The following is a 57671-nucleotide window of genomic DNA, read 5'->3' as shown; positions in this document are numbered from 1 at the left end:
ACAGCGATGGGTTTATTTGCAGCTGGAACGCTGGTGTGTGCAGCAGCCCCCAATTTCTCTATATTAATGCTGGGGCGAATTATCCAGGCTTCTGGGGCTGGAATTATTATCCCGCTCATGCAAACCATTTTGTTCCTCATATTCCCTGTTGAAAAACGCGGGTCAGCAATGGGAATGTTCGGACTAGTGATCTCATTCGCTCCAGCCATCGGACCTACTCTATCCGGCTGGCTGGTCGAACAGTTCCCATGGAGAAGTTTATTTTTTGTGATATTGCCAATTGTAATCATTGATTTTATTCTAGCTTACTTCATATTAAAAAATGTAACCAAGCAGTCATATCCGAAACTGGATGTATCCTCCATTATTCTTTCCTCTTTAGGGTTTGGAGGACTATTATACGGATTCAGTGTGGCCGGCACAAACGGATGGGGGAGTCAGCAGGTACTTATATCCATGGTAGTTGGTGCCGTTACATTGACGATGTTTATCCTTCGTCAGTTTAAGTTGAAACAGCCGATTCTTGAATTCAGGGTATTTAAGTTCAATATATTTACGCTTACGACAGCACTCGGGATGGTTGTATTTATCGCCATGATTGGAGCTGCCACCGTGCTGCCGATTCTGATGCAGGATATGCTGGGCTATAGTGCACTCGAATCGGGACTGGTGCTCCTGCCAGGAGCCTTAATTATGGGATTTATGAATCCAATTACAGGTAGACTTTTCGATAAGTTTGGTGCAAGATGGCTTGCTATCATTGGACTGTTTATTCTCACCGTTACAACATTTATGTTTGCAGATTTAACACCGCAAACGTCTCTAACCTATTTAACAGTGATTAACGCGGTACGCATGCTAGGTGTAGCAATGGTGATGATGCCGGTAACAACGGCTGGTTTAAACCAGCTTCCATCACGCTTAATTGCTCATGGTACAGCAATGAATAATACAATGCGTCAGGTTTCAGGTGCAGTAGGAACAGCACTTTTAGTCACAGTAATGACGACAGCGGCGCGTCCCGGAGAAGGAGTAGAGGGACTTGTTCATGGGGTTAATGTTTCATTCATTGTAGCAGGGATCTCGGCCATCATAGGTCTTGTTCTTTCCTTCTTTATAAAAAATCCTAAGCGGGACAAGGAAGACCACAATGAAACCACAACGAATGAAAGTGAACAGGATGTTGCACAAAGCTCATAGTTATTTAAAAAAGCGCAGATTCGGTTCTGCGCTTTTTTAAATCAAGCGAATTAGTGAATCCTACCTTGCTTTTATGGTAAGTAGATACGTAAACGCTCATAACTTAAAAAACAAAAATCAACTATATTGAATTTTCAGAAAAGTGTATTTATACTTGAGTTAGTGTTATTGTGCATTTTTTAAATCTTACATACCTACTGGTCAGTATTTACAAAAAGGAGGAAGCTATGGAAAGAAATACAGAAATACTTAGAGAGAAAAAGAGGAAAGCCCAGGAACATCGAGGGAAAAAACAGACGCCTTATAGTGCGAGAGAAAGAATTGATCTGCTTGCCGATCAAGGATCTTTTCTTGAATTAGGAGCTTTGGCTCATTCTCCGGTTTCTGGAATGGAGGAACGCACCCCTGCTGATGGTCTGATTGGAGGAATTATCCGCGTCGATGGGAGAGAGGCGGTTGTACAGGCGATGGATATATCGGTATTGTCTGGCACGGAAGGGGAAGTTCACCTTAGAAAAAATGAATTCTTTCACTCTTATGCAAAAAAAAGAAGACTTCCACTTTTTAATTTATGTGAAGGCGGAGGCTTAAGAATGCCTGATGGAATGGGCTCTGACGGAATCAGCGATAAGCTGTTTCCTTCCAGTCTGTTAGACCATGGCCGTGAAAGTCCAATTATGACAGCGATTCTGGGAGAAAGTTACGGCGGTCCGACGTGGATGGCTGTGACGTCAGATTTTGTTACACAAGTAAGAGGGGCAAGCATGGCTGTTGCTGGTCCACGTATGCTGGAGATTGCAAGTGGAGAAGAGATGTCCGCTGAGGAGCTCGGGGGTCCGGATATGCATGCCGTTTATACGGGGCAGATTGATCATATTGCTGAAGATGAAAAAGAAGCCATTGCAGCACTAAGAAGATTTTTCAGTTATATGCCTTCAAACGCTGATGAAACACCTCCCCGGAATCCACCCATCGATTCTGCTATGGAGCACTGCAATTTGGAAGAAACTGTACCTTCAAATTTAAGGCGGGCTTACGATATGCAATTACTCATTATAGGTTTATTTGATAAAGATTCATTCATGAATTTTCGATCCTTTTATGGTAAAGCTTTGATGACTGGACTGGCTCGATTAAACGGTCGTGTAACAGGAGTGATTGCAAGTCAGCCTCTGCATATGGCAGGGGCATCAGGACCTGAGGAATGTGATAAAGCCGTGGACTTTATCTGCCTCTGTGATTCTTATCATATTCCACTCATTTTTCTTCACGATACACCTGGATTTAGAATCAGCAGTCGCGCTGAAAAACAGAAAATGCCTGCAAAAATTATGAATTGGAATACAGCTTTAGCCAAATCAACGATACCTAAATTTTCAATCATTATCCGAAAGAGCATAGGAGCTGCGTATGGAAATATGTGTGGACCAGGAATGGGTGCAGATGTTGTAGCAGCTTGGCCATCAGCTGAAATAAATTTCACGGGTCCGGAAGTAGGGATTAATGTCGTATATGGAAAGCACATAAGAAAGGCTGAGCGACCTGAAAAAGAAAGATCTAAATACCTTGAGCAATGGAACTTTGATAGTTCCCCCTATAAGGCTGCAGGGAAATTCTTATTAGAAGATATTATTGAGCCAAACCAGACACGCTCTTTTTTAATACGGTTTCTAGAATCGTCAGGAGCTTCAGGCGATTTAAAAAGTAAAAGGCGACTGGCTGACTGGCCTATGTCTCATTGAGGAGGGATGGAAGTTATGAAAGAACACTTAAAATCATCCGCAGGCGCAAAGCTGTACAGTAGAGGGAAAAAACCTTTATTTCATTATCTACAGCAGCATGCAGAAGAACGGCCTGAAGATCCTGCGTACTTCTACTATGGAAGCAGTATAACGTGGCGGGATTTATTCAATCAGGTTCAAAAAGTGGCAGGATTCTTACGGCAAGCGGGCTTTGAAAAAGGAGATAGAATAGGATTATTTATGCAAAATAGTCCCCAGTACATTATTGGTCATTACGCCATCCAGTATATTGGAGCTGTGGTCTGTCCGCTTAACCCTATGTATAAAGCTAATGAGCTTGAATATCTAATTAAAGAAGTTGATATGTCAGGTATGTTTGCGGGAGAGGAGCTCCTGCCGGAAGTACGTAAGGTAAATGAACATTTAAAGCGTATTATTGTAATTCGTTATAAAGACTTGATTCCTGATACTTCCAGTTGGACGATTCCAAAAGATCTTAATAGTCCGGCTCTTGAACTTAATCCTAACGAAACAATGTGGGAAGAGATTATGCAGGAATCTCAATCATTGACCTATCCGGAAGATGTAAAGCTTGAAGACACAGCTCTGCTTGCCTTTACATCTGGCACAACCGGCCGTCCAAAGGCAGCCATGTTAACTTATGAAAATGCGTTGTACAAAACAGCAGCGGCTGTACAGGTTAATCAAGTAGATGAAAAAGAAACATGGCTTGCTGTCATGCCGCTATGCCATATCGCAGGGATGGTTATGGGGGTTAACATTCCTGTATACACTGGCGCGCCATGTGTATTGTTTGCTCGTTTCGATCCCATCTCGGTATTAAAAGCCCTTCGTGAGTACTGCGTTACCGTATGGTATAGTATTGTGCCGATGAATGATGCTATTTTGTCAATTGCCGAAGAGAATCAATTGGAGGACTTGAAGCTGAATCTATGTACTAGTTTTGGCATGCCGGTTACAGAGAACTTAGCTGAGAGATGGAAGGTAGTCGCACCTAACTGCAAGTTATTTGAAGCTTCATATGGGTTAAGTGAAACCCACACGGTAGATACCTATATGCCACAGGACAACATCAAATTCGGTTCTGTTGGTGTCCCGATCAGGGGGACCTCGATCGAGATTTGTGATCCAGCAACTGGTCAGGTACAGAGTGCTGGAAAATCCGGCGAGATTGTTATTCAAAGTCCGGGAGTATTTAAAGGTTACTGGGGAAGGCCGGAAGCTACAGCTGAAAGTCTTTCCGATGGGTGGCTGCGTACAGGAGATATTGGCTATTTGGATGGTGAGGGATATTTGTATTTTCAAGGGCGCATAAAAGAAATGATTAAATCGTCAGGTTTTAGCATATTTCCTGAGGATGTCGAAGCTTTACTGAAAGAACATCCGGCTATAGGACAGGTTGCTGTGATCGGCGTTCCTGACGAACATAAAGGGGAAGTTGTGAAAGCTTTTGTTATACCTAAGCCAGAGATATTAATTAACGAAAGTGATTTAAAATTCTGGGCTAAAGACAACATGGCTGCTTACAAGATACCTATGTACGTGGAATTTCGTAACTCGCTTCCTCAAACCGGTTCCGGTAAAATTCTAAGAAGAGTTCTGAAGGATCAACAGAATTAAAGCATGTACAAAGATGAAATATGCAGTCTTAACGGCATGTTATGCTGCTTTCACTCCAGTTTTCAAATTTCTAAGATGTTTCGATTTGATAAATAAAGGATATATTACGCTATACGAAAGATATAAATTTATTTTATTAATCATAAATTGAAAGATGAAAAAAGGAGATATGAAATATGCGGAATCAATTAAAGCATTTTATCAACGGTGAATGGGTAGAATCAACAGGATCTGAAACCTATGATGTAATAAATCCAGCTACGGAAGAAGTAATTGGAACAATTAGTATGGGTACAGAAGAAGATTTAGATAAAGCTGTAGATGCAGCAAAACAAGCACTTCCTTCATTTTCTCAAACTTCTAAAGAAGAACGTGTAGAAATGCTGGAGCGAATTGCTGCAGAATATGAGAAACGTAAAGATGATATTATTGAAACCATAACGGATGAGTTAGGATCGCCTCAGAAGATTTCAGAAAAAGTTCATTACACAATGGGCTACAATCATTTCTCACAAGCGGCAGAATCATTGAAGGATTTTTCTTTCATGGAAGATCGCGGTGGTCATACAGTAGTTAAAGAAACTATAGGTGTAAGTGGTTTAATTACGCCTTGGAATTTCCCTACCAATCAAACTTCGACCAAGATTGCCAGTGCATTTGCGGCAGGCAGCCCGGTTATCTTAAAACCAGCAGAAATGACTCCATTTGCTGCCATTATTTTAACAGAAATCTTTGAAGCAGCAGGAGTTCCAAAAGGTGTATTTAACTTAGTTAATGGCACAGGGGAAGTTATAGGAAACGGGATCAGCTCACACCCTGATATTGACTTTGTTTCCTTTACTGGATCAGGAGCTGTAGGGAAGAAAATCATGGAGAATGCTTCTGAGACTATTAAGAATTTTGCGCTCGAACTGGGAGGTAAATCTCCACTGGTTGTGTTGGAAGATGCTGATGTCGAAGTCGCAGCAAGAGCAGCCGTTAATCATATTGCAACGAACACAGGTCAAGTATGCTCAGCTGCTACGAGGGTGCTTGTTCCTAGTAAAATGAAGAAGTCTTTTGAAGAAGCTGTGCTGAAAGTTCTACCTGAATTCCCTGTAGGGGATCCAAGAGAGGATAACCTGATAGGTCCGTTGATTTCCAAGAAACAGTGGGATACCGTGCAGTCCTATATTGAAAAAGGTCTAGATGAAGGTGCATCTCTATTAACGGGAGGAACCGGTAAGCCGGATGGGCTTGACCAAGGCTATTATGCCAAACCTACCGTATTTACAGATGTTCAAAATAATATGGTAATTGCACAAGAGGAAATCTTTGGGCCGGTAACCACTATCATCACATATGATACGCTTGATGAAGCTATTGAAATTGCTAATGAAACAATTTATGGTTTAGCTGGTTACGTAATAGGCAACGACCCTGAAAATCTAAGAAAAGCAGCAACTGGAATTCGTGCAGGTCGTATCAAAGTGAACGACACTGAAGCTGATTTTTCTGCTCCATTCGGAGGGTATAAGCAATCCGGAATAGGAAGAGAATGGGGCGACTATGGTATTGAAGAATACTTGGAAACCAAAACTATACTTGGATTTCCTTCTTAAATTGAAATTATGAGGTGTTAAGGCACACCTCATAAGTAAAGAGGCACCCGGATTACTGGGTGCCTCTTTATTATTACTCCTGATCGAACCATAACGTGTCCTGGATATCTACTGAACCATTGTAATTAATGTGAATTTCTTCATCAGCTTTAATATCCCGGTAAGCATAGAAGTCAAACGTATCGTTATCAAAGTTAATGACATAGTTAGCGTTCGGCTCATAGGAATGGTTAAACATCATGCCGTACCCCAATACAAATGCTGTATGGTTTTCGCCGTACTCAAAAGCATAATCAGCCAGTCGGGTTTTTTCTATATGAACATGTTCCTCATTAGGATAAGGGATAACAGGGGCCTGATGAATGAGTGTGTTTTTCGGGATATCCTGATTCGCGAAGACACCTCTGTTTAAGTCTTCATCCGTAAGTGTAGAAGTTCTAATTTCAATCATGGGATCACCTTGCTTTCTTTTCAAGATCTTACTTTAACTATCTAAGCCTGACAGAAGTGTGAATGTAAATCAAATGACCAAAAATTCTGTAAAATTAATAGTTAAAGGAAAATTGAGGAAAAAATGTGTTAAACTTGTGAAAATAAAATCTTACAAAGGAATTGATAGTATGAAGATTTCAACTTGTCTATTGTTAATTATCTTCGTTATGCAGTTGTCCACTCTCATCAATAGTACGGTGTTTGATGGAGGGGGGAGCGGTGTCTTGCTTGCCGTACATACCACTTCATTTGTAGCAGCAATTGGGTTTTATGCGCAGATAAGGAGCGAAAATGGCTAATCTCAAAGGTAGCCTCTATAAATAGGGATCCGCTTTTAATTAATCTATTGATTTACAAAAAGTAATGGTTTATGAACGAAGCATTTTGCTGAGGGGAGAGGTTACCCTTTACTTAGGGTGAAAAACGATAGCGTCGTTATTTCAAAATACTTTCATAAGAAAACACACCTCATACAAAGGTGTGTTTTCTTATGAAAGTATTGGCTTAAACGTTATCTGGATACAAACCTGTTTTCTGTGATCCAAAATCTCCACGGATAGTTACGGGCTTCTCCAGAGTTGTCAATACCGATTCGTTTCCCTTTGGAAATATGTTCAGGGGAAAAGCCTTTTTTGATATACAGTGGTGATTGGTTCAGAGGATGTCCATAGTCCGATTTGATAATCCCTAAGGCTTTCGTTAATTTTCCGGGTCCATTTGTAAAGTCCTTTTCTTTTTTATCTCCTCTTCTTTCCTGTATCAGGTCCAAGCCTTCTTTGGGTTCGACCGCTCTAATTAAAACGGCCTCCGGGTGGTTTAATTCACCGCTTACTACATTCACCAGACAGTGTGTATGCATAACGTATGTGTAAACATAACCAGGCAGGCCAAACATTACTTCCGTTCGCTGCGTCCGCTTATTGTTAAAACTATGAGCTGCCCTGTCAACCGGACCAATATATGCTTCTGTTTCTACAATATATCCAGAAGCCGTGCCTTTCTCCGTTTCTTTAACTAATTCACAGCCCAAAAGAGATTTTGCTAGCTCTAAAGTAGGCTGTTCATAAAATTCTGCAGACAAAATGCTCATCATTGACCCTTCCTCTCCCAATTACGATTAGACATGAAGTTCATCAAATATATCATAAACCAGCCCTTTATTTCATTCAAAACTTTATAAATTGAAAAAGTGAAAAGATAAATATTTCCTGTAAAGTTCATCTTTTAGGTTTGAACATATAAAATAAAGGTTAATTCTGATGTATAAATTATATCTAAATAATTTACAGAGCGAAACATTTGATAAAGGGTGAGGGAGATGGATTCATCAAATATTTGGTTTACAATGTTATCCTGCATATTTTTCATGGGGCTTGTAGCTTTTATTTCTTACAAACAAACGAAAGGGAACACTAATAGTTCTGATGGTTATTTTCTTGCAGGAAGAGGACTGAGTGGAGGTTTTATAGCAGGATCTTTATTGCTAACTAATCTATCTGCTGAGCAATTAGTTGGATTAAATGGTCAAGCCTATCGCACAAATCTTTCGAACATGGCCTGGGAGGTAACGGCTGGTTTGTCAATTGTGTTAATGGGGTTGTATTTGCTTCCTAAATACATGAATTTATCCATTACTACACTACCTGAATTTTTAAGTAAGCGATTTGACGAGAGGGTAAGACGTTATACTGTTATACTTTTTATGGTTGGTTACGTGCTCGTAACAATTCCTTCCATGCTATACTCAGGTGCACTTGCTGTCTTGAAATTATTTAATGTGCCAGAGCTTCTTGATATTTCATATACTCAATCCGTATGGGTGGTTATTTGGGCTATAGGCATTATAGGAGCAGTATACGCTATCTTTGGAGGACTTAAAGCCGTCGCTGTATCCGATACGGTTAATGGAATTGGTCTACTGATTATAGGAGCACTCGTACCAATATTAGGGTTGATTACTTTAGGAGACGGAGAACTTTTAAATGGTGTGAAAACAATGACCACTAATCATCCAGAGAAGCTGAATGCGATAGGAGGGCCGGAGGATTCGGTTCCTTTTGGAACTATATTTACAGGTCTTATCTTTGCAAATATGTTTTACTGGGCATCTAATCAGTATGTCATCCAGCGTACTCTTGGCGCGAACAGCCTGAAAGAAGGTCAAAAAGGGGTGATTTTTTCAGGTTTTTATAAATTACTAGTTCCTCTTTTTATGATGATTCCCGGAGTAATTGCTTTTCATCAATACGGAGGAGATTTGAAATCAGTGGATCTGGCTTATCCGACTCTTGTGACAAATGTTCTTCCACCATACCTTTCTGGTTTCTTCTTAGCTGTTCTCCTTGGAGCAGTGCTTAGTTCATATAATTCTCTACTAAATAGTGCAGCTACCATGTTTGCGCTCGATGTTTACAAGCCTGCGTTCAATGAGGATGCTTCAGAACAGAAATTAATAAAGGTGAGTAAACAATTTGGGAGCATTATCGCGCTCGTAACATTCTTTATCTCTCCGCTGCTCATGAATGCGCCAAATGGTTTGTGGGACTTAATAAGAAAGTTTACCGGCTTCTTTAATATTCCTATTATTGCTGTAGTGCTGGTAGGAGTCCTTTCCAGAAAAGTTCCTGCGGTGGCAGCTAAAGCGGCAATAATATTTCATGTTTTTGCTTATTACTTAATGGTGTGGGGATTCACTCATCTATTTGGAATTGCCGTTAATATTCATTTCATTCACATTTACGGCATTCTTTTTGCAATAGAAGTTATAATTATGCTTACTTTCGCTTACTTTAAGCCGAGAACTAAGGCGTTTAAGTTTTATAATAGCCCGCAGATTAACATGACACCATGGAAGTACAGTGTAGCTACTTCCGTTATATTAATTGCAAGTATAGGTGCCACTTATATAGTTTTTTCTCCTATTGGTGTAGCCTATTCGGGAGGGATTGTCTCTCCTTATTTCTGGCCGGTACTTATCGGTCTTGTACTTGCAACTATTGGGTTAGTCATACTTTCCATTAAAAAGTGGCAGAAAAAGTATGCAGATGTATTAAGCTATAGAGAGAAGAAGGATGAAAGACCAATAGAAAATGTTCAGTAATCAGATGCTCCCTATTAAGGGAGCTTTTTAAATGGAAAAAAATATGGCTTAGAAAGGTAATGTTTAACACAAGTTTATTTCGGTAACATACATTTTGAAATCGAAATAAAATTGGAAGAGTTAGAATATATTTAGGAGGCTAGTCATTGACGAATTTACAAGATCAAGTAGTTATTATCACAGGAGCATCCAGTGGAATCGGTGAGGAAACGGCGAAAGAACTTTCCTCTAAAGGAGCTAAACTTGTATTAGCAGCAAGACGTGAAGATCGGCTGGAAGAATTAGCGACAAAAGTAAACGATGATGGCGGTCACGCGATATACAAAGCAACTGACGTAACCAATTATGATGAAATGGAAGAGCTTGCTGAATACGCTCAAAAAGAACTGGGCCAAATAGATGCCATTGTAAATAATGCGGGTTTGATGCCACTTTCTTTACTAAATAAACAAAAGGTTAAAGAATGGGATCAAATGATCGATGTAAATATTAAAGGTGTGCTATATGGAATATCTGCCGTGCTGCCTCATATGCGCGAACGCAAAAAGGGACACATCATTAATATTTCTTCCGTGGCTGGACACGTAGTCTTTCCGGGAAGCGCTGTATACAGTGGTACAAAATTCGCTGTGCGTGCGATTACGGACGGGCTGAGAATGGAAGAGTCTGCAGAGAGTAAGATCAGAGCAACGATCATTTCGCCTGGAGCGGTTTCTACTGAACTGACATCTACCATTACAGATGAAGATGTAAAAGGTGGAGTAGACGAACTTTACGAACAGGCGATCTCGCCGGACAGCATTGCCAGGACAATACGTTATGCTCTGGAAGAACCAGCAGAAGTTACTATTAATGAAATTGTAGTACGACCAACAGACCAAACCACATAAACAAAAAAGCAGCCTGCCACAGGCTGCTTTTTTTTGTTCCAAAACCTGGTACCTCAGGTCATACAGATTATGGATGATTATAAGGGCTCCTTAGTCATGTATAGCTAGCACATCCAATAGTTTAATATTGGTATAAAAAGGAATGGCATTATTGAACACATTAAGGAGTGATATCATGGAAAGAAAAGCCCATACTATACTAGAGGAATACCGTAATGGAATTGAACAACTATCGGAGCATCTGCCCAAAACCATCCAGGAGTACAATCGATTCACTGGCGAAGCATTTAATGATGGAGAAGTTACAAAAGCAAATAAACACTTAATGGCACTGGCAATTAGTTTGAAAGAAGGAGACGAACCCAGCATTACTTACCATATGGATCAATGCGTAGCAATGGACTGCTCGGATCAGGAGATTTATGAATCTATGGGTGTAGCTGCTGCATACGGTGGTGGTGCGGCTATGAGTCAATCCGTCACGAAAGGTTTTGAAATCTTAAAACAGCTCCGAACCCAATCTTAAGCTACCTGGCAGGCTGCCGTATTCCTCCTAGAAGAAGGGTGCGGCAGTTTTATTTCTCTAAAGCTTCGGTTCTGAATGTTATGATTCTTTAACTTGGAAGGAATAGCTTAAATAGAGGATTAGAGTGTTAGAAAAAAAGAAAGACCAGGGGCTATGTGTGGAGCGAGGGATAGAGGTTTATAGAATATAAACTAAAAAGCTTTTAAAGATCCTATTTAGGAAAACAATGGGCGGGAATATAGGCTTGCTAGTTTAGTATAAAATTAAAATGATAAAGGATAATCGGCGAGGCGCTTTATAAGTTGGATAATCTTATAATGCGAAAAGAATTTTTCATTAGAGATTAGATTCCCATTGTGATTTCAGTATTTTTCTTTCCATTAAAAAATCAACGTCTTTTGACTACTTAAGTCATGCAGACGTTGATTCCATGGAACGGCTTGGGTACCGTTATCCTTTATTTGCTTTCTTCTCATAGCTATATGTCACCACTTAATTCTCTTATTTTCTTTTGTTTTTACGAAAAGGCATAAGAAGTTTGCCGCTTTTAGTTCGCTTCACTTTTGTGGAAGCAGACAGTTGGGATCCCTTGGCTTCCGGGCTGTTTTTGTAGTCCTCTTCAAATAGCTCGCGAGCCTTGGAATAAAGCATGGTCATTTTAATGACCTCCTTTTTAATAATGGTTATCATTCAATCAGCTTTACTCTTCTTAACTGTTGAATTAATGAAAATTTTACTCTCTAGTAAGGGGGTAACGCAATAGTTTTTTTAACTTTTTTTTCGACAAATTTTTGGTTATTTTCCAACTATCTTTTTTCCAATTTATAGAACAGGAAAATAATAACAAAACACGCATAATTACTATAGCGATACGACTTTAATAAGCTTCCGTATTTTTAAATATCATTCAAAATTTCTGGCGTTGAAAAATAGGATAAAAGTCACGGATTTTTCGCAAACCTATAGAAAACCTATCGAGAAGCTTTTGAAAGTTTATAGGCATAAACCAATGGGAATTTACAACAAACAAAGGTGCTTTAGTATCATAAAGTGTGAACAAAGGATGATATCATATAATGACTAACAAAGAAGTGATTTTTAAAAACCTATTCCTAGGGACCATTTATGGCCCCGGGAGTCAATACGTATCCTCAGTAGTATATGATTCTCGTGAGGCAGAAGAAGGCGATGCTTTTGTATGCATTGCTGGTGAAAAGCATGATGGACATCTGTTTATTGAACAGGCTATTCAAAACGGTGCAAACACCATCATTGGTTCCGAGAGTGAAAAGTTACACATGTATTCGACTTTTTATAATCATATAAGCTTTATATGCGTGCCCGAAACTAGAACGGCTCTAGCCCAGTTAGCTTCAACCATTTATGATTCCCCATCGAACTCCCTCTACACCATTGGCGTCACAGGAACCAATGGAAAAACAACCGTTTCGTCTTTCCTATATTCGCTATTAAACGACCTTCGTATGCGCACAGGTAGTTTAGGCACGGCTGGAATATGGGATGATGAGAAAAAGACAGAGTTTAAGCAGACGGTACCTACGACTCCTGAAGCTCCTGATATTCACCGAGTTTTGCATTATTTTAGAAAAAGAGAGATGAATACTGCAATCATTGAATCCACTTCGATAGCGATTGAGCAGAAGCGCTTGGCCACAATCCATTTTGATGTAGCCGTTCATACCAATTTGACTCCTGAACACTTAGAATTTCACGGTACTATGGAAGCTTATAAACAAGCGAAAATGAAGCTGTTTGATCAGTCCAAGAGTGCAATTGTTAACGCAGATGATCCCCAAATGGCGGAAGAATTAATTAGAAGTTTCAAAGGAACTTTAATCACATATGGGATTGAGGAACCAGCTGATATCTTCGCTAAAGAAATCCGTACAACGTTGGAGGGGACTTCATTTAAATTACGTTTGTTCGGTAAGGATTACCATATGCATGCACCTATTTTTGGAACATATAATGTCTCCAATTTCCTGGCTGCTGTAGCTGTTTGCTGCCAAATGGGATACTCGGCAGAACAAATATTATCTGTAGTTTCAACAATTCAAAGTCCGGAAGGGCGTTTTCAAATTGTAGAAAACGATGCCCCGTTTCAAATTGTTTTAGACTATGCTCATACTCCTGACGCTCTATTCCATATACTGAGTGCTGTGCGCCACATTCCTTATCGTAATTTAATTGTTATGATCACAGGAGTTGGTCTCAGGGATCCAAAAAAGCGCCCTTTGATGGCCGAAGTGGCTGAGGGTCTGGCTGATGAGATTGTGGTCAGTGTTGATCAGCCGGGGCATGCTGATCGTCAAGAAGTCGTAAACGATGTGTTAAAAGGATTCAAGGATCCTGCAGCGTCTCGAATCCATTCAGTATTGCATCGAGAAGAAGCGATTCACTATGCATTTGATTTAGCTGAATCTGGCGATCTGGTTTTATTAACAGGAATCGGATTCGGGGGATACCAGGTTATCGGGGATGAGAAGGTGCCTTACTCAGAGATGCAAGTGATTGAGGACTATTTTGAGAAGTTTTTTTGTAATAAACAAGCTTTATGTGAAAGTTGATAATTAAGGGAGGAGGACTGTAACTAAACAGAAACGGACAGGTGATTTTTAGTGGCTTATAATTATTCAGCCCCCTGTCCAAATGGAGTAGGACTTGAAGAGACTATTATTCTCTTCAAGTCTTTTTTAATGAAAAGTAGTTGAAAGATGATCGCTGTTTTAACGAACTTCCGAAAGAAGTCTCCCTTTTCAATCGTTTGAAGGGCGTAGCCTAACGGTAAGGGGAGATGAAATTCGGTTGGGCGATAGCCCAAAAGTTTCTGCCTTTTATCTCAATGTGGTATGATCAGTCTTAATAACGAATAAGCGCTGATATAACAATGGATTTAGGTAGCAATAATCATTCAGTGTTCTTGATGTATTACCATTTGGTATTGGTTGTGAAATATAGAAGGAAAGTCATGGATGACATCATTTCAGATTATTCGAAAGAAAAGTTTGTGTCCTTGGGTGAGAAATACAACATCACACTGGTCGAGTGGAACCACGATGTTGATCATGTTCATATTCTGTTCAAAGCCCATCCTAATACCGAACTATCAAAGTTCATCAATGCCTATAAAAGTGCCAGTTCAAGACTTATCAAAAAAGAATTTCCTTTTGTGCGAAAGAAACTATGGAAAGAAATGTTTTGGTCAAGAAGTTTTTGTTTGTTGACCACGGGTGGTTCGCCTATTGAGGTGGTAAAAAAATACGTCGAAAACCAAGGGGTGAAGTGAGGTGATTTAATATGGATAAACAGAATAGAGCCTACAAATTCAGAATATATCCAACAGGTGAACAGTCTCTGATTATCCTTAAAATCTTTGGTTGTGTTCGCTTTGTCTACAACAAAATGTTAGCTGAACGAATAGAAACCTATGAAAACTTAAAAGATGATAAAGAAGCATTGAAATCAGAAAAACACCCCGCCCCTGCCAAGTACAAAAAAGAGTATGAATGGCTGAAGGAAGTAGACTCATTAGCATTAGCCAACGCTCAACTAAATTTAGATAAGGCACCCAAAGTTCTATCGACAAATGCTTGAGAAGTCAGCCAAAGAGCAACGCAATCTTTCTCGAAAGAGGAAAGGTTATTCGAATTGGAACAAACAACGCATCAGGGTTGCGAAAATCCAAGAGAAAGTCGCCAACCAACGTAAGAATTTTCTGCACCACAAGTCTAAAGAATTGGTCGCATCATATGATGCGGTTGTGATTGAAGATTTGGATATGAAAGGGATGTCACAAGCACTCAAATTCGGAAAAAGTGTCGCTGATAATGGATGGGGGATGTTCGCCTCTTTCTTACAATACAAACTAAAAGAACAAGGGAAGCAACTTATTAAATTGACAGGTGGTTTCCTTCTACTAAAACTTGTTCGAAATGTGGTTTGGTAAAAGATATCCAATTATCAGAGCGTACTTATCAGTGCACTTGTGGTCTAAAACTCAATAGAGATTACAATTCAGCACTCAATATCAAAAAAGAACGCATTCGCTTATTAGCAATTACCTAATGAACATATAAACTCTTGGAACAAGAGGGTTAGCTTGGTCAATTTCTTCAGCTAATAAAAGTGGCGATTACCCAAGAAGCCCCCACTTCAAGCAACCCGTAAGGGTGGTAAGTGGTGGGAGTAGTTCACGAGACAATTAATGAGAAATTAAAACGCTTCTACAGCAATTCATAGGTAAATGGAACTCGCTCCTTCGCAGAAAGGGGCGAGTTTTTTTAGTTGATGCTAAGGGTCACTTGCAGATAAATCAGTGTTGTTTGATTTTACCTTCAATGGGTGGGATTCTTGATCTATCCGCTTTCTCGAGTCCCTGCAGTTTTGTCGTATTAAAGGTTTTTTGAAGGTGGGCTGTGCTTTTACATCCTTTCGCCAGATGAGGGATGATTTACATCAACATCACGGCTTTCTCATCACACTAACAGGCTCGATAATCTCTATGTATAATCAGACATTTTTAAACCTTGCGGAAAACGGCTTTCATTATGGACAACTTTCTTTTTGAAATCTGGTCCATATACTGTTGTAGATTGCAATTGAGAAAGAGGAGGGGTGTGGTTGTTCTATCCTTATTACTATCCCCGAACATACTGGCCCGCTTTTTATGCAACCCCTTATTCCCATGACCATACTTTCACTCACAGACCATACCCTGAGGTAAATACCGAACTGTTTATGAAATCTGCTGAACAAATGAAGGGTTTACTAAAAGAAGCAGATGTATTAATGGATCACATAAAAAGTTCTACAGAATTGGCCTCAGAACTTATGAATGCTGCTCAACAATCGAATAAAAGTAAACTAATTCAATTATTAAAATCTTCGGGTATTCAGTCAAAGATGGACGTAAGTTACACGCCAGATGGACTAAACATTATGTTATATACTTCTGTTGGAGATTTAGATTGCGGTCACTTGAAGATATCGGTTCGCTGGAGATAATCCCAATGGGATAAAATATAAAAACCCCTGAAACTAGCTTGCTAGTTTCAGGGGTTTTAATGAGGACGAATACCTGTCAAAAAATCAGGCATTTTTATATTTTTCTTAATGTCCAAGCGAGCGCATGATAAATTCAATGAGAAAGACCATGGCGATGAGTACGACTGGAGTTGAGAGTTCTCGCTGCTTCCCAATGGCGAATTTGACAATCGGATACGCAATAAATCCAAAGGCCATTCCATCAGCGATGGAGTAGGTGAAAGGAATCATAACGATAATCAGGAAAGCAGGCATGGCTTCTGACAATTCATCCAGTGGAATCTCTTTAATATTTTGAACCATTAAAGCCCCAACTATGATCAGAATCGGGCTAATAGCTGTCGAGGGCACCATTGATATCCAAGGAATCAAAAACAGGGTTCCTATAAACAGGAAAGCCATCGTAAAGGAGGCTTTTCCTGTTTTTCCACCGGAGGCGATGACTGCTGCGCTTTCAGCAGATGAGACCGTAGGAGACGTACCTAAAAACCCACTGCTCAACGCAGAAAAAGAAGCGGCTTGAAAGGATCGTTTAAATTTTCCTTTCTGTTCAAGCATTCCGAGCTGCCCATGAATTAATCCCATATTCTCGAAAATAAGAACTATGGCAAGTGGGAATACAGCCATCCAAAATCCGAAATCACTAAGTCCTGAAAAGTCAGGGATAAATACCCAGGATTGTTCATCAAGAGAAATCATGGAGCCTGGGGCCTCAAGAATTCCAGTGAAGTGGGCAATAATCGTTCCTATAATCATGGTTATAAGGAAATTACCTGGAACGTTCCGTGTAAAAAGAAAAATCCCGATAAACAAGGTAATCAGGCTCGTGATCACAACGGCTGAAGATGGGTTTCCTAAACTAATTAAGGAATATTCCCCACGAACAACGAGTCCGCCTTTCTCTAGCCCAATCAGTGTCAGGAACAGACCAAGCCCTACAGTGATCGCATGCTTTAAAGATTCGGGAATTGCTTGCTTAAGCCAGTCTCCAAGTCTGGTAAAAGCTGTTACTAAAAACAGCAAGGAAGCGATACATACGACGGCCAGTCCTTCTTGAAAGCTAAGTCCGCTCCCTTCAACAATCGAGTAGGCAAATAAGGCGTTAACCCCCATACCTGGAATGAGAACCATAGGTGCATTCGCGTATATGGCCATGATCAAACAGCCAATCGCACTGGCAAGAATAGTGGCTACCATCCCGCTTTCGAGCGGAAGTCCGGCACTCTCGAGTATCTGACTGTTAACGGCTACGATATAAACCGTGGTAAAGTACCCGATCAGTCCGGCTGTCCCCTCTTTCTTCCAGCTGACGTTTTGAGTCTGGTGATTGAACATTTCAATCTCCTCTATGAAATTATCCCTCTCCCGCCCGGCTACCGAGTAACCCACAAATTTTTATTCTACTATTCTCCAACCTCTCTATCAAGTTTATCTGTTCTTTTTTGTAAATAGTAAGCTGTTAGATTAGGATTGTGATAAAATATAGAAGGATCAAATTGCGAAAGTAAGCGTTTTCTTATTGAAAACCAAGAGAGAAAATAGGGATGGTGAAAGAAATGAAATATAGATCAGTATTCGATATTATAGGTCCAATTATGATTGGACCGTCCAGTTCACATACGGCTGGAGCAGCTCGGATTGGAAGAGCCGCCCGTCATCTATTTGGCAGAGAGCCAAAGTATGCGAATGTCCACTTGTATGGTTCATTTGCAAAAACCTATAAAGGTCACGGAACGGATGTGGCCATAATTGGTGGGTTATTGGATTATGACACATATGACGAACGAATTCGGGATGCTTTAAAAACAGCTCGGAAAAATGGAATGAAGGTGCGTTTTTATGAAGAAGAAGCACATACGGACCATCCGAATACGGCACGTCTGAAAATAGGTGATGACGACGGTGAACTTGAGCTTGTCGGAATCTCAATTGGCGGGGGTAAAGCGGAAATTACCGAACTGAATGGATTTGAATTGCGGTTATCTGGGAGTCATCCAGCTATCCTTCTAATTCACAATGATCGATATGGTGCCATTGCATCCTCTACAGCCATTTTAGCTAAACATGAAATTAATATCGGACGTATGGAAGTCTCGAGAAAAGCCCAGGGCGAACAGGCACTTATGGTCATAGAAGTGGATCAGAATATTGATGATTCGGTCTTAAGTGAGCTTGAACGTGCCGATCACATTACCCAGGTGGCGAAAATATCCGACTAACATTTATTCAGGGAGGGTTTATCTATGTTTCGAAATGTTGCCGAGCTAGTTGAGCTAGCTGACAGTGAAAATATACAAATCTCAGAAGTTATGATCAGACAGGAGATGGAAGTTAAAGAGTTAACGAGAGAAGAAGTTTATCAGCATATGGAAAAAAACCTGGAGGTTATGGAAAAAGCGATCGAAGATGGTTTGAAAGGCGTAAAATCCCACAGTGGACTGACTGGTGGAGACGCTGTTCTCATCCAGAATTACATGAAAAATCATACACCTCTCTCGGGTAATTTACTTATGGATGCCGTTAGTAAAGCAGTGGCTACCAATGAAGTTAATGCAGCGATGGGGACCATTTGTGCCACCCCCACGGCAGGGAGCGCGGGGTGTGTCCCGGGCACTTTATTTGCTGTGAAAAACCAGCTGAATCCAACACGTGACCAAATGGTGCGTTACCTGTTTACTTCGGGTGCCTTTGGTTTTGTAGTCGCGAACAATGCATCGATATCTGGAGCTGCCGGAGGCTGTCAGGCTGAAGTAGGCTCAGCAGCGGGAATGGCGGCTGCTGCTATTGTGGAAATGGCAGGAGGGACGCCTTCTCAATCAGCAGAAGCGATGGCCATTACCCTGAAGAATATGCTAGGTTTAATATGTGACCCCGTTGCGGGTCTGGTGGAGGTTCCTTGTGTGAAAAGAAATGCTATGGGAGCTTCAAATGCCGTTGTGGCAGCAGACATGGCTCTGGCAGGAGTGACCAGTCGTATTCCTTGCGATGAAGTGATTGATGCGATGTATAAAGTTGGTCAGCGTATGCCTTCAGCTTTTCGTGAAACTGCTCAAGGCGGCCTTGCTGCCACTCCTACGGGAAGAGAACTGGAAGCAAAAGTGTATGGAATTTCTTTGAAGAAAGAGTGAATAGTGTGTTAACCCAATCGATTAGTGAATTAAAAGGAATTGGAGAGAAACTGGAATCTCAGTTGAATGATCTTGGTCTTTTTACGATCGAGGATCTTCTGTTTTATTTCCCGTTTCGATATGATTCTTATGAAGTCAAACCATTAACTGAATTGACCCATAATGAAAAAGCTACGATCGAAGGGGAGGTTGTTTCTGAACCTTCCCTTAGCTTTTTTGGCCGGAAAAAATCTCGATTAACGTTTACGCTCCAAGTGGAACAATTTGCTGTAAAGGCAGTTATGTTCAACCGGGCTTTTGCGAAAAAGCAGCTTCATGCAGGAGATACGGTAACGGTTACAGGGAAGTGGGATCAACAAAGGCTGCAGATCACTGTCAGCCAGTTTAAGAAAGGTGAATCCAAAAGTCAGGCCCCTATCCAGCCCGTCTATACTTTAAAAGAAGGAGTACCCCTTACTACGCTGCGAAAGTTCATTAAGGCTTCAATTGATGCCTATGAACATGAGATACCTGAAATTCTGCCTGAGGACTTACAGCGAGCATACAAGTTGCCCGAACGCCCACAAGCTATCCGGCAGATGCATTACCCTGATAATAGAATCATGCTAAAGCACGCTAAGCGAAGGTTCATATATGAGGAGTTTCTCATTTTTCAGCTCAAAATGCAGTTGTTAAGGAAACATCATCGAGAGTCTACTACAGGGAATGCCCAGGCTTATGATAATGGTAAACTAACCTCTTTTGTTCAGGACCTTCCATTTGAATTGACCCAGGCACAGAAGCGTTCACTTGCGGAAATTTTGAAAGACATGAAAAATCCTCACCGAATGAATCGTCTCCTTCAGGGTGATGTAGGATCTGGTAAAACGGCAGTGGCTGCCATTGCACTTTATGCGTCAATTACCGCAGGGAAACAGGGAGCGCTTATGGTTCCGACTGAAATCCTTGCTGAGCAGCATTTCCAGTCCCTCGTGGAAATGTTTGAAGGTCTTGCTACTGTCGCTCTTCTGACCGGTTCGATTAAAGGCAAAAAGCGTCGCGGAATTTTAGAATCCGTTCGGGCAGGGGAAATTGATATATTAATTGGTACCCACGCACTTATTCAGGATGAAGTGGAGTTTCATGATCTGGGTTTTGTAATCGTCGATGAACAACACCGTTTTGGAGTTCGTCAGCGGAGAACACTCAGAGATAAAGGGCTTCATCCGGATGTTCTTTTTATGACGGCTACGCCAATACCAAGGACACTTGCTATTACAGCATTTGGGGATATGGATGTGTCTGTGATTGATGAAATGCCGGCGGGAAGAAAGCCGGTAGAAACATACTGGGTAAAGGGAGAAATGACAGATCGCGTGTTATCGTTTATTCAGAAAGAAATAGATCAAGGACACCAGGCGTATGTGATCTGCCCGCTTATTGAAGAATCGGATCAGTTGGATATCCAAAATGCCGTGGACCTATATAACCAACTCTCTTCCATATATGAGCCGAATATACCGGTTGGACTGATGCATGGACGGCTTCACAATGAAGAAAAAGAGGAAGTCATGCAGGAATTTGCTGAAAACCGATTAAAAGTACTTGTCTCAACTACAGTAGTGGAAGTAGGAGTTAATGTGCCGAACGCAACAGTGATGGTAATTTATGATGCGGAACGTTTCGGTCTATCACAGCTTCACCAGTTACGTGGAAGAGTAGGACGCGGTTCAGATCAAAGTTATTGCATTTTACTTGCCGATCCTAAAGGTGATGTAGGGAAAGAGCGGATGAGAATCATGACAGAAACGACAGATGGGTTTGAACTTTCTGAACAGGACTTGAAACTTAGAGGTCCCGGTGATTTCTTTGGAAGAAAACAAAGCGGCATGCCAGAATTTAAAGTGGGAGATATGGTTCATGACTACCGTGCCCTTGAAACTGCCCGCCGTGATGCAGCTGAAATCATCACAGAAGAGCGGCTGGAGAAGGATGGTCGTTACCGTCCTTTGAGAGATCTTATTTATCAGGATAAACAAATAATGGGTGAAGTTCTGGATTAGTCAGTTTCTCTCACATATTCTACTTCCGCTCATCATATGAAACATCATAGATGCTTCGAAGTCTTGATGAAAGCTGGTGGTAGAATGGTGAAACCGCAACGACTTAACTACGGGGACCGAGTAGGAGTCATAGCCCCCGCTGGGCCTCCAATAGAAGAGGATCTGAAAAGAGGTTTGGACGTTTTGCGTTCTTTAGGACTCGATCCTGTGCTAGGCGCCCATGTGCTTAATCAGAACCATACTTTTTCATATTTAGCTGCTCGTGATGAAGAAAGGTTAGAGGATTTGCATCGCATGTTTCTGGACCCTTGCATAAAGGCTGTGTTTTGCGCGCGCGGGGGATATGGTACGGCACGGCTTGCTCCTTATCTTGATTATTCAATGATCAGTTGCAACCCTAAGGTGTTTTGGGGGTACAGTGATATTACCTATCTACACACCGCCATCTATAAATACAGTAATTTAGTTACTTTCCATGGACCTATGGTAGCTTCTGATCTAGGACGAACTCCTCTTAATAAAGAAACTATTCTCTCCTTGGGTCAACTTTTTATGCCGAAAAATATAACTTTCCGTTATCCTGAATTTCCTTTTAATTCAATTCAGAACGGTAAAGCAGATGGGATACTTGTCGGAGGAAATCTGACTGTACTTGCTGATTCAATGGGCACCGAGTTTGAACTGAATACAGATGACAGAATTCTACTTATTGAAGAAATTAATGAGCCGGCCTACAGAATTGATGCTATGCTTCTGCAACTGCAGCTCGCAGGAAAGTTCGCTCATGTTAAAGGGGTCATTCTTGGTGATTTCAACCTCAAGGTTTCTGAGCTCGTTGAGACTCAAAAGGTACTGCGACAGTTCTTCATGCCTTACAAATTTCCAGTCCTTCAAGGATTCCCTTCCGGACATTGTACACCCAATTATGGTATTCCTTTAGGAACAAGAGTGCACTTAGATACGACTGCTCTATTGTTGCAAGTTGAAGCAGGGGTAAACTGAGGAGCCATTGGTCGATACATGATCCTTGCGAAATTGATTTTGGTATTATATATTACTATTAGTACCTAGTCATAAAGCGACGGCTTTTGATTAATTGGACGGTGGAATTACGATGAAGAAGTCTAAAAAGATGAGGCAAAAAGAGTTGAAGGAGACGCTTGAGGTTTCGCCATTTACCACGGACGAGGAACTCGCTCGACGCTTTGGAGTCAGCATCCAAACCATTCGATTGGACCGCATGGAAATGTCCATTCCAGAATTGAGAGAAAGAATTAAATCAGTAGCTACCCAGGAATGGAATGAGACTGTAAAAGCCCTGCCGATTGAAGAAGTCATTGGTGAAGTTGTTGACTTGGAGTTGGATAAACGAGCCATTTCTATTTTAGATATTAGACCAGAGCACGTGTTTTCCAGAAATAATATAGCAAGAGGTCATCACCTCTTTGCTCAGGCAAATTCATTGGCAGTGGCCGTAATCAATGATGAACTTGCTTTAACCGCTCGCTCAGATATTCATTTTCGTAGACAAGTGAAACTTGGTGAGCGTGTCGTTTCAAAGGCCAATGTAGAAGGGAAAGATACCAGGGGTCACACCATTGTGAACGTTCAGAGTTACGTTGGAAGTGAAGAAGTGTTTGCGGGCACATTTGAGATGTTCCGTTCGAATCAATAGAAGGAGGATCAATTTATGAAACTAGCTATTGATGCTATGGGCGGGGATCACGCACCAGAAGCCATCGTGAAAGGGGCTGTTCATGCGGCTGAAACGATTGAAGGTGTCGAAATCACTTTAGTCGGAGATCAAGAACAGATTACCCCTTTTCTAAAAGGACAGTCTAATATTAAAGTGATACATACAACAGAAGTGATTACTTCGGAAGATGAGCCTGTCAGGGCTGTCCGAAGGAAAAAAAATGCTTCCATGGTTTTAATGGCTAAGGAAGTGAAAGAAGGAAGGGCAGATGGTTGTGTGTCTGCAGGTAACACGGGAGCATTAATGAGCGCCGGTCTTTTTGTAGTGGGACGAATGGAAGGAGTAGAGCGCCCAGCTCTAAGCCCAACATTACCTACCCAGGACGGTCAGGGATTCTTAATGCTTGATGTGGGTGCCAATGTAGATGCAAAGCCTGAGCACCTGCTGCAATACGCGGTTATTGGTTCCATTTATGCAGAAAACGTACGAAAAATTTCCAAGCCGCGTGTAGGATTGCTCAATGTAGGGACTGAAGATGGAAAAGGGACAGACCTTACTAAAAAAACGTTCCAGCTTTTGAAAGAGGCCCCAATTAATTTCATTGGAAATGTAGAAGCTCGTGACCTTCTGGATGGTGCGGCGGATGTCGTCGTAACGGATGGATTTACCGGGAATATAGCACTTAAGACCATAGAAGGAACGGCAATGACCATGTTTTCTATGATGAAGAAAACGTTTATGAGCAATCTTAAGACAAAAATTGCTGCAGGATTAGCCAAAAATGACCTGAGAAAACTTAAAGGTCAGCTGGATTATTCAGAGTATGGAGGGGCAGGGCTGTTCGGCCTGGCAGCGCCTGTGATTAAAGCGCATGGCTCCTCTAACGAACGAGCCGCTTATAACGCTATCCGCCAGGCTTGTGAAATGATCGAACTTGATGTCACACAAACCATCTCGAATACACTAAAGACCATTCAATCAGAGGAGGAAGAAAAGTGAAAAAAACAGCTTTTATTTTTCCAGGACAGGGATCGCAAGAAGTAGGGATGGGTAAAGCAATGTATGACTTCTATCCTTCTGTGAAAAAAATGTTTGATGATGCCGATGATGTACTCGGTTATTCATTGACTACACTTATGTTCGAAGGGCCCCAGGAAGAACTAACTAAAACGGAGAACGCTCAGCCAGCTTTATTGCTGAATAGTGTAGCTATTAACCACGTCTTAAAAGAAGAAGGTATCAAACCTTCTATGACAGCGGGACATAGTCTGGGCGAATATAGTGCTCTTGTAGCTTCCGGTTCCCTTGACCCCATGGAGGCTGTGCAGCTGGTGCATACGCGTGGAAAATTGATGGAAGAAGCTTATCCAACCGGAAAAGGTTCAATGGCGGCTGTATTGGGGATGTCTCAGGAAGAAATAGAGAAAGTCCTGGAAGGGTTCAATGACGATGAGCCTGTTGACCTGGCGAATATTAATTGCCCGGGGCAAATTGTAATTTCTGGAACAAAAGAGGGAGTATCTCAGGCATCAGAACAGCTGACCGAAGCTGGAGCTAAGCGTGTACTACCTTTGAATGTGAGCGGACCTTTTCACTCTCGTCTCATGAAACCCGCAAGCGGTGACTTTGCCGACCATTTGTCGAATAATTCGATTTCGAAAGCGTCTGTACCTGTATATGCGAATGTTACAGCAAGTCCTGTTACAGAAGCAGATGAAATTGAGAAGCTGCTTGTTAAGCAGTTATATTCCCCGGTCCGTTTTCAGCAAATACTTGAAGCATTTGTTGAAGAGGACGTGGATGCCATCGTAGAAATCGGTAACGGAAAAGTCTTGAGCGGACTTGTACGAAAGATTAAGCGAAGAATGAAAACATTTAATGTGCAGGATCCTGAAACAGTAGACCAATTTATCCAATGGTATAAGGAGGACTCTTAATGTTACAAGAACAAGCAGCTCTCGTTACCGGGGCTTCCCGTGGAATTGGACGAGCCATTGCTATGGAACTCGCCTCTAAAGGGGCTAAAGTCGCCGTTAACTATGCTGGCAGCGAAGATAAAGCAGAAGCAGTTGTGCAGGAAATTATAGATCAGGGTGGAGAAGCTATCAAAATACAGGCTGATGTAACGAGTGAGGACGACGTTAAACGCATGATTAAAACAGTCGTAGATGAATTCGGCCGCCTTGATATTCTTGTTAATAATGCGGGCATTACGAAAGACAACTTACTTATGAGGATGAAAGAAGAAGAATTCGACTCCGTTATTGACACGAATCTTAAAGGCGTGTTTCTTTGTACCAAAGGCGTAACGCGTCAGATGATGAAACAAAAGTACGGCCGGATCATCAATGTGGCTTCTATCGTAGGGGTTTCAGGAAATGCTGGGCAGGCTAATTATGTAGCTGCAAAAGCAGGGGTGATCGGCATGACGAAATCAAATGCCAAAGAACTTGCTTCAAGGAATATTCAGGTTAATGCCGTTGCTCCGGGTTATATTACTACAGATATGACAGAGGCACTTACTTTCGAACAAAGAGAACAGATGTTATCCTTAATCCCTCTGAACCGTCTTGGTGAAGCGGCAGACGTTGCTCGTGTTGTCCGTTTTCTAGCTTCAGAAGACGCTGCTTATATGACGGGTCAGACCTTGCATGTTGATGGCGGAATGGTCATGTAAAAATGATATGGTTTTTCGCTTGAAAATTTACTATAATGACTGAAGGGAGGTGAAGTCCAATGGCAGATACATTTGATCGAGTAAAACAAATCATCGTTGATCGTTTAGACGTTGAGGAATCTAAAGTAACAATGGAGGCTTCCTTCAAAGAAGATTTAGAAGCAGACTCTTTAGACGTAGTAGAGCTTGTAATGGAGCTTGAAGATGAGTTTGATATGGAAATCTCAGACGAAGAAGCTGAAAAAATCAATACAGTTGGGGACGCTGTGAATTACATAAACAGTGTACTATAACCCTTCAAACATGCTGTCTGTGTAAAAGCAGGCAGCCTTTCCTATTGATGAGAAATTTATAGCAAAGGACAAGGTGATTTATGGATGATTTTCCCAGTTTCCAGAAGAGAGTCAATATCTACTTCCAGGATATCTCGTTACTGGAACAAGCTTTCACACATTCATCTTATGTGAATGAGCATCGTAAAACGGAGCGCAAGGATAATGAGCGTCTGGAATTTTTAGGTGATGCTGTTTTGGAATTAGGTGTCTCACAATACTTGTATCGGGAGTTTCCTGATATGGCAGAAGGAGAGCTTACCAAGTTCCGCGCTTCTATAGTCTGCGAAGCATCTCTTGTAGATTTCGCTAAAGACCTTAACTTTCATGAGCTTATTTTGTTGGGCAAAGGAGAGGAATTAACAGGTGGACGCAACCGGCCTGCCTTGCTCGCTGATGTATTTGAAGCCTTCATTGGTGCTTTGTATTTGGATCAAGGCTTTGAAGAGGTAGTAACATTCTTAGAAAAGTATGTTTACCCTAAGGTTAAAAAAGGTGCTTTTTCTCATGCGATGGATTTTAAAAGTCAGCTACAGGAATTTATTCAGCGGGATAAAAACAGTAAGATTGAATATGAAATTGTAGAAGAAAGAGGACCTGCACACAGCAGAGAATTTATTGCTCATGTTCGGATCCAGGGAGAAGTTGGTGGAATCGGGGTCGGCAGAACAAAGAAAGAGGCAGAGCAGCGGGCTGCCCAAAAAGCATTAGAAAATCACGGAGCCCTTTCCTAAAAAAAGGACAGGCTAGAACTCGGATGAAGTTCTGGCCTGTCCTTTTTATTATTGAACCTTTTTATTGAGGTTTCCGAAATCTTCCCAATTCTTGAACAAATGTCTGGATCTCGGACACACTTAACTGTCCTTTCATTTGAACAATATCGTGTAATTCCTTAATCTCGTCATACTTCTCTAAATCGTAATCATCCGGGTCCATGATGGTGCGGTTCACAACTTGTAAACGGTCCGCCATATCATTAATAATGAATTCAAGATTCTCGCGCGTAGGTTCTTCTAAACTCAAGACAAATCCTCCTTCAAAGCTCCTATTATGGGCTAATACATATAATAAAATACTTTTCTGCTTTTTAAAACCCTTGGCTGTAAGGAAAAATTAAAGTTCTTATCGCTCGTCATCACTTCCTACCGTAGGGCGAATGTTTATGATAAAATATATTAGTTGAGTGAAAGATTGCGAATATACAGGAGGATGAATATGTTCCTCAAACAGTTAGATACCATAGGGTTTAAATCATTTGCTGAAAGAGTAACGGTCGATTTCGTACCGGGCGTCACCTCAGTTGTCGGACCGAACGGAAGCGGCAAAAGTAATATTACGGATGCTATACGCTGGGTGCTGGGGGAGCAGTCAGCCAGATCTCTCAGAGGATCGAAGATGGAAGATATCATTTTCGCAGGCAGTGACACACGAAAAGCGCAGAATATGGCTGAAGTCACTTTGACGCTTGATAATTCTGATCAGACCCTTCCTCTTGATTATCAGGAGGTTAGTGTGATGAGACGAGTGTTCCGTTCCGGAGAAAGTGAATTTTATATTAATAATCAAACATGCAGATTAAAAGATATTGTCGATTTATTTATGGACTCAGGTCTCGGACGTGAGGCTTTTTCGATTATTAGTCAGGGGAAAGTGGAAGAAATTTTAAGCTCGAAAGCGGAAGAGCGGCGCTCGATTTTCGAGGAAGCAGCTGGAGTTTTGAAGTACAAGCAGAGAAAAAAGAAAGCGGAATATAAACTCGCAGAAACTCAGGAGAACTTAAATCGGGTTGAAGATATAATTCATGAAATAGATGGACAGCTTGAACCGCTAAAAGAACAGGCTGCTGTGGCTAAGGACTATTTGGAGAAAAAAGAAGACTTAAAACAAATAGAGGTTTCCTTATTAATCACCCAAATAGAAAATCTTCATGGAGAGTGGCAGGAACTCCTTAAAGAATTGGCTGCGGTTAAAGAACAGGAATCAGAACTGCGGTCACATATAGAAGAAAAAGAAACTGCTGTTGTAAAGCAGCGGGACACAATGCAGGCTCTTGATGAATCGATTGAGGATCTACAGGAAACCCTGCTGGTTCTAACTAAAGAGCTGGAAAATTTCGAAGGCAGACGAGAACTTATGAAAGAGCGTCATAAGCACTTTGAAGAGAATAAAACAAAAGTCGAACAGGATTATGAAGAGCTTTCCAGTAAATTGGAAGAACTTCAAAAAACAGCTCAGAACGAGACAAAACAATTAAATGCGTTCAAGAGACAACGAAAGCAGACCAAGGATGATCTTGAGCAGACGAATCAGGCGCTTAGTGAAGATATAGAAGTTATTGAAGATCAGATCGAAGACCTTAAAAGTGATTATATTGATCTTCTGAATGAACAGGCAGCCAAAAGAAATGAAAAGCAGTCACTGGAAAAGCAGGTATCTCAGATCAATCATAAAAAAGGCCATCAACAGACACGCTTCAGTGATCTAAGGGACGAACGAGAGGTCCTGGAAACCAGCTTAGCTGAAGCTGCTGAAAATCTGAAGAATATATCCGATTTGCGCGAGAAGAAGGAAAAGCATCTAGCCGGCCTTCAAGAAGAACTGGAAGAAAATCAACAATCCTATCAGGAGTGGCAGGAGAAATTATATAAAGGCTACCAATACTTAGAAAAGCTGCGATCGAAAAAAGAAATGCTGGAAGATATGAAGGAAGATTTCTCAGGCTATTATCAGGGTGTTCGTGAAGTATTAAAAGCAAGACAAAACCAGCAGCTTATGAATATTGAAGGTGCTGTGCTGGAACTGATCGACATCCCGGGGGATTATTTAACAGCTATTGAGACGGCTCTTGGAGCCCAGGCTCAGCATATTGTTGTTAAAGATGATCAAGCTGGCAGAAAGGCGATTCACTGGCTGAAGAACAATAATAAAGGCCGAGCTACGTTCTTACCTTTAACTTCCATACAGCCGCGTTCCGTACACAACCAAGCGGCTTCAAAACTCCCAGAGCAGGAAGGCTTTGTCGGAGTCGCCGCTGATCTCGTAACGTATGACAGCCGTTTTAAAAAAGCGATCCAACACCTTTTAGGACATATTGTTATCGCCGAAGACTTGCAGCACGCAAATGCGATTGCTCAATTCCTAAATCGCAAATACCGAATCGTGACGCTTGAAGGAGACGTGGTGAACCCTGGTGGTTCGATGTCAGGCGGAGCTCAGAAAAGGTCGGGACAGTCACTTTTTACTCGGGAAAAAGAGTTGTTGGAGCTAAGAGATAAAATTCACGAATTTCAATCCAAAACTGAACAAGTGGAACAAAAAGTTAAAAATTTAAAGAATGAGACCACGAACCAGCAGCAAGAAATAGAGCAAGTCAGCCAGGAAGTAGCAGAACTTAAAAATAAAGAATATGAAAAACAGTCTGATAAGCGTGAACAGCAAGTGAAAATGGATCATTTAAATAGTCAGCTTCAGCTGTTTGATCAGGATCAGGCTCAGTTTGATCAAGACAGGCATCAGGCTGATAATCAAATGAGTGAGCTTGATAAAGATCTAAAAGCATTAACGCAGAAGCTGGAGAATATTCAAAAAGAAATTGACGATTTAACAGCTGCAAAAGACCGGCAAAAAGTGGACGAAGCTAATTTACAGAGCCGACGACAAGAGCTCCAGATTCAACTGGCTGAGCAGGAATCATCTGTCCAGAATCAACAGGAAAAAGCTGACCGGTATAACCAGGAACTAGCTTCCGTTAAAGCCGAACTGAAAGAAAACCGAGAGGAACATAAACGTCTAATGGAAGTTTTTGATTCTAACCAGACGGAAGAAGAAGTCCTGGCTTCCATTGAGGAAACAAAACAGAGAAAGGAAGCTACTTCTTCACTCATTCAGGATAGAAGAAAAGAGAGAAATCAGCATGGACAGGAAATTCAGAGGGCTGAACAAATGTTGAAAGAACAAAAAAGACGTCAGCAAAACTTCACCCAGGATATTCAGCAAAAAGAAGTAAAAGCAAACCGGCTGGATGTAGAACTAGAAAATCTGCTGAATTATCTTCAGGAGGAATACGTTATAACATTCGAAAAAGCTAAGAATGACTACCCTCCTGTAGAGGATGTTGAGCAAGCATCCACAGATGTCAAACTGATCAAAAGATCAATTGAAGAACTTGGCACCGTCAATCTTGGAGCAATTGAAGAATATGATCGTATTTTGGAAAGGTATGAATTTCTAAAGGGACAGCAGGAGGACTTGCTGGAAGCTAAACAGACTCTTCATAGTGTTATCGGTGAAATGGATGGAGAAATGCAGCGGCGTTTTGAAGATACTTTCACAAAGATTCGTGCAGAATTTGAAGAAGTTTTCCGGGAATTGTTTGGAGGGGGACGTGCGGATCTTAAATTAACAGATCCTGAAAATATGCTCGAAACGGGTGTGGATATCGTTGCCCAGCCACCTGGGAAAAAGCTTCAGAATTTAAGTTTGCTTTCTGGTGGAGAGCGTGCCCTTACTGCCATAGCTCTTTTATTTTCCATCTTGCGTGTACGTCCGGTACCATTCTGTGTACTCGATGAAGTAGAAGCGGCATTAGATGAAGCCAACGTAGATCGGTTTGCTCGCTTCTTGAAAGAGTTCAGCGCAGATACACAGTTCATCGTTATTACACACCGCAAAGGTACTATGGAAGAATCAGACGTTTTATACGGAGTTACGATGCAGGAATCAGGGGTTTCAAAACTGGTATCTGTCCGTCTGGAAGAAACAACTGAATTACTAGAAGCGTAGAAAGGATGAGTTGATGAGTTTTTTTAAGAAATTGAAAGATCGATTTGTAAAAGGGGAAGAAGAACAGCAGGAAAGTACTTCCCAGAACGAACCCAAAAATGAATCACTTGAAGAAGCTGATTCATTTAACCCTTACACTGGAGAAGCCTATAAAGGCGGAGAAGTAGTTTACTCGAAAGCAGAAGAGGAGGAAAGACTGCGAAAGGAAGCCTTGGAGTCTGAAGGGAAATCCCTGGAGGGAGAAACAGAGTCTTACGAGGATAAACTTGATCGACTTTCCGTACCTGCAGAACCTACGGATGACGCCTCTGTAGCCTCCAAGTTTAAAAAAGGACTAGAGAAAACCAGGACCTCATTCTCTACTAAGATTAATGATTTAGTAGCAAAATACCGTACCGTAGATGAAGATTTCTTCGAGGAATTAGAAGAAATCCTGATCTCAGCCGATGTTGGGGTCAACACAGTTATGGAAATGATTGATGAACTGGAAATGGAAGTCAAACGAAGAAATATTAAAGATACAAGCCAGGTAAAAGAAGTTATTTCTGAAAAACTGGTGGAAATCTATTACGGAAACGATGAGGCTGAAGAGGTAGAAGGTTTGCATGAAAATCCGGATGGCCCTACTGTTTACTTGTTTGTCGGGGTGAATGGTGTGGGCAAGACGACTACCATCGGTAAGCTCGCTCACCGCCTGAAATCTGAAGGCAAGAAAGTAACCCTTGCGGCAGGTGATACCTTTAGGGCAGGTGCTATTGAGCAATTGGACGCCTGGGGAGAGCGGGCAGGAGTCAATGTAATTAAGCACAGTGCAGGCAGTGATCCTGCTGCCGTCATTTATGATGGGATCCAATCTGCTAAGTCCCGAAATGCTGATGTGTTAATATGTGATACGGCTGGACGCCTTCAAAATAAAGTAAACTTGATGAACGAACTATCAAAAGTTAAACGCGTTATTGAACGTGAAATTCCAAATGCTCCCCATGAAGTCCTTCTTGTGCTTGACGCTACTACAGGACAGAATGCTATGAGCCAGGCGAAGACGTTTTCGGAAGCAACAGACGTTTCAGGCATCGTGCTTACTAAATTGGACGGTACAGCAAAAGGTGGAATTGTTTTAGCCATACGAAAAGAACTTTCAATCCCTGTTAAACTCGTGGGACTAGGTGAAAAAGTAACAGATTTGGAACCATTTGATGCTCATGCGTTTGTTTATGGATTATTCGCTGATATGGTTGAAGAATTCGATGAGGAAGAAGGAGAAAATCAAGCTTAAACCTTGACAGGTACTGAGTGCCTCCGTTAGTATTTTTATGTAAAGGTATTTCACTTAACAAGGAGTGCTTCAAGGGTGCTTGAAAAAACGACACGTGTTAACTATCTGTTTGATTTTTATCAATCATTGTTGACTCCGAAACAAAGAAACTATATGGAATTATATTTTTTAGAAGACTACTCATTAGGTGAAATATCAGAAACCTTCGACGTTTCCCGTCAAGCGGTTTACGATAATATTCGCCGAACAGAAGCAATGTTGGAAGAATACGAAAAAAAGCTGCTATTATACGAGAAATTCAGCAAGCGGCAGCAGGTCCTTAAGGAAATGGAAGCTGAAGTTAACCAAAGCGAACTTCCTCCCCGATTCCAGGATTGGCTGGCGCAACTACAAGATTTAGAATAGGGGGGTCTCTTCGATGGCATTTGAAGGATTATCCGACCGTTTGCAGGAAACGATTAAGAAAATCAAAGGCAAAGGGAAGGTAGATGAGCAAGACGTAAAAGAGATGACTCGTGAAGTTCGTCTAGCCCTCCTCGAGGCCGACGTTAACTTTAAAGTAGTTAAAGACTTTGTGAAGCGCGTACGTGAACGTGCTGTTGGGCAAGAGGTCATGGAAAGTCTGACACCAGGTCAGCAGGTTATTAAAGTAGTTAAGGAAGAATTGACCGATCTAATGGGCGGTGATGAGAGCAAGATCGCCGTTGCAAAGCGCCCACCAACTGTGATTATGATGGTGGGACTACAGGGTGCAGGTAAAACGACCACAACCGGTAAACTTGCCAACGTACTGCGAAAAAATCATAATCGAAAACCGTTACTGGCAGCTGCCGACGTTTATCGTCCAGCAGCTATCCAACAACTGGAAACCATCGGGAAGCAGCTTACAATGCCAGTCCATTCCGAAGGCACTGAGGCAGACCCGGTTGACATTGCAAAGAATGCAATTGAAAAAGCGAAGGAAGAAAATCATGATTACGTAATCGTGGATACAGCCGGCCGCCTACATGTTGATGGAGAGTTGATGGGGGAACTTCAGCGGATAAAAGAAGCTGTTAACCCAGATGAGATTTTCCTCGTGGTTGATGCCATGACTGGTCAGGATGCTGTCAATGTAGCACAAAGCTTTGATGATCAGCTTGATATTACAGGAGTTCTTCTGACGAAACTGGATGGCGATACACGCGGTGGTGCGGCACTATCAATCAAAGCTGTAACAGGTAAACCGATTAAGTACGCAGGTATGGGAGAAAAGCTGGATCAGCTCGAACCATTCCACCCTGAGAGAATGGCTTCACGGATTCTTGGTATGGGTGACATGCTTACTCTGATTGAGAAAGCACAGACACAAGTAGATGAAAAACAAGCGAAAGAACTTGAATCGAAAATGCGTACCGCATCGTTTACGTTCGAAGACTTCCTGGACCAAATGGAACAGGTTAAGAATATGGGGCCGCTTGATGAGATCATAAATATGATTCCAGGCGCTAACAAAATGAAAGGGCTGAAGAATGCTTCGTTTGATGATAAACAAATCGTTCACGTCGAAGCAATAATCCAGTCTATGACCAAAAAAGAACGCCAGGACCCATCGGTTATGAACGCGAGCCGGAAAAAACGGATTGCCAAAGGATCGGGTACTTCGGTTTCGGAAATTAACCGCTTATTGAAACAGTTTGAAGAAATGAAGAAAATGATGAAACAAATGAGTAATACTAAGGGCAAAAAAGGAAAAGGAATGAATTTTCCTTTTATGTAATGGAAAAGTCCTTTACACACAATTGAAGATCTGCTAGAATCTTTATCTGTGTGAAACATTTATAGAAATATGGAGGTTGTTAAAAATGGCAGTAAAAATTCGCCTTAAACGTATGGGATCTAAACGTAACCCATTTTACCGTGTAGTAGTTGCAGATTCACGTGCTCCACGTGATGGCCGTATCATTGAACAAATCGGCACATATAACCCAGTAGCTAACCCGATCGAGGTTAAACTTGATGCTGATAAAGCAATGGACTGGATGTCTAATGGTGCTCAGCCAAGTGATACGGTACGTAACTTATTCTCTAAAGAAGGCATCATGAAGCAGTTCCACGAAAAGAAAAACCAAAAATAAAGTAGTGGTGATATCATGCAAGCCTTGATCGAAACGATTGTTACTCCGCTTGTCGATCAGCCAGACGCTGTGAAAGTGGATGTGAAGGAAGAGGAACATAAAATGGTTTATCATCTTTCCGTCCACCCTGATGACGTTGGAAAAGTGATTGGAAAAAACGGGCGGATTGCAAAAGCGATTCGTACGGTCGTATACGCGGCCGGTTCCGATTCTGAAAAAAGAATCTATCTGGATATCATGTAAGAATGAACTAGTGTAATGGTGCCGAATTCAGACTTCGTCCACCACACTTATATTTCTTTTCATCTAAAAGGGAGAGGGCTAACCTTTCCCTTTTTTACCATTCAGAGAAAAAATGAGAAAGGCGGTTCGTGGATGCAGATCATCCGGAAAATTCCCGTGAAGCAAGTCTTAACTGAAACCAGCCGTGAACTCTTAATAAAGCGATTTGAAAAGCAATCCAGCCAATTGGATCAAGAATGCCGCCAGTTAGCTTTTGAACAAAAAAAGCTTGAACGAAAGCCTGGAATGTCAAAACAAGAAGTAGAAAAACGCTTTTCTAAAGAGATTAGCCGTAGGAAAGAGCAAATGCGGTGGATTACCGGCCAGCTTTCGCAGCTTTCCATTCTTCCAGACCATAGTGAATTGGAAACAGAGGAAGTGGAAGCTATACTCACAGTAGAAGAAGGCGATGACTGGAAAACGGCCGTGACGGAGCAGCAGATCATCATTAAAGATGGAATAGTTATACGAGCGAGGTAATTAAATTCATGGAAAATCAAATGTTTAATGTAGGGAAAATAATTAATACACATGGCATTAAAGGTGAGGTCAAAGTCCATCGGATCACAGATTTCGATGAACGTTTTCAGCCTGGTCAGCTTTTGTATTGGGTAAATGATACGAGTGAACCTGTTTCCCTTGTAGTACGTTCCCACCGTATTCATAAGGGGTATGATCTGATTGCTTTTGAAGAGCATCCATCCATCAATGATGTAGAGGGTTATAAGAATGGTATGTTGATGGTCTCTGAAGAGGAGCAGGCAGACCTTGAGGAGCACGAGTTCTATTTTCGTGAAATAATCGGGTGCATGGTTTATCTCGAATCTGGTGAAGAGATAGGACGAGTAAAAGAAATACTTACTCCCGGAGCTAATGATGTATGGGTGGTTCAAAGGCCCAACAATTCCGATCTACTTCTTCCATATATTGAGCCCGTCGTCAAACGAGTAGATCCGTCCCAACAAAGAATCATCATTGATCCAATAGAGGGGCTGCTGGACTAATGCATATTGACATACTAACGTTGTTTCCTGAAATGTTCGAAGGTGTACTAAATACGTCGATTATGAAACGGGCCCAGGATAGAGAAGCTTTTTCCTATCAATATGTTAATTTTCGTGATTTTACAGTTAACAAGCATAATAAAGTCGATGATTATCCTTATGGAGGCGGCGCGGGTCTGGTTTTGACTCCCCAGCCAATATTCGATGCAGTTAACCATATTAAAGCCAATGTCTCTAATAAACCGCGTGTTATTCTAATGTGCCCGCAGGGTGAACCTTTCTCGCAAGAAAAGGCTGAAGAATTATCAGAAGAAGAACATTTGGTATTCATTTGTGGTCATTATGAAGGGTATGATGAGCGGATTCGAAAAGAGCTTGTAACGGATGAGATATCTATTGGGGACTACGTATTGACCGGGGGAGAACTTGGAGCAATGGTTGTAATGGATTCCGTAGTCCGCTTGCTTCCAGGGGTTCTCGGAAATGAACAGTCAGCTCCGGAGGATTCTTTTTCGAACGGTTTACTCGAACATCCTCACTATACACGCCCGGCTGATTTTAGAGGTGAAAAGGTTCCAGAAGTATTACTTTCAGGAAATCACGCTAAAATTGATGAATGGCGTCACTATCAATCGCTTAGAAGAACGTATGAAAGACGTCCTGATCTGTTAACCAACAGAGAACTATCCGAAAAAGAACAAAAATGGATTAATGAATGGAAAAATTGTTGATGATTGTTGAAGTTTAACAGCTAGTATGGTATATTATACGTTGTGCTTAAACGTTCGGTTTAAGTGGAAAACGATGTTCCGCTGTCTCCTAGAGGGCAAGAGCATTAGTTAAAAAGGAGTGAAATACGATGCAACAACTTATTCATGACATTACAAAAGAACAGCTTCGTACGGATCACCCAAACTTCCGTCCAGGTGACACGGTTAAAGTGCACGTGAAGGTAGTAGAGGGAAGCCGTGAGCGTATCCAGGTATTCGAAGGTGTTGTAATTAAACGTCAGAATGGCGGGATCAGCGAAACATTTACCGTTCGTAAGATTACTTACGGCGTAGGCGTTGAGCGTACATTCCCAGTACATTCTCCACGAGTTGCTAAGATCGAGCGTTCTCGTCGTGGTAAAGTACGTCAAGCACGTCTTTACTATCTACGTAACCTGCGCGGAAAAGCAGCGCGTATTAAAGAAATTATCTAATTTTAGTAGAAAGGAGCTTGCATTTGCCAAGCTCCTTTTTTCTAATCTTTCTAAGGGAGCGGGGATGGATGAAAAAGCAGTGGTTAGAGTGGATTAAAGCTTTTGCCATAGCAGCTATTTTAGCAGTTGTTGTGCGTGTTTTTCTACTGGCTCCAGTCGTGGTGGAAGGGTCTTCCATGCTGAATACTCTTCATAGTGATGACCATTTAATCGTAAGTAAGATTAATTATACTCTTGGGAACCCTGAGAGATTTGATATAGTAGTCTTTCACGCTACGGAAAGAAAAGACTACATTAAAAGAATCATTGGTCTTCCGGGAGATACGGTCCGATACAGTAATGACCAGTTATACATAAATGGTGAAGCATTCGAAGAACCTTATTTAGAGGTGCTTAAAAAGGAACTGCCAGAAGGGGAAGAATTGACCAGGGACTTTTCAATGGATCAATTGCCGGGCAATAATAAAGAAGTTCCGGAGGGTGAACTGTTAGTATTGGGTGATAACCGTAACAACTCAACAGACAGCCGAATGCTTGGTACGATTCCTAAAGAGCAGGTAGTAGGCGAAGCCGTCTTTTTATACTGGCCTTTGAATCGCATCAAATTCATGAATTAGGAGTGATAGCGTGACAATACAATGGTACCCGGGACACATGGCTAAAGCGAAGAGGGAAGCATCAGAAAATTTAAAATTAGTGGATTTTGTTATTGAACTAGTTGACGCGCGTGCTCCACTTTCCTCGCAGAATCCCATGCTTCAAGGAATATTGGGAGACAAGCCCAAGATGATGGTCCTTATGAAGAAAGATTTGGCGGATCCGAAAGTAACAAAAGAATGGCTGGAGCATTTCAAAGAAAATGGTTTTCCTTCCATTGCGATTGAAGCAAACAATAAACAGGATATACAAGCCGTTATCAACCTTGGAAAAAGCATAGGCAATGAAAAAATCGAAAAATTAAAAGCAAAGGGTGTCCGACCTCGGGCTTCCAGAGCTATGATCCTTGGCATACCTAACGTAGGGAAATCTACCTTGATTAATCGACTGGCAAACAAAAGCATTGCCAAAACCGGGGATAAACCTGGGGTGACTAAGAAACAACAATGGATTAAAGTTAAAAATGAATTTGATCTTCTGGACACTCCTGGTATTCTGTGGCCCAAGTTTGAAGAAGAAGAAGTAGGATATCGCCTTGCTTCAATAGGAACGATTAAGGATCAAATATTGCCTACAGAAGATGTGGCTGCCTATGTTCTGGATTATTTACAAGCTTACTATCCATCAATGCTTGAAGAACGTTATGGCTTCGAAGGCTACGATGATATCATGACGGCATTTGAAACGATCGGGAAAAAGAGAGGCTGTCTTGAGAGTGGAGGGCGTATTAATTTCGATAAGGTTTCAGATGTGATTCTGCAGGATTTACGAAACGGCAAACTTGGTCTTATAAGTTTTGAACGTCCAGAATAGACGGAACGTAAACGCAACGTGAGAAGACTCACTTTGCGTTTTTTTCATTACAAAGCGAACGAACTTGTCCGATAAAGAAAATAGCGGAGGTTTTACATACCATGACAGTCAGGACGATTGCCCAAATCAAAAAAGAATTAGCAGACGAAAGTGTAGAGGAAGAAGATCTGGATTTACTGCGTAGCGATAATCGCAAAGGTGTACAAAAACTACTCGCACAATATGACAGGAGACAGGATCAGAAACGAGAATATAAGCAACAATTTGAGCAGATGAAGTCTTTTGAGTACTCCTGCAGAGAGAAAGGGAGCCATATAATAGCAGGAATTGATGAAGCTGGGCGTGGGCCGCTGGCGGGTCCTGTAGTTGCAGCTGCTGTTATCCTGCCAGAGGATTATTATTTGGAGGGACTTTATGACTCCAAAAAAATTCCGCTTGCTAAACGTGAAGAGTTTTTTCAGAGTTTAAAAGCCCATGCAGATTGTGGTATCGGAATTGTATCTAACGAAGAAATTGATCAGTATAATATCCATCAAGCAACAAAATTGGCTATGAAAAGAGCGGTTATGGATCTTACTCAGGTACCTGAACATCTCCTCATTGATGCGATGTATTTAGAGGAATCAGAAGTTCCACAGACTTATTTAGTTAAAGGCGATCAGCGTAGTGTATCGATTGCAGCAGCAAGTATTATCGCAAAAGTAACGCGAGACCGGATTATGTCTGAGTGGCACGACAACTATCCTATGTACCATTTTCGGTCCAATCAGGGGTATGGCACTAAAGAACATTTAGAAGCTTTAAAAACATACGGAGTGTCTCCACTGCATCGAAAAAGCTTCGCACCTGTCAAAGAGAACAGCTGAATATAAGGAGGGAGACTAGCAATGAATTTGATTTCAAGCCTGAGCAAATTAGTTCAACAACAAGAGGTGCGGGCTTTCCCTAAGACAGGGCAGGTTATAAACGGAAATATTCTTGAACTTCTTCCACAGAATCGTGCGGTTGTGCAACTGGGCTCTCAACAAGTGAAAGCCCAATTGGAAGCTTCTCTATCAAAAGGAAAATCTTATTTATTTCAGGTTGGCTCAACAGATCAAAAAATTCAGTTGAAAGTAATTACCCAGTTAGGTGAGAGCCAAGGGGATTCGACGGTAAAGCATCTGTTGAACGAGCTTGGAATTAAACCTACGAAAGAAAATCGTCTGCTTACTTCTCAGCTTATAAAGAAAAGTGTACCTTTCCAAGGATCTGATCTTAAACAGGCGGCTGCTTTACATCAACGGGCAGAGGATAAAAAAGCTGCCCGTGAGATTTTAATACAGATGCTTCAAAAACAGCTTCCGATTAAACCTTCCGTTTATAATGCTTTACATACTAAAAGGATGGATAGTGTAACTCAAACCATGAAGCAAGTGCATATAGAGGCTTCTAAAAGTAAAACAGCTGGGGACAGGGCGGTTATGTCTCTTTTAGCATCTATAAAGGGAGAGGGAGCTTCTGTGTCCTTGAGGGAGTCATCCGTGGTAAAACTGATGACAGAAGTAAATATTAACAGCCAGAACTCTTTTCAATTATTTAAGAAAGCCGGGATTCTTGATTCCAAGGCCTCTTACACCTCTTTTCAAGATACCTGGACAGAATGGGCAGAAGCCCATAGTAAAGGTAACGAAAATCCCTCTTCTACTTATTTAGCTAGCCTATCTAAAAAGTCAGCACCTCCATTTCCGATGGCTATGGAAGAAATGGCTGTCAGGCTGAACCAGCTTTTTCATCAGCAGCTTCCGCTGAAAGCCCCTGAACAACAGTCTTTGCATCGTGTTATGAATCAAGTTGAAAAAGTCTTAGCCAAGGAGATACCATCCGGAAATGATTCTCTCCGTAGTAAGCATAATACGTTTGGGACCAACCAGTCCGTATCTGAAGATTTTCAATTTTTGAAAGAACGCGAAGTCTTAACAAAAATAAGCAGTCTTTACACCGATGAAAAAAATCAAAAACTTTTACAAGATTTCCTGCGTGCGGCCCCCATCTTGTTAACGGAAGGTGGATCATCGGAGAAGCAGGTCATTAGGGAAGGTTTGTCTGTTCTAAAGAAATGGCAATCCACGCAGCTGCCTCCGATTCTTCGTCAAACCCTGACTGAATGGATAGGAAGATCGGCTGCTGAACTATCCGTGTCAGAGAAAGAAGCTATTTTTGTAAAAATGAAAACCATGCTTGACCTCACAGGCCTGCAAGAAGAATCTAATGTAAAACCTGCGTCAGCCCAGGAAAAAGCAACCACTCAAGAAAGTTCTCTGAAGACCTTGTTGCTCTCCAGTCTTCAGGATGCAAGCAGCACCATTCGTCCGGAAACAGCTAAAAAAATGATTCAGATGTTAAATGGAATGCAACTGACGGCACAACAGGAAACGAACCAGAGTTTGCAGATGTCGCTACAGTTTCCAGGAAACATAATCGGCTCAGAAAACGATGTTTATTTAGATATGGAAGGTAGAAAAACGAAGGAAGGTAACATTGATCCTGATTATTGTCACATTATGTTCTTTTTAGACTTAAATAATTTTAAAGAAACAATAATTAACTTAAATATAGTTTCCAGACGGGTAGGAGTAACTGTGTTTAATAATGATACATTAATAGAACTACCTATGGAAACGCATAAAGCTACCCTTAAAAGTGGTCTTGAGGACATGGGGTATGAATTGATTTCCCTCAATATTAAGGAAATGAACAATGCAGCACACATGTTCAGTAAAGACAACTCTCTACCCGAATACAAGGAAGGAATTGATCTTCGAATATGAAAGACAAGCGGAAAGAAGCGATCGCTCTCCGTTATCAATTTGATAACGAAGCGGCTCCAAAGGTTGTAGCCAAAGGTGCAGGCTATGTAGCAGAAAATATAATGGAGAAAGCGAAAGACAATCAAGTACCCATTCAGGAAGACTCAACGTTAGTTGAACTGCTATCAGAATTAAATATTAATGAACAGATTCCAGAAGAATTGTATCACGTCGTAGCAGAGGTTTTCGCTTTTATCTATAAAGCAGATAAGGATTATAATGCATAATAGAAGCAGGCTACATCAAAATAGATAAATGTTTTTTCAATTGGTTTACATAATAATTTATTAGTTAAATCAGTGAATTTTTCGACAGATATCTGCCTTTGTGTGGACAATTGATAGCGTTTTTTTATACAATGTACATGCAGTGAAATTTGATGGGAGGATGAAACATGAACATTCACGAGTATCAAGGTAAAGAAATAATGCGCGAATTTGGCGTTTCTGTGCCAAATGGCCATGTAGCTTATACCGTAGATGAGGCTGTTGAAGCAGCTCAGAAACTAGGCAGCGATGTAACCGTTGTAAAAGCACAAATCCATGCAGGCGGCAGAGGTAAAGCCGGTGGAGTTAAAATTGCTAAAAACCTCGATGATGTGCGTACATACGCTGAAGAAATTCTTGGTAAGACGCTTGTGACCCATCAGACTGGGCCTGAAGGAAAAGAAGTAAAGCGCTTACTGATTGAAGAAGGCTGCGACATTCAAAGCGAATATTATGTAGGCTTAGTGCTGGACCGTGCCACAAGTAAAATTACAATGATGGCGTCTGAAGAAGGCGGTACAGAAATCGAAGAAGTGGCAGAAAAAACACCTGAAAAAATCTTTAAAGAAGTTATTGATCCTGTGACAGGACTAACACCTTTCCAGGCTCGCAGATTAGCGTTTAATATCAATATTCCAAAAGAAGCTTTAGGCAAAGCGGTTAAATTTATGCTTGGACTTTACGATGTCTTTGTGAAGAAAGACTGCTCTGTAGCAGAAATTAATCCGCTTGTTACTACAGGCGATGGCGAGGTACTTGCGCTCGATTCCAAATTAAATTTTGATGATAACGCCCTGTTCCGTCAAAAAGATGTGGCTGAACTGCGTGATCTTGAAGAAGAAGATCCTAAGGAAGTAGAAGCATCTAAATACGACTTGAGTTATATTGCTCTTGATGGAAATATTGGCTGTATGGTTAACGGAGCAGGTCTTGCGATGGCAACCATGGATACAATCAAACATTATAAAGGCGATCCAGCTAACTTCCTTGATGTTGGGGGCGGTGCCACCACAGAAAAAGTTACGGAAGCATTTAAAATTATCCTGTCCGATGACAATGTAAAAGGTATATACGTAAACATTTTCGGCGGCATTATGAAGTGTGATGTTATTGCTGAAGGTGTTGTAGAGGCAACTAAACAAATCGGTTTGACACTTCCTCTAGTGGTGCGTCTGGAAGGTACGAACGTTGAACAAGGCAAGAGAATTCTGGATGAATCCGGATTGAATATTACTTCTGCAGACTCCATGGCGGAAGGCGCTCAAAAAATCGTAGAACTAGTAAAGTAAAGAAAGGCGGGGAAATCAGATGAGTGTATATATTAACAAAGATACAAAAGTTATTGTACAAGGAATTACAGGCTCGACCGCTTTGTTCCATACGAAACAGATGGTGGAGTATGGAACCCAAATCGTCGGCGGAGTAACACCTGGTAAAGGTGGCACAGAAGTAGAAGGAATTCCTGTTTTTAACACAGTCTCAGAAGCCGTAGAAAAAACAGGGGCTAATGCTTCTGTTATTTATGTACCTGCTCCATTTGCCGCTGATGCGATCATGGAAGCAACAGACGCAGAGATGGATTTGGCGATCTGTATCACAGAACACATCCCGGTCTTGGACATGATTAAAGTGAAGCGGTTTATGGAAGGTAAGAAAACTCGCCTTGTCGGTCCAAACTGTCCAGGTGTAATTACTCCAGATGAGTGTAAAATCGGCATTATGCCGGGATATATTCATAATAAAGGTCACGTAGGCGTGGTTTCTCGTTCAGGGACACTTACCTACGAAGCCGTACACCAGCTTTCTGAAGCCGGTATCGGACAGTCTACAGCTGTTGGAATCGGTGGAGATCCGGTAAACGGAACTGATTTTATCGATGTACTCAAAGCTTTCAATGAAGATGATGATACAGAAGCGGTTATCATGATCGGTGAAATCGGAGGTACTGCTGAAGAAGAAGCAGCTGAATGGGTTAAAGAAAATATGAACAAACCAGTGGTTGGCTTTATCGGTGGACGTACTGCTCCTCCAGGGAAGCGTATGGGCCATGCCGGTGCGATTATTTCTGGTGGAAAAGGAACAGCAGACGAGAAAATCCGTGTGATGAATGAATGTGGTATCCAAGTAGCAGAAACACCTTCTGTTATGGGAGATACTTTGATTAATGTTCTTAAAGATCAAGGTCTACTTGAAAAGTGTAAAACAGTTTAAACAGATTGATTTCTTCATAAACGAATGCGGTAACACGAGAATATTTAAAAATTCTGCACGTGTGCCCTTTTATCAACGGACAAACCATAATTGAAGTGGAATATTATTAAGAACCGTGTCTCTAAAGGCACGGTTCTATTATATGAAAAGAGGTTTGATATGCAATCAGTAAAAGAAAACTTAATACGTCTCCATCACGCCCCTCAAGTAACAAGGCCTCTCCTTAGAAAGATGTTTCAAATCGATCCTCAGCTTCAATTCCCTTTTACATCTACACCCGAACAAATTTCCCGACTATTATCAATTCCGCTGCCTAGAGCGATATCTATTCTCCATCATATTCATGACACTAATATAATGAGGAAACTCGACAATCATTTACAAAAATATGAGTGTGTCACGTTAATGGATGACTCGTATCCACCTTTGTTGAAGGCTATTCCAGACTCTCCGTTTGTACTTTATATGACAGGTAATCCTCAACTGTTAACGGATTCATTAGCTTTGAGCGTCGTAGGGACACGTACCCCATCCTCTTACTCTCTACCAGCTATGAAATCGATTCTTATTCCCTTGATTCACTTTGGTTTTACATTAGTTAGTGGGATGGCGAAAGGAATTGATCAATATGCTCACCATCTCGCCTGCCGTAATAATGGAACGACGATTGCTGTACTTGGTTCTGGTTTTGATCATATCTATCCCACTAATGACATAGCTTTGTATCAATACTTATCTGAAAAGCAACTGGTAATCAGTGAGTACCCTCCAGATCGAAAGGCTGAAAAATACCATTTCCCAGAACGCAATAGGATTATATCAGGATTGACAGGGGCAACATTTGTAGTAGAGGCACGCCTGAGAAGTGGCTCCCTTATTACTGTAGATCAGGCCTTGGAGCAGGGAAGAGACGTATACGCTATGCCCGGTCTTGCAGGTAAGTCTACAAGTGAGGGCTGTCATAAAATAATTAATCAAGGGGCTAAGCTTGTACACAGTTACAAAGATATTCTTGAAGACTGGCTAGAAAAAATTTGAAAAGTAGGAATTAAAGGTGTTACATTCAAGGTCAGTTGAAAGTAAAATTTCTAAAACGAGGGAAAGGTATGTTTGACAAACGGTTTCATTGTATTTAATAATAGGGAAGATTTAAGTTATGTAATGAAGATAGAGAAAACACCTCTATGGGAGGAACCGATATGGCAGATTATCTTGTAATCGTCGAATCACCTGCGAAAGCAAAAACGATCGAACGATACCTAGGAAAGAAATATAAAGTCAAAGCATCCCTCGGGCATGTGCGTGATTTGCCCAAAAGTCAGATGGGGGTAGATGTTGACAATGAATTTGAACCCAAATATATAACCATACGCGGGAAAGGACCTGTGTTAAAGGATTTAAAAACTGCAGCCAAGAAAGCAAAAAAAGTATATCTAGCTGCCGACCCTGATAGAGAGGGAGAGGCTATTGCCTGGCATTTAGCTCATAGTCTGGATATAGATGAAGCGTCTGAATGCAGAGTGGTCTTTAACGAAATTACGAAGGAAGCTATTAAAGATTCTTTCAAACAGCCTCGTACCATTGATTCTCATCTAGTAGACGCCCAGCAGGCTCGACGGATATTGGATCGTCTTGTGGGGTATAACATCAGTCCTATTTTATGGAAAAAAGTTAAAAAAGGCTTAAGTGCCGGACGTGTTCAATCAGTAGCGCTTAAAATTATCGTTGATCGTGAGAATGAAATCAAAAAATTCGTTCCTGAAGAATATTGGACCATTGAAGCGGATTTCTTAAAGGATAAAGAGAAATTCGAAGGTTCATTTTATGGTGTCGATGGCAAGAAACAGGATTTGAAAAACGAAGAGGACGTCAAAACAATTCAACAGCGCATGACTGGGAAAGATTTCTCTGTTGAAAAGGTAAATAAAAGAGAGAGAAAGCGTAACCCCTCTTTACCATTCACCACTTCATCCCTCCAACAGGAAGCTGCCCGTAAGCTGAATTTTCGGGCGAAGAAGACGATGATGATTGCGCAGCAGTTATACGAGGGAATTGATCTAGGTGGGAAGCAAGGTACTACTGGTTTAATTACTTATATGCGTACCGACTCTACACGCTTATCAAATTCTGCAAAAGATGACGCCAAACAATATATTGAAAATAACTTCGGAAGTGAGTACCTGGGTAATAGTAAGAAGACCAAGAAACAAGAAGGCGCACAAGATGCCCATGAAGCCATCAGGCCTACAGGAGCTGATCGAGACCCGAAGGCTATGAAGAGTATTCTTTCAAGAGATCAGTACCGCTTGTATAAATTGGTGTGGGATCGCTTTGTTTCCAGTCAAATGGCACCAGCTGTGCTGGACACCATGACCGTTCACCTCTATAACCAAGGAGTCGAGTTCCGTGCTACAGGTTCTGAAGTGAAGTTCAAAGGGTTTATGAAAGTGTATATTGAAGGCAGAGACGATAATAAAAAAGAAAAAGATAAGCTGCTTCCTCATTTAGAAGAAGGGATGACCGTGAAAGCTGAAGAGATCACGCCCAACCAGCACTTTACTCAACCACCTCCGAGATACACAGAAGCTCGACTGGTTAAAACTCTGGAAGAGCTGGGAATTGGGCGTCCATCAACTTACGCGCCAACACTCGATACCATCCAGCGCCGTGGATATGTAGCATTGGATAACAAACGTTTCGTACCTACTGAGCTAGGAGAAATTGTTCTTGAACAACTGATTGAATACTTTCCTGAGATCATTGACCTCGATTTTACCAAAGAAATGGAAGATGACTTAGATGCAATTGAAGTAGGGAAAGAAGACTGGGTCTCCATCATCGGTGATTTTTATAAAGACTTCCAGCCTCGTTTGGAAAAAGCGGAAAAAGAGATGGAAGAGATAGAAATTAAAGATGAGCCAGCAGGAATTGACTGCGAGAATTGCGGCCATGAAATGGTTTATAAGATGGGAAGGTATGGAAAATTTCTAGCCTGTTCGAACTTCCCTGAATGCCGCAATACGAAACCGATTCTTAAAAAGATCGGAGTCACATGTCCGAAGTGTCAAAAAGGGGACGTTGTCGAAAGGAAGAGCAAGAAAAACCGTAAGTTCTACGGGTGTGATCGTTATCCCGAATGTGAGTTCATCTCGTGGGATAAACCAATCAGCCGGCCGTGTCCTAAATGTGAAGCTCTGCTTGTTGAGAAGCGGGCTAAAAAAGGTACTCAAATTACATGTACCAATTGTGACTATAAAGAAGAACCACAATCATAGCCTGTGGTTATAAAAGGGAGAGTCTATGACTATTATGATAGTTGTAGACTCTTTTCTTTTTCGCTCCATTAAATTTTCATGGTGATTTATAATGAGATACTCCATAATGTGTGAAATCAGCCCTGAGGCATTATAGCAAGAAGTAATAGTGGCTGTGGGAACGATGCGGAAATGTAGAACGCTCCTCCCATGTCCTGCAGTACCTCATTAAAGTGAGTTCATTTTTTCGTCTTTCCTATACCTTTTAAGGTATAGGATCCAAAACTGTATCTTTTTCGACAATACAGCTTAACAAGTCGTGTGAAGAATCACTAACAATGTTTATCAGCCCCTTTATTCTAAGCTTGTTCATTCTTGAATTGACACACTACTTATGGAAAGCTATAATTACGGTTTGGTAAGAATAAATACTTGACAGGTAAATGATTCCACTTCACCCCTGTTAATTTCCATAAAGAGTTATTTTCTTCAATTCATTTGGAAACAATTCAGAATTTTGTTACATTTTCATTAATATCATTGTGATTACGATTACAAGTGTGATAAAATTTAAACGCCTTTGTGAGGTGAACTATGGAAGAGTTTCAAACATATAAGCAGATGTATCTTGAGTACTTACAGATAGAAAAGAATGCATCGCCATTAACAGTGGAGAATTATTCTATTGATATGGATGAATTTGCGAAGTTTTTACAGGCGGAACAACTAAATTTTGTAGATTGTGACTATTCATCCATACGTATTTACTTATCACAACTACATGCAAATCTACTTTCTAGAAGAACGGTATCTAGAAAGATATCCAGCTTGAGAAGTTTTTTTCGGTTTCTTGAGCGGGAACAGATTGTTACAAAAAACCCTTTTCTAAATGTTTCACTTCCTAAGGAAGCCAATCCTATCCCTGACTTTTTCTATCAGGAGGAATTGAAGCATTTGTTTACGGTCAGCGATAAAAAAAATCCACTGGGACAGCGAAATCAAGCATTGATTGAATTATTATATGGTACTGGTATTCGGGTAAGCGAAGCGACCCGGATCGAACTACACGATATAGATCTTTCTCTTTCTACTTTACTCGTGCACGGGAAAGGAAGAAAAGAAAGGTATGTACCTTTTGGGCAATTTGCCAGTCAGGCCATGCAATCCTATATAGAAGATGGAAGAAGAGTACTTCAGCAAAAGAATTCCAGTCCTACCCCTGTACTATTTTTAAATTCTAAAGGAACACCTTTAACGGCCCGTGGTATTCGGATGATTCTCAATAAAATGGTAGAGGATGCTGCTTTAACTGTGGATATTCATCCCCATAAACTGAGACATTCATTTGCTACTCATATGCTTAATGAAGGAGCAGATCTCCGTTCGGTGCAGGAATTACTGGGCCATGAGCATTTATCTTCAACCCAGATTTATACCCATGTAACTAAAGATCGACTACGGCATGTTTATATGAACAGCCATCCAAGAGCAAATAAATGAGGTGAGTATATGGAACAACAATTCCACGCAACAACGATATTTGCTGTCCAGCACAATGGTCAGTGTGCGATGAGTGGTGATGGGCAGGTGACGCTTGGGAACCAGGTGGTTATGAAGCATAAAGCACGAAAAGTACGCAGGCTTTACAATGATCAAGTATTAGCAGGCTTTGCAGGATCTGTAGCAGATGCCTTTACTTTATTTGAAAAATTTGAAGGAAAGCTCGAAAGTTTTGATGGCAATTTAGCAAGAGCTTCCGTGGAGTTAGCCAAGGAGTGGCGCAGTGATCGTGTGTTAAGAAAGCTTGAAGCCATGCTTATTGTGATGGATCGTAATCACATGTTTCTGGTATCCGGTACTGGGGAAGTTATAGAGCCGGATGATGGAATTCTGGCTATAGGCTCCGGGGGTAACTTTGCTTTAAGTGCAGGTCGTGCCCTTAAACGTTATTCACCTGATCAATCAGCTGAACAAATTGCTCAAGCCGCATTAGAAATAGCAGGAGAAATCTGTGTATTTACAAATGATCAAATTATCCTGGAAGTTCTCAAATAAGGGGGACCTTTGCAATGTCGTTAAATTTAACACCTAAACAAATAGTAGAAAAACTCGATCAATATATTATAGGGCAGAATAGCGCAAAGAAATCGGTTGCTATAGCTCTTAGAAATCGATATCGCCGTATGCAGCTAACCGGTGATATCCGTGACGAAATTGTACCTAAAAATATTCTTATGATGGGTCCGACTGGTGTAGGAAAAACAGAAATTGCCCGTAGACTAGCCAAATTGGTAGGAGCGCCATTCGTTAAGGTAGAAGCCACGAAGTTTACTGAAGTTGGCTATGTGGGCCGTGATGTCGAATCTATGGTTCGGGATCTTGTGGAAATGGCTGTACGAATGGTGAAAGAAGAAAAAATGGAAGAAGTCAAGGAAAGAGCAGAAGAACAGGCCAATAAGCGGCTTGTAAAACTCCTTGTACCTTCCAAGAAGAAGCAGCAGAATAATTTTAAAAACCCGCTGGAAATGTTTTTTAACCAGGGAGATCAGCAGGAAAGTGAACCAAAGCCGGATCAGGAAGAAAAAGAAATCGAAACTAAGCGAAGCCGTATTCGTCAGCAGTTGGATATGGGCGAGCTTGAAGACCGTATGGTTACTATTGAGGTGGAAGAATCGCAATCCTCTATGTTTGACATGATGCAAGGATCAGGAATGGAACAAATGGGGATGAACATGCAGGATGCATTTAGCCAGTTCATGCCTAAAAAAACCAAAAAAAGAAAGCTGCCCGTTTCTGAAGCGCGTAAAGTCCTTACTCAGGAAGAAGCGAGTAAATTAGTAGATATGGATGAAGTAGGGCAGGAAGCCGTAAACAAAGTTGAACAGTCAGGCATGATTTTTATTGATGAAATCGATAAGGTAGCTGCAAAAGGGGACAATCAAGCTAACGTTTCCCGAGAAGGTGTTCAGCGTGATATTCTTCCCATTGTAGAAGGTTCGACAATTGTGACTAAACACGGTGCCGTTTCAACCGATCACATTTTATTTATTGCCGCTGGTGCCTTTCATATGGCCAAGCCTTCGGATCTGATTCCTGAGCTGCAGGGCAGATTCCCGATTCGTGTTGAACTTAATAAGCTTAACGTAGAGGACTTCCGAAACATCTTAGTAGAACCCTCCAATGCTTTATTAAAACAATATAAAGCATTATTGGAAATTGAAGGTATAAAGGTTGAATTTTCTGACGATGCTATTACTAGACTCGCAGAGATTGCCCATGAAGTGAATCAGGAGACGGATAATATTGGTGCGAGACGACTTCACACCATTTTGGAAAAGTTATTAGAGGACTTGTCATTTGAAGCACCAGATGTAACGATGGAAACCATTGAAATTACGCCACAATATGTTGACAGCAAACTGTCCTCTATTGTGAAAAATAAAGATCTAAGTCGTTTTATTTTATAGACATACTATAAGGAGGAATAACAGATGAAATTATTAGACCGTGCCAGAAGAATTAACGCTATGCTTCAGAAAACTACAGGGAAATCGGTGGATTTTAATGATATGTCCGCCACAATGAGAGATGTGATCGAAGCGAATACATTTGTATTGAGCCGTCGAGGTAAACTTCTTGGCTTTGCTATTAATCAGGAAATTGAAAATGAGCGAATGAAGACGATGCTGACTGAACGTCAATTTCCACAAGAATATACTCAGAACTTATTTAATATCCAGGAAACAACCCCTGATATTGATATCGATAGTGAATATACGGCTTTCCCTGTAGAAAACCGAGAATTGTTTGAGCAGGGTTTGACTACGATTGTTCCGATCATCGGAGGAGGACAGCGATTAGGTACGTTAATTCTAAGTCGAATTAACAGAAGTTTTAACGACGATGATCTTCTGCTTGCTGAATATGGTGCAACCGTGGTTGGTATGGAAATCCTTCATGAGAAAACAGAGGAGATTGAACAGGAAGCTCGCAGTAAAGCCGTTGTTCAAATGGCGATTAGTTCTTTATCCTACAGTGAATTGGAAGCAATTGAGCACATTTTTGAAGAACTGGAAGGAAACGAAGGTCTGCTGGTTGCCAGTAAAATAGCGGATCGCGTAGGAATTACCCGTTCGGTAATTGTCAACGCTTTACGTAAGTTAGAAAGTGCTGGAGTTATTGAGTCTCGCTCTTTAGGTATGAAAGGGACGTATATTAAAGTCTTGAACAATAACTTCCTAGTGGAGCTTCAAAAACTTCGCACAAATTAATTACAGAAAAACCGCTGCTTTTAAGAAAGCAGCGGTTTTTTTTATATTCAAAATTGGAAAAAAAAGGTTATATACCCATCTAAATCATATTTTTATAAAATTTATGTAAATCTAATTTATTTACCGAACGAACTGTGTAATAATGTTCATTATAATAGTATTTTCGACAAAATCCTTTAAAAACCATTGTTATAAGTTTAAAGTCCTGGTTATTTAGTTCTATTTATAGAGTGATTAAAAAAATACTGTTGTACTACATAGACAGAGGTATACATACTTTTTTACAATTAGGTTTGTGAACCTAGAAACATGTCGAATTGAGGTGGTTAAGCTGAAATTATTTAATGATACTTTTGACACATTAGAAAAATCCTTAAACTATGCTTCTGAAAAGAACCGTACCATATCTAACAATATATCCAATGTGGATACTCCAGGCTATAAAGCTAAAGATGTTGTTTTTAAAGATCACTTAAACCGCGCTGAAGCTTCTCTATCAGCCAAAAAAACCAGTCACAAACATATCGATTTCCATAATAGAGAATCCGCCTCCTACAATACAACCACAAACAATAGTACTACATATAACCACAATGGAAATAACGTCGACATTGATAAAGAAATGAGCAGCTTGGCACAGAACCAGATATACTATCAAGCTCTGGCTGATCGCATGAGTGGTAAGTTCAGGAGCATGGAATCCGTAATTAAAGGAGGGAATTAACCATGGGTATCTTTGATGCAATGAACACAAGTGCCAGTGGATTGACGGCCCAGCGGTTGAGAATGGATGTAGCTTCCTCTAATGTTGCAAATGCAAACTCCACAAGAGCTGAAATTAATGAAGAGGGAGAATCGGAGCCTTATCGTAGGAAAATGGTCGTATTTGAACCGGAGGACAAAAGTTTTAAGTCTCACCTCGAAAATGCCTCCCGTCTATCAACTCAATCCGAAAGCAGTCAGGGTGTAAAAGCTTCAAAAATTGCGGAGGATGAGACACCTTTCAAACAAGTGTTTTACCCGGACCATCCCGATGCAAATTCAGAAGGATATGTCCAGACTCCTAACGTAGATCCTTTACAGGAAATGGTGGATATGATGAGTGCCACACGTTCTTATGAAGCTAATGTGACTTCTCTGAATGCCTCCAAAAGTATGCTGATGAAAGCCCTGGAAATAGGAAGATAACGAGAAGGAGAGATTAAATGCCAGATCTAAATACTATAACGGGATTACCGTCGATCCAATCAAGTGCTCCCTCGTCTCGATTAAACACGGTCAGCTCCCCTGCAGAGGCTCAAGTCAAGTTTGCTGATCAATTGAAAAATGCTATCGATAAAGTGAATCAAGGCCAGATCGAATCGGATCAGAAAACAAAAGCCCTGGCAAGCGGTGAGATTGATAACCTGCATGAAGTGATGATTACTTCAAAGAAAGCCAGTATTACGATGCAAACATCGGTAGAGGTGAGAAATAAAGTGGTAGAAGCATATAAAGAAATTATGAGAATGCAAGTGTAATACAACTAACACAAGTTGTTATAACATTCGTAGACAGCGTGCTTTTTTTTGGGGGCAGTTATGAAAGAAAAACTAGTACAGTACAAATATCGTATTACTTCGTTTTGGAAAGATAGAAGCAAAGGTCAGAAATCGGTCATACTTGGTGGTATAGGAGCTATCCTGTTAATAGTAGCCCTGGTGAGTATATTCGCATCCAGTTCAAAAATGGTTCCTCTATATAAGGATTTAACAATACAGGAAATTGGACAAATTAAAACAGAACTGGACACCAGAGGAGTTTCATATGAATTGGAAGAAAACGGTACATCAATTCTTGTGCCAGAACCTCAGGCAGAGGCGCTTCTTGTAGATTTAGCTGCGGCAGGACTTCCGAGCAGCGGTTCGATAGATTATGGGTTTTTTAGTGATAATACGTCATGGGGAATGACGGATAATGAGTTTAATATGATTAAGCTTGACGCGATGCAAAGCGAGCTTGCCAATATGATGAAGGGAATCGGTGGAATTCAGGATGCTAAGGTTATGATCAACATTCCAGAGGAGGAGGTGTTTGCATCCGAGACAGAGCAAACAGCCTCAGCTTCGATCGTACTGACTGTTCAACATGGATATCAGATGGAGAACGGTCAAATAGAAGCACTTTATAACCTGGCTTCGAAATCCGTTCCTAACTTGTCTAAAGATAATATCGTAATCATGGATCAAAACTTTAAGTATTTTGATTTAAATAATTCAAATTCACCTAAAAGTCAGGACGCTTATACATATCAGCAGAATGTGAAGAAAAATATTGAACGTGACATTAAGCAGGATGTCCAGCGTATGCTTGGCAGGATGATTGGTCAGCAGAAAGTGATTGCAACCGTTACAGCAGATGTTGATTTTACAAAAGAAAATCGTGTCGAAGAACTGGTAGAGCCGGTTGACCCTGACACTATGGAAGGACTGCCGGTAAGTATTGAACGGATCGAAGAAACCTATGAAGGAGGAGTGCCTGAAGGGGGAGTCCCAGGTGCAGGAGAGGAAGATGTAGCGAACTACCCTGCTGATGGAGAAGGGTCTAACGGGGATTATGAAATGAACCGTGAAACGATTAATAATGAATTTAACCGCATTAAGAGAAATATTGAGGAAAGCCCTTTTAAAGTAAGGGATCTTGGAATTCAGGTAGCTATTGATAGTACTAAAGGTGCTGATGAGCAAGGATCTGTTGAACAATTATCTGCTGAAGAGCAGCAAACCGTTGAGGAAAGCGTGCAGTCAATACTTAACTCAATGATTACAACATCCATTAATGAAAGTTATGGAGAAGTAAACCCGGAGGAAAAAATATCAATCGTTTTTCAAGAATTCAGTGAGCAGCCATCCCCTCCTAAGCCCTCTCCTGGAATTCCAATGTGGATGTACGCAATAGGAGCTGTTCTTGTGACTGTTATTGTGGTGCTAATCGTTTTGTTAATGAGAAGAAAAAGGCAAGAAGAAGAAATTTATGAAGACACTGTAGAAGAGGAAATACCTCCCTATGTGCCTGGGATTGAAGAAAAGGTGACCGCTTCGACTCAACAGAGAGAACAGTTAGAAAAGATGGCAAAGGAAAAGCCTGAAGAATTTGCTAAATTATTGCGATCGTGGATCGCGGAAGAATAAGGGAGGGTTCTTCAATGGCCTTAAAAAAGTCAGCGTTATCTGGAAAGCAGAAAGCAGCTGTCCTCTTAATCTCTTTAGGACCAGATGTAGCCGCACAGGTATACAAACACTTAAATGAAGAAGAAATAGAACAATTAACACTCGAAATATCTTCAGTTCAAAAAGTAAATTCAAAAGAGAAAGAAGAAATAGTAGAACAATTCCATCAGATTGCTCTGGCGCAGGATTATATTTCTCAAGGAGGGATTGGCTATGCCAAAACCATTCTTGAAAAAGCTTTGGGGGAAGACGAAGCATCCAACATTATCGGACGCTTGACATCTTCTCTTCAAGTGAAGCCTTTTGATTTTGCAAGGAAAGCTGAACCATCTCAGATTTTGAATTTTATTCAGAATGAACACCCTCAAACGATTGCTCTAGTTTTATCTTATTTGGATGCAGCCCAGTCCGGCCAGATTCTTTCTGAACTTCCACAGGAGCTGCAAGCCGATGTTGCACGCAGAATTGCTACGATGGAATCGACTTCTCCAGAAATTATCAATCAGGTGGAACAAATACTTAAAAAAAAACTTTCAGCCACAGTAACCCATGACTATACAGAAACAGGCGGTATTCAAGCTGTTGTTGAAGTGCTCAATGGAGTCGATAGAAGTACGGAACGAACAATATTAGACTCATTAGAAATTCAGGATCCCGAACTAGCCGAGGAAATTAAAAAACGCATGTTCGTATTCGAGGATATTGTCTCACTTGATAATCGAGCCATTCAAAGAGTCATACGCGAGGTTGAAAATGAAGACCTTCGCTTATCATTGAAAATTTCGAGTGATGAAGTTAAAAATCTAGTATTTTCCAATATGTCCCAGCGAATGGCTGAAACGTTTGAAGAAGAGATGGAAGTTATGGGACCTGTACGCTTACGTGATGTAGAAGAGGCTCAAACCAGAGTTGTGGCTACTATTAGACGTTTAGAAGATGTGGGTGAAATCGTGGTAGCGCGCGGCGGGGGTGACGACATTATTGTCTAGTTTCAATCAATGTTCACAACGTATTATCCAGATTAAGCCTATCGAAAAGCTAACACCTGCTGGATCCGTGGAAGAAAATCTTTGCAATGAACAAGAGCTTGCAGAGCAAAAAAGAGAGCAAGCTGAAAGAATTTTAGAAGAGGCACGGGAAGAAGCTTCACAACTGCTTCAGCAAGCTGAACACAAAATCGATGCAGATAAGAAAGCCTGGCATGAAGAAAGAGTTCAATTGGTTCAGGCCGCAGAAAAAGAAGGATACGAGGCCGGTGTAACACAGGGTTATCAGGATTACACGGAAAAGTTGGAAGAAGCAAACCATATTATTGCGAAAGCGAACCAATCTTATCACTCGATTGTAGCATCAAGTGAAGAAACCATCGTCGAAATTGCTCTTCGTGCAGCTGAAAAAATATTAAATTGCCATTTGGAAGACCATCCAGAGTCTTTTTCGTACCTTGTTAAAAAAGTAGTTAAGGAAGTTCATGAGCAGCCTGAAATAGCCATTTATGTGCATCCTGATCAATATAGCTATATACAGTCCCAGGCAGAAGAATTGCAAAGAATGACAAGTTTGAAAACCAACTTGTCTATCTATGTAAAAGATGAGATGGAGCCTTTTTCATGCGTGCTTGAATCCCCTTTCGGACGCATTGATGCTGGGATAGACAGTCAGCTGAAAGAATTGAGAGAGAAAGTTTTTCGTGTGGTTCAGGAGGCGGTTCCTTATGAATAAGGACACTTATTTACAAGTTATTGATCGATCAGACATCTTTAAACGCTACGGCCGCATTCATCGGGTGGTAGGCTTGATGGTGGAGTCAAAGGGTCCGGAAGCTTCGATTGGAGATTTATGCTATATCCATTCACATTCTGACCGGAACCAGTCCATTGCTGCGGAAGTGGTTGGTTTCAATCAAGAGAATATTCTCCTTATGCCTTATAAAGAAATGCGAGATATCAGTCCTGGTAGTTTAGTAGAAGCAACAGGTGAACCCATGAAAGTCAAAGCAGGAACAGGATTGATTGGTAAGATTCTGGATGCTACAGGGCAGCCGCTGGACGGTCGTGCATTACCCAAAGGCTTAACGATGTATCCAACAGACCAGTCTCCGCCTAATCCGTTATCAAGGCCCACTATTAAAGAGCCGATTCAAGTAGGAGTTCGTGCAATTGATTCTTTGTTAACGGTTGGAAAAGGGCAACGTGTAGGTATATTTGCGGGAAGTGGTGTAGGTAAAAGTACCCTTATGGGAATGATCTCAAGAAATAGCTCTGCCGATTTAAATGTTATAGCACTCATTGGTGAGCGGGGAAGAGAAGTGAGAGAATTTATTGAAAACGATCTAGGAGAAGAGGGGCTAAAACGTTCCATCGTTATCGTAGCTACATCTGATCAGCCAGCTCTTATGAGAACTAAAGGAGCCTATACTGCTACTGCGATAAGCGAGTACTTTAGAGATCTTGGCTATAACGTCAACCTTATGATGGACTCTGTAACCCGCTTTGCCATGGCTCAGCGTGAAATCGGACTTGCGACAGGCGAGCCTCCCACGACTAAAGGTTACACACCTTCCGTATTTGCTCTCTTACCCAAGCTGCTTGAAAGAACCGGTACGAGCAGTAAAGGAACGATTACTGCTTTTTACACCGTGCTGGTTGATGGTGACGATATGAATGAACCGGTATCAGACACCGTGCGAGGGATACTTGATGGACACTTTGTACTGGATCGAAACCTTGCAGAACAAGGCCAATTTCCAGCCATAAACATATTGAGATCAATCAGCCGGGTAATGAAGCAGATTACATCAGATGAACATAAACAATCAGCCGAACGCCTTCGTGCTTTGCTTGCGAGGTACGAGGAAAATAGTGAATTGATTCAAATAGGAGCTTATAAAAAAGGCAGCAGTAAGGATATTGATCAGGCGATTCATTATCACCCTTCCATCATTAATTTTCTGAAGCAAGGTGTACAAGAACCTTCAAGTTTTGAAGGATCACAGGATTTGCTAAAACAGTTATTTACATAGGAGTGGAAATTGGATGGCTCATTTGCGTGGTTTTCATAAAATTAAGGATTTAAGGGACCGGGAGAGAACAGAGCAAGAGAAACAACATCAATCTCGAGTCGAGACATTTGAACAGAAAGCAACACAGCTGTATGAGGTATTGAAGGAAAAAGAAGAAGCCGAGCACTCATTCCATCAGACCCTTTCAAAAAGAACGATTCAGGCTATGACTTTTATTCAGCACCAGCAATACATAGAGCGCTTAGAGGAACGTATTGACTCGCTGCAGCCTGAAGTTCGAGACGCCCGCCAGGCTATGTACAACTCCCAGGAAAAATTAACAG

Annotated in this window: 57 protein-coding genes and 1 pseudogene (2 of these 58 running past the window's edge); 53 read left to right on the top strand and 5 right to left on the bottom strand. The window is 41.2% G+C overall.

Going from position 1 to position 57671, the window contains the following annotated elements; all coding sequences use genetic code 11:
* From ACTWP7_RS05735 to ACTWP7_RS05720, 4 genes are all read left to right on the top strand, one after another.
* Window positions 1–1200, top strand: partial view of an MDR family MFS transporter gene (locus tag ACTWP7_RS05735; protein ID WP_443122364.1) — the 3' portion only. The gene continues 255 nt to the left of window position 1, outside the view; the window shows 1200 of its 1455 coding nt (coding positions 256–1455); its start codon lies beyond the left edge, outside the window; the stop codon is at window positions 1198–1200.
* A gap of 227 nt (window positions 1201–1427) precedes the next feature.
* A complete protein-coding gene (locus tag ACTWP7_RS05730; RefSeq protein WP_443122363.1) occupies window positions 1428–2942 on the top strand; it encodes an acyl-CoA carboxylase subunit beta in 1515 nt (504 codons plus the stop codon).
* A gap of 15 nt (window positions 2943–2957) precedes the next feature.
* Complete coding sequence (locus ACTWP7_RS05725) at window positions 2958–4583, top strand: class I adenylate-forming enzyme family protein (RefSeq protein ID WP_443122362.1); 1626 nt, start codon at window positions 2958–2960, stop codon at window positions 4581–4583.
* Between the two features lie 176 nt (window positions 4584–4759).
* Complete coding sequence (locus ACTWP7_RS05720; RefSeq protein ID WP_443122361.1) at window positions 4760–6184, top strand: aldehyde dehydrogenase family protein; 1425 nt, start codon at window positions 4760–4762, stop codon at window positions 6182–6184.
* A gap of 73 nt (window positions 6185–6257) precedes the next feature.
* Here ACTWP7_RS05720 and ACTWP7_RS05715 read toward each other — a convergent pair whose 3' ends face one another.
* Entirely contained in the window at window positions 6258–6635 is a 378-nt protein-coding gene (locus ACTWP7_RS05715; protein ID WP_422164281.1) for an SET domain-containing protein, read from the bottom strand.
* Between the two features lie 136 nt (window positions 6636–6771).
* Here ACTWP7_RS05715 and ACTWP7_RS05710 point away from each other — a divergent pair, with 136 nt between their 5' ends.
* Entirely contained in the window at window positions 6772–6975 is a 204-nt protein-coding gene (locus tag ACTWP7_RS05710; protein ID WP_145956034.1) for a hypothetical protein, read from the top strand.
* Window positions 6976–7187: 212 nt separating this feature from the next.
* On the opposite strand, the gene ACTWP7_RS05705 is transcribed toward ACTWP7_RS05710, so the two are convergent.
* Window positions 7188–7769, bottom strand: a complete 582-nt coding sequence (locus ACTWP7_RS05705) for a DNA-3-methyladenine glycosylase (protein ID WP_443122360.1) — start codon at window positions 7767–7769, stop codon at window positions 7188–7190.
* Between the two features lie 225 nt (window positions 7770–7994).
* Here ACTWP7_RS05705 and ACTWP7_RS05700 point away from each other — a divergent pair, with 225 nt between their 5' ends.
* The 3 genes from ACTWP7_RS05700 to ACTWP7_RS05690 all read left to right on the top strand — a co-directional run bounded on the left by ACTWP7_RS05700 (window position 7995) and on the right by ACTWP7_RS05690 (window position 11192).
* The gene (locus ACTWP7_RS05700) at window positions 7995–9776 is read left to right on the top strand and encodes a solute:sodium symporter family transporter (protein ID WP_443122359.1); all 1782 of its coding nucleotides are present in this window, start codon (window positions 7995–7997) and stop codon (window positions 9774–9776) included.
* Window positions 9777–9922: 146 nt separating this feature from the next.
* The gene (locus ACTWP7_RS05695; RefSeq protein WP_443122358.1) at window positions 9923–10666 is read left to right on the top strand and encodes an SDR family oxidoreductase; all 744 of its coding nucleotides are present in this window, start codon (window positions 9923–9925) and stop codon (window positions 10664–10666) included.
* A gap of 175 nt (window positions 10667–10841) precedes the next feature.
* Entirely contained in the window at window positions 10842–11192 is a 351-nt protein-coding gene (locus ACTWP7_RS05690; protein WP_443122357.1) for a carboxymuconolactone decarboxylase family protein, read from the top strand.
* Window positions 11193–11693: 501 nt separating this feature from the next.
* On the opposite strand, the gene ACTWP7_RS05685 is transcribed toward ACTWP7_RS05690, so the two are convergent.
* Window positions 11694–11849, bottom strand: a complete 156-nt coding sequence (locus ACTWP7_RS05685; RefSeq protein ID WP_422164537.1) for a hypothetical protein — start codon at window positions 11847–11849, stop codon at window positions 11694–11696.
* A 419-nt stretch (window positions 11850–12268) separates the two neighbouring features.
* Between ACTWP7_RS05685 and ACTWP7_RS05680 the strand changes: the two genes are divergently transcribed.
* The 4 genes and pseudogenes from ACTWP7_RS05680 to ACTWP7_RS05665 all read left to right on the top strand — a co-directional run bounded on the left by ACTWP7_RS05680 (window position 12269) and on the right by ACTWP7_RS05665 (window position 16217).
* Window positions 12269–13780, top strand: a complete 1512-nt coding sequence (locus tag ACTWP7_RS05680) for a UDP-N-acetylmuramoyl-L-alanyl-D-glutamate--2,6-diaminopimelate ligase (RefSeq protein ID WP_443122356.1) — start codon at window positions 12269–12271, stop codon at window positions 13778–13780.
* Window positions 13781–14100: 320 nt separating this feature from the next.
* Window positions 14101–14499 carry an IS200/IS605 family transposase gene (gene tnpA / locus ACTWP7_RS05675; RefSeq protein WP_443122355.1) on the top strand — a complete coding sequence of 133 codons (399 nt, stop codon included), beginning with the start codon at window positions 14101–14103 and terminating at the stop codon, window positions 14497–14499.
* 11 nt (window positions 14500–14510) lie between these two features.
* A pseudogene (locus ACTWP7_RS05670) lies at window positions 14511–15278 on the top strand (RNA-guided endonuclease TnpB family protein).
* 555 nt (window positions 15279–15833) lie between these two features.
* Window positions 15834–16217 carry a hypothetical protein gene (locus ACTWP7_RS05665; protein WP_443122354.1) on the top strand — a complete coding sequence of 128 codons (384 nt, stop codon included), beginning with the start codon at window positions 15834–15836 and terminating at the stop codon, window positions 16215–16217.
* Window positions 16218–16322: 105 nt separating this feature from the next.
* On the opposite strand, the gene ACTWP7_RS05660 is transcribed toward ACTWP7_RS05665, so the two are convergent.
* Entirely contained in the window at window positions 16323–17591 is a 1269-nt protein-coding gene (locus tag ACTWP7_RS05660; RefSeq protein ID WP_443122353.1) for an NCS2 family permease, read from the bottom strand.
* A gap of 221 nt (window positions 17592–17812) precedes the next feature.
* Between ACTWP7_RS05660 and sdaAB the strand changes: the two genes are divergently transcribed.
* The 10 genes from sdaAB (at window position 17813) to rnc (ending at window position 26865) form a co-directional block, all read left to right on the top strand.
* Window positions 17813–18475: an L-serine ammonia-lyase, iron-sulfur-dependent subunit beta gene (sdaAB, locus tag ACTWP7_RS05655; RefSeq protein ID WP_443122352.1), complete on the top strand. Its 663-nt coding sequence runs from the start codon at window positions 17813–17815 to the stop codon at window positions 18473–18475.
* A 24-nt stretch (window positions 18476–18499) separates the two neighbouring features.
* Window positions 18500–19384 carry an L-serine ammonia-lyase, iron-sulfur-dependent, subunit alpha gene (sdaAA, locus tag ACTWP7_RS05650; protein WP_443122351.1) on the top strand — a complete coding sequence of 295 codons (885 nt, stop codon included), beginning with the start codon at window positions 18500–18502 and terminating at the stop codon, window positions 19382–19384.
* A 5-nt stretch (window positions 19385–19389) separates the two neighbouring features.
* Entirely contained in the window at window positions 19390–21426 is a 2037-nt protein-coding gene (recG, locus tag ACTWP7_RS05645; protein ID WP_443122445.1) for an ATP-dependent DNA helicase RecG, read from the top strand.
* Window positions 21427–21513: 87 nt separating this feature from the next.
* Window positions 21514–22428, top strand: a complete 915-nt coding sequence (locus tag ACTWP7_RS05640; protein ID WP_443122350.1) for a S66 peptidase family protein — start codon at window positions 21514–21516, stop codon at window positions 22426–22428.
* A gap of 112 nt (window positions 22429–22540) precedes the next feature.
* Window positions 22541–23101 carry a transcription factor FapR gene (gene fapR, locus ACTWP7_RS05635; RefSeq protein WP_443122349.1) on the top strand — a complete coding sequence of 187 codons (561 nt, stop codon included), beginning with the start codon at window positions 22541–22543 and terminating at the stop codon, window positions 23099–23101.
* Between the two features lie 15 nt (window positions 23102–23116).
* A complete protein-coding gene (gene plsX / locus ACTWP7_RS05630) occupies window positions 23117–24121 on the top strand; it encodes a phosphate acyltransferase PlsX (protein WP_443122348.1) in 1005 nt (334 codons plus the stop codon).
* A complete protein-coding gene (gene fabD, locus ACTWP7_RS05625; protein WP_443122347.1) occupies window positions 24118–25059 on the top strand; it encodes an ACP S-malonyltransferase in 942 nt (313 codons plus the stop codon). Before plsX ends, fabD begins: the two co-directional genes overlap by 4 nt.
* The gene (gene fabG / locus ACTWP7_RS05620; protein WP_014643241.1) at window positions 25059–25799 is read left to right on the top strand and encodes a 3-oxoacyl-[acyl-carrier-protein] reductase; all 741 of its coding nucleotides are present in this window, start codon (window positions 25059–25061) and stop codon (window positions 25797–25799) included. Before fabD ends, fabG begins: the two co-directional genes overlap by 1 nt.
* A 59-nt stretch (window positions 25800–25858) precedes the next feature.
* Window positions 25859–26092 (top strand): acyl carrier protein, encoded by a 234-nt coding sequence (acpP, locus tag ACTWP7_RS05615; RefSeq protein ID WP_089750844.1) that lies wholly within the window; start codon window positions 25859–25861, stop codon window positions 26090–26092.
* Between the two features lie 80 nt (window positions 26093–26172).
* Window positions 26173–26865, top strand: a complete 693-nt coding sequence (rnc, locus tag ACTWP7_RS05610; protein WP_443122346.1) for a ribonuclease III — start codon at window positions 26173–26175, stop codon at window positions 26863–26865.
* Window positions 26866–26926: 61 nt separating this feature from the next.
* On the opposite strand, the gene ACTWP7_RS05605 is transcribed toward rnc, so the two are convergent.
* A complete protein-coding gene (locus ACTWP7_RS05605; RefSeq protein ID WP_014643244.1) occupies window positions 26927–27154 on the bottom strand; it encodes a DUF1128 domain-containing protein in 228 nt (75 codons plus the stop codon).
* A gap of 192 nt (window positions 27155–27346) precedes the next feature.
* Here ACTWP7_RS05605 and smc point away from each other — a divergent pair, with 192 nt between their 5' ends.
* The 31 genes from smc to fliJ form a co-directional block, all read left to right on the top strand.
* Window positions 27347–30913 (top strand): chromosome segregation protein SMC, encoded by a 3567-nt coding sequence (gene smc, locus ACTWP7_RS05600; RefSeq protein ID WP_443122345.1) that lies wholly within the window; start codon window positions 27347–27349, stop codon window positions 30911–30913.
* A gap of 13 nt (window positions 30914–30926) precedes the next feature.
* Window positions 30927–32189 carry a signal recognition particle-docking protein FtsY gene (gene ftsY / locus ACTWP7_RS05595; RefSeq protein ID WP_443122344.1) on the top strand — a complete coding sequence of 421 codons (1263 nt, stop codon included), beginning with the start codon at window positions 30927–30929 and terminating at the stop codon, window positions 32187–32189.
* Between the two features lie 75 nt (window positions 32190–32264).
* Window positions 32265–32594: a putative DNA-binding protein gene (locus tag ACTWP7_RS05590; RefSeq protein WP_443122343.1), complete on the top strand. Its 330-nt coding sequence runs from the start codon at window positions 32265–32267 to the stop codon at window positions 32592–32594.
* A 13-nt stretch (window positions 32595–32607) separates the two neighbouring features.
* A complete protein-coding gene (ffh, locus tag ACTWP7_RS05585) occupies window positions 32608–33948 on the top strand; it encodes a signal recognition particle protein (RefSeq protein ID WP_422164509.1) in 1341 nt (446 codons plus the stop codon).
* A gap of 85 nt (window positions 33949–34033) precedes the next feature.
* Window positions 34034–34306, top strand: a complete 273-nt coding sequence (rpsP, locus tag ACTWP7_RS05580) for a 30S ribosomal protein S16 (RefSeq protein WP_014643249.1) — start codon at window positions 34034–34036, stop codon at window positions 34304–34306.
* 15 nt (window positions 34307–34321) lie between these two features.
* Window positions 34322–34549, top strand: a complete 228-nt coding sequence (locus ACTWP7_RS05575; RefSeq protein ID WP_443122342.1) for a KH domain-containing protein — start codon at window positions 34322–34324, stop codon at window positions 34547–34549.
* A 132-nt stretch (window positions 34550–34681) separates the two neighbouring features.
* Window positions 34682–35068 carry a YlqD family protein gene (locus ACTWP7_RS05570; protein WP_443122341.1) on the top strand — a complete coding sequence of 129 codons (387 nt, stop codon included), beginning with the start codon at window positions 34682–34684 and terminating at the stop codon, window positions 35066–35068.
* A gap of 8 nt (window positions 35069–35076) precedes the next feature.
* A complete protein-coding gene (gene rimM / locus ACTWP7_RS05565) occupies window positions 35077–35592 on the top strand; it encodes a ribosome maturation factor RimM (protein WP_443122340.1) in 516 nt (171 codons plus the stop codon).
* Window positions 35592–36323 (top strand): tRNA (guanosine(37)-N1)-methyltransferase TrmD, encoded by a 732-nt coding sequence (gene trmD / locus ACTWP7_RS05560; protein WP_443122339.1) that lies wholly within the window; start codon window positions 35592–35594, stop codon window positions 36321–36323. The genes rimM and trmD overlap by 1 nt, the downstream gene beginning before the upstream one ends.
* A 128-nt stretch (window positions 36324–36451) precedes the next feature.
* Complete coding sequence (rplS, locus tag ACTWP7_RS05555) at window positions 36452–36796, top strand: 50S ribosomal protein L19 (protein WP_014643254.1); 345 nt, start codon at window positions 36452–36454, stop codon at window positions 36794–36796.
* Window positions 36797–36864: 68 nt separating this feature from the next.
* Entirely contained in the window at window positions 36865–37413 is a 549-nt protein-coding gene (gene lepB, locus ACTWP7_RS05550) for a signal peptidase I (RefSeq protein ID WP_443122338.1), read from the top strand.
* 10 nt (window positions 37414–37423) lie between these two features.
* Window positions 37424–38266 carry a ribosome biogenesis GTPase YlqF gene (gene ylqF, locus ACTWP7_RS05545; RefSeq protein WP_443122337.1) on the top strand — a complete coding sequence of 281 codons (843 nt, stop codon included), beginning with the start codon at window positions 37424–37426 and terminating at the stop codon, window positions 38264–38266.
* A 101-nt stretch (window positions 38267–38367) separates the two neighbouring features.
* A complete protein-coding gene (locus ACTWP7_RS05540) occupies window positions 38368–39132 on the top strand; it encodes a ribonuclease HII (protein WP_443122336.1) in 765 nt (254 codons plus the stop codon).
* A 21-nt stretch (window positions 39133–39153) separates the two neighbouring features.
* Window positions 39154–41076 (top strand): hypothetical protein, encoded by a 1923-nt coding sequence (locus ACTWP7_RS05535; protein WP_443122335.1) that lies wholly within the window; start codon window positions 39154–39156, stop codon window positions 41074–41076.
* Complete coding sequence (locus ACTWP7_RS05530) at window positions 41073–41342, top strand: EscU/YscU/HrcU family type III secretion system export apparatus switch protein (RefSeq protein WP_443122334.1); 270 nt, start codon at window positions 41073–41075, stop codon at window positions 41340–41342. Before ACTWP7_RS05535 ends, ACTWP7_RS05530 begins: the two co-directional genes overlap by 4 nt.
* Before the next feature lie 167 nt (window positions 41343–41509).
* Window positions 41510–42670, top strand: a complete 1161-nt coding sequence (sucC, locus tag ACTWP7_RS05525; protein WP_443122333.1) for an ADP-forming succinate--CoA ligase subunit beta — start codon at window positions 41510–41512, stop codon at window positions 42668–42670.
* Between the two features lie 19 nt (window positions 42671–42689).
* Window positions 42690–43592: a succinate--CoA ligase subunit alpha gene (gene sucD, locus ACTWP7_RS05520; RefSeq protein ID WP_443122332.1), complete on the top strand. Its 903-nt coding sequence runs from the start codon at window positions 42690–42692 to the stop codon at window positions 43590–43592.
* Between the two features lie 159 nt (window positions 43593–43751).
* The gene (gene dprA / locus ACTWP7_RS05515; protein WP_443122331.1) at window positions 43752–44630 is read left to right on the top strand and encodes a DNA-processing protein DprA; all 879 of its coding nucleotides are present in this window, start codon (window positions 43752–43754) and stop codon (window positions 44628–44630) included.
* Between the two features lie 161 nt (window positions 44631–44791).
* Entirely contained in the window at window positions 44792–46867 is a 2076-nt protein-coding gene (topA, locus tag ACTWP7_RS05510) for a type I DNA topoisomerase (RefSeq protein ID WP_443122330.1), read from the top strand.
* A 573-nt stretch (window positions 46868–47440) separates the two neighbouring features.
* Complete coding sequence (gene xerC / locus ACTWP7_RS05505) at window positions 47441–48346, top strand: tyrosine recombinase XerC (protein ID WP_443122329.1); 906 nt, start codon at window positions 47441–47443, stop codon at window positions 48344–48346.
* Window positions 48347–48355: 9 nt separating this feature from the next.
* Entirely contained in the window at window positions 48356–48901 is a 546-nt protein-coding gene (gene hslV, locus ACTWP7_RS05500) for an ATP-dependent protease subunit HslV (RefSeq protein ID WP_014643265.1), read from the top strand.
* A gap of 14 nt (window positions 48902–48915) precedes the next feature.
* Window positions 48916–50313: an HslU--HslV peptidase ATPase subunit gene (gene hslU / locus ACTWP7_RS05495; RefSeq protein ID WP_443122328.1), complete on the top strand. Its 1398-nt coding sequence runs from the start codon at window positions 48916–48918 to the stop codon at window positions 50311–50313.
* 24 nt (window positions 50314–50337) lie between these two features.
* A complete protein-coding gene (gene codY / locus ACTWP7_RS05490) occupies window positions 50338–51117 on the top strand; it encodes a GTP-sensing pleiotropic transcriptional regulator CodY (protein WP_443122327.1) in 780 nt (259 codons plus the stop codon).
* Window positions 51118–51448: 331 nt separating this feature from the next.
* On the top strand, window positions 51449–51841 hold the full coding sequence (gene flgB / locus ACTWP7_RS05485) for a flagellar basal body rod protein FlgB (RefSeq protein ID WP_443122444.1): 393 nt from the start codon (window positions 51449–51451) through the stop codon (window positions 51839–51841).
* Window positions 51842–51843: 2 nt separating this feature from the next.
* On the top strand, window positions 51844–52305 hold the full coding sequence (gene flgC / locus ACTWP7_RS05480) for a flagellar basal body rod protein FlgC (protein WP_443122326.1): 462 nt from the start codon (window positions 51844–51846) through the stop codon (window positions 52303–52305).
* 17 nt (window positions 52306–52322) lie between these two features.
* A complete protein-coding gene (gene fliE, locus ACTWP7_RS05475; protein WP_443122325.1) occupies window positions 52323–52637 on the top strand; it encodes a flagellar hook-basal body complex protein FliE in 315 nt (104 codons plus the stop codon).
* Between the two features lie 60 nt (window positions 52638–52697).
* Window positions 52698–54287, top strand: coding sequence for a flagellar basal-body MS-ring/collar protein FliF (fliF, locus tag ACTWP7_RS05470; RefSeq protein ID WP_443122324.1), 1590 nt, complete (start codon window positions 52698–52700; stop codon window positions 54285–54287).
* Window positions 54288–54301: 14 nt separating this feature from the next.
* Window positions 54302–55315 (top strand): flagellar motor switch protein FliG, encoded by a 1014-nt coding sequence (gene fliG / locus ACTWP7_RS05465; RefSeq protein WP_443122323.1) that lies wholly within the window; start codon window positions 54302–54304, stop codon window positions 55313–55315.
* The gene (fliH, locus tag ACTWP7_RS05460; protein WP_443122322.1) at window positions 55308–56048 is read left to right on the top strand and encodes a flagellar assembly protein FliH; all 741 of its coding nucleotides are present in this window, start codon (window positions 55308–55310) and stop codon (window positions 56046–56048) included. Before fliG ends, fliH begins: the two co-directional genes overlap by 8 nt.
* Window positions 56041–57348: a flagellar protein export ATPase FliI gene (fliI, locus tag ACTWP7_RS05455; protein WP_443122321.1), complete on the top strand. Its 1308-nt coding sequence runs from the start codon at window positions 56041–56043 to the stop codon at window positions 57346–57348. Before fliH ends, fliI begins: the two co-directional genes overlap by 8 nt.
* 13 nt (window positions 57349–57361) lie before the next feature.
* A protein-coding gene (fliJ, locus tag ACTWP7_RS05450; RefSeq protein WP_443122320.1) for a flagellar export protein FliJ crosses the window boundary here: on the top strand, window positions 57362–57671 show its 5' portion. It continues 140 nt past the right edge of the window; only the first 310 of its 450 coding nucleotides appear in the window; it begins with the start codon at window positions 57362–57364; its stop codon lies beyond the right edge, outside the window.

Origin of the sequence: Halobacillus sp. B29, assembly GCF_052246755.1 — a bacterium.
Classification (GTDB): domain Bacteria; phylum Bacillota; class Bacilli; order Bacillales; family Halobacillaceae; genus Halobacillus; species Halobacillus halophilus.
This window is presented reverse-complemented; position numbering and strand designations above follow the sequence as displayed.

Bases quoted from the DNA above. Each gene is read 5' to 3' on its own strand.
- ACTWP7_RS05730 (WP_443122363.1), top strand. From the start codon at position 1,428: ATGGAAAGAAATACAGAAATACTTAGAGAGAAAAAGAGGAAAGCCCAG.
- fliG (WP_443122323.1), top strand. From the start codon at position 54,302: ATGGCCTTAAAAAAGTCAGCGTTATCTGGAAAGCAGAAAGCAGCTGTC.
- dprA (WP_443122331.1), top strand. From the start codon at position 43,752: ATGCAATCAGTAAAAGAAAACTTAATACGTCTCCATCACGCCCCTCAA.
- hslU (WP_443122328.1), top strand. From the start codon at position 48,916: ATGTCGTTAAATTTAACACCTAAACAAATAGTAGAAAAACTCGATCAA.
- ACTWP7_RS05715 (WP_422164281.1), bottom strand. From the start codon at position 6,635: ATGATTGAAATTAGAACTTCTACACTTACGGATGAAGACTTAAACAGA.
- sucD (WP_443122332.1), top strand. From the start codon at position 42,690: ATGAGTGTATATATTAACAAAGATACAAAAGTTATTGTACAAGGAATT.
- rnc (WP_443122346.1), top strand. From the start codon at position 26,173: ATGGATGATTTTCCCAGTTTCCAGAAGAGAGTCAATATCTACTTCCAG.
- ACTWP7_RS05535 (WP_443122335.1), top strand. From the start codon at position 39,154: ATGAATTTGATTTCAAGCCTGAGCAAATTAGTTCAACAACAAGAGGTG.
- ACTWP7_RS05570 (WP_443122341.1), top strand. From the start codon at position 34,682: ATGCAGATCATCCGGAAAATTCCCGTGAAGCAAGTCTTAACTGAAACC.
- ACTWP7_RS05540 (WP_443122336.1), top strand. From the start codon at position 38,368: ATGACAGTCAGGACGATTGCCCAAATCAAAAAAGAATTAGCAGACGAA.
- ffh (WP_422164509.1), top strand. From the start codon at position 32,608: ATGGCATTTGAAGGATTATCCGACCGTTTGCAGGAAACGATTAAGAAA.
- tnpA (WP_443122355.1), top strand. From the start codon at position 14,101: ATGGATTTAGGTAGCAATAATCATTCAGTGTTCTTGATGTATTACCAT.
- smc (WP_443122345.1), top strand. From the start codon at position 27,347: ATGTTCCTCAAACAGTTAGATACCATAGGGTTTAAATCATTTGCTGAA.
- ACTWP7_RS05700 (WP_443122359.1), top strand. From the start codon at position 7,995: ATGGATTCATCAAATATTTGGTTTACAATGTTATCCTGCATATTTTTC.
- rpsP (WP_014643249.1), top strand. From the start codon at position 34,034: ATGGCAGTAAAAATTCGCCTTAAACGTATGGGATCTAAACGTAACCCA.
- rimM (WP_443122340.1), top strand. From the start codon at position 35,077: ATGGAAAATCAAATGTTTAATGTAGGGAAAATAATTAATACACATGGC.
- ftsY (WP_443122344.1), top strand. From the start codon at position 30,927: ATGAGTTTTTTTAAGAAATTGAAAGATCGATTTGTAAAAGGGGAAGAA.
- ACTWP7_RS05575 (WP_443122342.1), top strand. From the start codon at position 34,322: ATGCAAGCCTTGATCGAAACGATTGTTACTCCGCTTGTCGATCAGCCA.
- ACTWP7_RS05690 (WP_443122357.1), top strand. From the start codon at position 10,842: ATGGAAAGAAAAGCCCATACTATACTAGAGGAATACCGTAATGGAATT.
- codY (WP_443122327.1), top strand. From the start codon at position 50,338: ATGAAATTATTAGACCGTGCCAGAAGAATTAACGCTATGCTTCAGAAA.
- sdaAA (WP_443122351.1), top strand. From the start codon at position 18,500: ATGTTTCGAAATGTTGCCGAGCTAGTTGAGCTAGCTGACAGTGAAAAT.
- lepB (WP_443122338.1), top strand. From the start codon at position 36,865: ATGAAAAAGCAGTGGTTAGAGTGGATTAAAGCTTTTGCCATAGCAGCT.
- fliI (WP_443122321.1), top strand. From the start codon at position 56,041: ATGAATAAGGACACTTATTTACAAGTTATTGATCGATCAGACATCTTT.
- fapR (WP_443122349.1), top strand. From the start codon at position 22,541: ATGAAGAAGTCTAAAAAGATGAGGCAAAAAGAGTTGAAGGAGACGCTT.
- sucC (WP_443122333.1), top strand. From the start codon at position 41,510: ATGAACATTCACGAGTATCAAGGTAAAGAAATAATGCGCGAATTTGGC.
- fliF (WP_443122324.1), top strand. From the start codon at position 52,698: ATGAAAGAAAAACTAGTACAGTACAAATATCGTATTACTTCGTTTTGG.
- ACTWP7_RS05680 (WP_443122356.1), top strand. From the start codon at position 12,269: ATGACTAACAAAGAAGTGATTTTTAAAAACCTATTCCTAGGGACCATT.
- rplS (WP_014643254.1), top strand. From the start codon at position 36,452: ATGCAACAACTTATTCATGACATTACAAAAGAACAGCTTCGTACGGAT.
- ACTWP7_RS05725 (WP_443122362.1), top strand. From the start codon at position 2,958: ATGAAAGAACACTTAAAATCATCCGCAGGCGCAAAGCTGTACAGTAGA.
- ACTWP7_RS05720 (WP_443122361.1), top strand. From the start codon at position 4,760: ATGCGGAATCAATTAAAGCATTTTATCAACGGTGAATGGGTAGAATCA.
- plsX (WP_443122348.1), top strand. From the start codon at position 23,117: ATGAAACTAGCTATTGATGCTATGGGCGGGGATCACGCACCAGAAGCC.
- ACTWP7_RS05685 (WP_422164537.1), bottom strand. From the start codon at position 11,849: ATGACCATGCTTTATTCCAAGGCTCGCGAGCTATTTGAAGAGGACTAC.
- fliE (WP_443122325.1), top strand. From the start codon at position 52,323: ATGCCAGATCTAAATACTATAACGGGATTACCGTCGATCCAATCAAGT.
- flgC (WP_443122326.1), top strand. From the start codon at position 51,844: ATGGGTATCTTTGATGCAATGAACACAAGTGCCAGTGGATTGACGGCC.
- hslV (WP_014643265.1), top strand. From the start codon at position 48,356: ATGGAACAACAATTCCACGCAACAACGATATTTGCTGTCCAGCACAAT.
- fabG (WP_014643241.1), top strand. From the start codon at position 25,059: ATGTTACAAGAACAAGCAGCTCTCGTTACCGGGGCTTCCCGTGGAATT.
- acpP (WP_089750844.1), top strand. From the start codon at position 25,859: ATGGCAGATACATTTGATCGAGTAAAACAAATCATCGTTGATCGTTTA.
- ACTWP7_RS05530 (WP_443122334.1), top strand. From the start codon at position 41,073: ATGAAAGACAAGCGGAAAGAAGCGATCGCTCTCCGTTATCAATTTGAT.
- trmD (WP_443122339.1), top strand. From the start codon at position 35,592: ATGCATATTGACATACTAACGTTGTTTCCTGAAATGTTCGAAGGTGTA.
- xerC (WP_443122329.1), top strand. From the start codon at position 47,441: ATGGAAGAGTTTCAAACATATAAGCAGATGTATCTTGAGTACTTACAG.
- ACTWP7_RS05660 (WP_443122353.1), bottom strand. From the start codon at position 17,591: ATGTTCAATCACCAGACTCAAAACGTCAGCTGGAAGAAAGAGGGGACA.
- ACTWP7_RS05705 (WP_443122360.1), bottom strand. From the start codon at position 7,769: ATGATGAGCATTTTGTCTGCAGAATTTTATGAACAGCCTACTTTAGAG.
- topA (WP_443122330.1), top strand. From the start codon at position 44,792: ATGGCAGATTATCTTGTAATCGTCGAATCACCTGCGAAAGCAAAAACG.
- sdaAB (WP_443122352.1), top strand. From the start codon at position 17,813: ATGAAATATAGATCAGTATTCGATATTATAGGTCCAATTATGATTGGA.